General features: G+C 70.7%; 50 protein-coding genes. 18 read left to right on the forward strand and 32 right to left on the reverse strand.

Annotation, left to right across the window (positions count from 1 at the left end; translation table 11 throughout):
* Positions 1-780: ATP-dependent DNA ligase (locus tag VET29_RS21205; RefSeq protein WP_324923135.1), on the forward strand; the 780-nt coding region annotated here is incomplete at its 5' end.
* A gap of 37 nt (positions 781-817) precedes the next feature.
* On the opposite strand, the gene VET29_RS21210 is transcribed toward VET29_RS21205, so the two are convergent.
* The 3 genes from VET29_RS21210 to VET29_RS21220 form a co-directional block, all read right to left on the reverse strand.
* Positions 818-2,290: a DUF7059 domain-containing protein gene (locus VET29_RS21210; RefSeq protein ID WP_324923137.1), complete on the reverse strand. Its 1,473-nt coding sequence runs from the start codon at positions 2,288-2,290 to the stop codon at positions 818-820.
* Between the two features lie 56 nt (positions 2,291-2,346).
* The gene (locus tag VET29_RS21215; RefSeq protein ID WP_324923140.1) at positions 2,347-3,558 is read right to left on the reverse strand and encodes an FAD-dependent oxidoreductase; all 1,212 of its coding nucleotides are present in this window, start codon (positions 3,556-3,558) and stop codon (positions 2,347-2,349) included.
* Between the two features lie 148 nt (positions 3,559-3,706).
* Positions 3,707-4,345 carry a PadR family transcriptional regulator gene (locus VET29_RS21220; protein WP_324923142.1) on the reverse strand — a complete coding sequence of 213 codons (639 nt, stop codon included), beginning with the start codon at positions 4,343-4,345 and terminating at the stop codon, positions 3,707-3,709.
* Between the two features lie 118 nt (positions 4,346-4,463).
* Here VET29_RS21220 and VET29_RS21225 point away from each other — a divergent pair, with 118 nt between their 5' ends.
* Positions 4,464-6,146, forward strand: a complete 1,683-nt coding sequence (locus VET29_RS21225; protein ID WP_324923145.1) for a serine/threonine-protein kinase — start codon at positions 4,464-4,466, stop codon at positions 6,144-6,146.
* Between the two features lie 43 nt (positions 6,147-6,189).
* Here the strand turns inward: VET29_RS21225 and VET29_RS21230 are convergent, their stop codons facing one another.
* The 7 genes from VET29_RS21230 to VET29_RS21260 all read right to left on the reverse strand — a co-directional run bounded on the left by VET29_RS21230 (position 6,190) and on the right by VET29_RS21260 (position 18,018).
* Positions 6,190-8,235 carry a DUF3488 and transglutaminase-like domain-containing protein gene (locus VET29_RS21230; RefSeq protein WP_324923146.1) on the reverse strand — a complete coding sequence of 682 codons (2,046 nt, stop codon included), beginning with the start codon at positions 8,233-8,235 and terminating at the stop codon, positions 6,190-6,192.
* Positions 8,232-9,380 (reverse strand): DUF58 domain-containing protein, encoded by a 1,149-nt coding sequence (locus VET29_RS21235; protein ID WP_324923148.1) that lies wholly within the window; start codon positions 9,378-9,380, stop codon positions 8,232-8,234. Before VET29_RS21235 ends, VET29_RS21230 begins: the two co-directional genes overlap by 4 nt.
* A complete protein-coding gene (locus tag VET29_RS21240; RefSeq protein ID WP_324923150.1) occupies positions 9,377-10,363 on the reverse strand; it encodes a MoxR family ATPase in 987 nt (328 codons plus the stop codon). Before VET29_RS21240 ends, VET29_RS21235 begins: the two co-directional genes overlap by 4 nt.
* Positions 10,360-12,459 carry a hypothetical protein gene (locus VET29_RS21245; protein WP_324923152.1) on the reverse strand — a complete coding sequence of 700 codons (2,100 nt, stop codon included), beginning with the start codon at positions 12,457-12,459 and terminating at the stop codon, positions 10,360-10,362. The genes VET29_RS21240 and VET29_RS21245 overlap by 4 nt, the downstream gene beginning before the upstream one ends.
* Before the next feature lie 247 nt (positions 12,460-12,706).
* On the reverse strand, positions 12,707-16,051 hold the full coding sequence (locus VET29_RS21250) for a hypothetical protein (RefSeq protein WP_324923154.1): 3,345 nt from the start codon (positions 16,049-16,051) through the stop codon (positions 12,707-12,709).
* A 33-nt stretch (positions 16,052-16,084) separates the two neighbouring features.
* A complete protein-coding gene (locus VET29_RS21255; RefSeq protein WP_324923156.1) occupies positions 16,085-17,836 on the reverse strand; it encodes an HEXXH motif domain-containing protein in 1,752 nt (583 codons plus the stop codon).
* A 23-nt stretch (positions 17,837-17,859) separates the two neighbouring features.
* A complete protein-coding gene (locus VET29_RS21260) occupies positions 17,860-18,018 on the reverse strand; it encodes a hypothetical protein (RefSeq protein WP_324923158.1) in 159 nt (52 codons plus the stop codon).
* A gap of 235 nt (positions 18,019-18,253) precedes the next feature.
* On the opposite strand from VET29_RS21260, the gene VET29_RS21265 reads away from it, so the two are divergent.
* Positions 18,254-20,134: a Na+/H+ antiporter gene (locus tag VET29_RS21265; RefSeq protein WP_324923160.1), complete on the forward strand. Its 1,881-nt coding sequence runs from the start codon at positions 18,254-18,256 to the stop codon at positions 20,132-20,134.
* 8 nt (positions 20,135-20,142) lie between these two features.
* Here VET29_RS21265 and VET29_RS21270 read toward each other — a convergent pair whose 3' ends face one another.
* Both VET29_RS21270 and VET29_RS21275 read right to left on the reverse strand, forming a co-directional pair.
* The gene (locus VET29_RS21270; protein WP_324923162.1) at positions 20,143-20,502 is read right to left on the reverse strand and encodes an RNA-binding S4 domain-containing protein; all 360 of its coding nucleotides are present in this window, start codon (positions 20,500-20,502) and stop codon (positions 20,143-20,145) included.
* Positions 20,503-20,505: 3 nt separating this feature from the next.
* Positions 20,506-21,615 carry an NAD(P)/FAD-dependent oxidoreductase gene (locus VET29_RS21275; RefSeq protein WP_324923164.1) on the reverse strand — a complete coding sequence of 370 codons (1,110 nt, stop codon included), beginning with the start codon at positions 21,613-21,615 and terminating at the stop codon, positions 20,506-20,508.
* A 124-nt stretch (positions 21,616-21,739) separates the two neighbouring features.
* On the opposite strand from VET29_RS21275, the gene VET29_RS21280 reads away from it, so the two are divergent.
* Entirely contained in the window at positions 21,740-21,937 is a 198-nt protein-coding gene (locus VET29_RS21280; protein ID WP_324923167.1) for a ferredoxin, read from the forward strand.
* A gap of 82 nt (positions 21,938-22,019) precedes the next feature.
* On the opposite strand, the gene VET29_RS21285 is transcribed toward VET29_RS21280, so the two are convergent.
* Positions 22,020-22,652, reverse strand: coding sequence for a helix-turn-helix domain-containing protein (locus VET29_RS21285; RefSeq protein ID WP_324923169.1), 633 nt, complete (start codon positions 22,650-22,652; stop codon positions 22,020-22,022).
* Between the two features lie 95 nt (positions 22,653-22,747).
* Between VET29_RS21285 and VET29_RS21290 the strand changes: the two genes are divergently transcribed.
* Positions 22,748-23,926, forward strand: coding sequence for a cytochrome P450 (locus VET29_RS21290; protein WP_324923171.1), 1,179 nt, complete (start codon positions 22,748-22,750; stop codon positions 23,924-23,926).
* Here the strand turns inward: VET29_RS21290 and VET29_RS21295 are convergent.
* Both VET29_RS21295 and VET29_RS21300 read right to left on the reverse strand, forming a co-directional pair.
* On the reverse strand, positions 23,916-24,995 hold the full coding sequence (locus tag VET29_RS21295; RefSeq protein ID WP_324923173.1) for an alcohol dehydrogenase catalytic domain-containing protein: 1,080 nt from the start codon (positions 24,993-24,995) through the stop codon (positions 23,916-23,918). The genes VET29_RS21290 and VET29_RS21295 overlap by 11 nt on opposite strands.
* A 95-nt stretch (positions 24,996-25,090) precedes the next feature.
* Entirely contained in the window at positions 25,091-25,396 is a 306-nt protein-coding gene (locus VET29_RS21300) for a putative quinol monooxygenase (RefSeq protein ID WP_324923175.1), read from the reverse strand.
* Between the two features lie 64 nt (positions 25,397-25,460).
* On the opposite strand from VET29_RS21300, the gene VET29_RS21305 reads away from it, so the two are divergent.
* On the forward strand, positions 25,461-26,336 hold the full coding sequence (locus tag VET29_RS21305; protein ID WP_324923177.1) for an NAD(P)-dependent oxidoreductase: 876 nt from the start codon (positions 25,461-25,463) through the stop codon (positions 26,334-26,336).
* 58 nt (positions 26,337-26,394) lie between these two features.
* Here VET29_RS21305 and VET29_RS21310 read toward each other — a convergent pair whose 3' ends face one another.
* On the reverse strand, positions 26,395-27,267 hold the full coding sequence (locus tag VET29_RS21310; RefSeq protein ID WP_324923179.1) for a LysR family transcriptional regulator: 873 nt from the start codon (positions 27,265-27,267) through the stop codon (positions 26,395-26,397).
* 102 nt (positions 27,268-27,369) lie between these two features.
* Here VET29_RS21310 and VET29_RS21315 point away from each other — a divergent pair, with 102 nt between their 5' ends.
* Positions 27,370-28,230: an aldo/keto reductase gene (locus VET29_RS21315; protein WP_324923181.1), complete on the forward strand. Its 861-nt coding sequence runs from the start codon at positions 27,370-27,372 to the stop codon at positions 28,228-28,230.
* A 9-nt stretch (positions 28,231-28,239) separates the two neighbouring features.
* Here VET29_RS21315 and VET29_RS21320 read toward each other — a convergent pair whose 3' ends face one another.
* The 6 genes from VET29_RS21320 to VET29_RS21345 form a co-directional block, all read right to left on the reverse strand.
* Positions 28,240-29,595, reverse strand: coding sequence for a rhamnulokinase family protein (locus VET29_RS21320; RefSeq protein WP_324923183.1), 1,356 nt, complete (start codon positions 29,593-29,595; stop codon positions 28,240-28,242).
* Entirely contained in the window at positions 29,592-31,613 is a 2,022-nt protein-coding gene (locus VET29_RS21325; protein ID WP_324923186.1) for a bifunctional aldolase/short-chain dehydrogenase, read from the reverse strand. The genes VET29_RS21320 and VET29_RS21325 overlap by 4 nt, the downstream gene beginning before the upstream one ends.
* Positions 31,614-31,718: 105 nt before the next feature.
* The gene (locus VET29_RS21330; protein ID WP_324923188.1) at positions 31,719-32,738 is read right to left on the reverse strand and encodes a LacI family DNA-binding transcriptional regulator; all 1,020 of its coding nucleotides are present in this window, start codon (positions 32,736-32,738) and stop codon (positions 31,719-31,721) included.
* Positions 32,735-33,988, reverse strand: a complete 1,254-nt coding sequence (locus tag VET29_RS21335; protein ID WP_324923190.1) for an RNA polymerase sigma factor — start codon at positions 33,986-33,988, stop codon at positions 32,735-32,737. Before VET29_RS21335 ends, VET29_RS21330 begins: the two co-directional genes overlap by 4 nt.
* Positions 33,989-34,024: 36 nt before the next feature.
* The gene (locus tag VET29_RS21340; protein WP_324923192.1) at positions 34,025-34,447 is read right to left on the reverse strand and encodes a YciI family protein; all 423 of its coding nucleotides are present in this window, start codon (positions 34,445-34,447) and stop codon (positions 34,025-34,027) included.
* Positions 34,448-34,461: 14 nt separating this feature from the next.
* Positions 34,462-34,878, reverse strand: coding sequence for a YciI family protein (locus tag VET29_RS21345; RefSeq protein ID WP_324923194.1), 417 nt, complete (start codon positions 34,876-34,878; stop codon positions 34,462-34,464).
* Positions 34,879-35,156: 278 nt separating this feature from the next.
* Between VET29_RS21345 and recQ the strand changes: the two genes are divergently transcribed.
* The 5 genes from recQ to VET29_RS21370 all read left to right on the forward strand — a co-directional run bounded on the left by recQ (position 35,157) and on the right by VET29_RS21370 (position 40,977).
* Positions 35,157-36,977 (forward strand): DNA helicase RecQ, encoded by a 1,821-nt coding sequence (gene recQ / locus VET29_RS21350; protein ID WP_324923196.1) that lies wholly within the window; start codon positions 35,157-35,159, stop codon positions 36,975-36,977.
* A 148-nt stretch (positions 36,978-37,125) separates the two neighbouring features.
* On the forward strand, positions 37,126-38,343 hold the full coding sequence (locus tag VET29_RS21355) for a site-2 protease family protein (protein WP_324923198.1): 1,218 nt from the start codon (positions 37,126-37,128) through the stop codon (positions 38,341-38,343).
* 53 nt (positions 38,344-38,396) lie between these two features.
* Positions 38,397-39,317: a LysR family transcriptional regulator gene (locus VET29_RS21360; RefSeq protein WP_324923200.1), complete on the forward strand. Its 921-nt coding sequence runs from the start codon at positions 38,397-38,399 to the stop codon at positions 39,315-39,317.
* A 103-nt stretch (positions 39,318-39,420) separates the two neighbouring features.
* Entirely contained in the window at positions 39,421-40,833 is a 1,413-nt protein-coding gene (locus VET29_RS21365; protein ID WP_324923202.1) for an OFA family MFS transporter, read from the forward strand.
* Positions 40,834-40,845: 12 nt separating this feature from the next.
* Positions 40,846-40,977 (forward strand): MFS transporter small subunit, encoded by a 132-nt coding sequence (locus tag VET29_RS21370; RefSeq protein WP_324923204.1) that lies wholly within the window; start codon positions 40,846-40,848, stop codon positions 40,975-40,977.
* On the opposite strand, the gene VET29_RS21375 is transcribed toward VET29_RS21370, so the two are convergent.
* Together VET29_RS21375 and VET29_RS21380 are read right to left on the reverse strand one after the other, a co-directional pair.
* The gene (locus tag VET29_RS21375) at positions 40,946-41,506 is read right to left on the reverse strand and encodes a TetR/AcrR family transcriptional regulator (RefSeq protein ID WP_324923206.1); all 561 of its coding nucleotides are present in this window, start codon (positions 41,504-41,506) and stop codon (positions 40,946-40,948) included. The two genes, VET29_RS21370 and VET29_RS21375, sit on opposite strands and share 32 nt — an antisense overlap.
* Positions 41,503-41,835, reverse strand: coding sequence for a multidrug efflux SMR transporter (locus tag VET29_RS21380; RefSeq protein ID WP_324923208.1), 333 nt, complete (start codon positions 41,833-41,835; stop codon positions 41,503-41,505). The genes VET29_RS21375 and VET29_RS21380 overlap by 4 nt, the downstream gene beginning before the upstream one ends.
* A gap of 57 nt (positions 41,836-41,892) precedes the next feature.
* Between VET29_RS21380 and VET29_RS21385 the strand changes: the two genes are divergently transcribed.
* Positions 41,893-43,002, forward strand: coding sequence for an L-talarate/galactarate dehydratase (locus VET29_RS21385; RefSeq protein WP_324923210.1), 1,110 nt, complete (start codon positions 41,893-41,895; stop codon positions 43,000-43,002).
* Positions 43,003-43,353: 351 nt separating this feature from the next.
* Here the strand turns inward: VET29_RS21385 and VET29_RS21390 are convergent, their stop codons facing one another.
* The 3 genes from VET29_RS21390 to VET29_RS21400 all read right to left on the reverse strand — a co-directional run bounded on the left by VET29_RS21390 (position 43,354) and on the right by VET29_RS21400 (position 45,095).
* Positions 43,354-43,452, reverse strand: a complete 99-nt coding sequence (locus VET29_RS21390; protein ID WP_324923212.1) for a carboxyl transferase domain-containing protein — start codon at positions 43,450-43,452, stop codon at positions 43,354-43,356.
* 123 nt (positions 43,453-43,575) lie between these two features.
* A complete protein-coding gene (locus VET29_RS21395) occupies positions 43,576-44,547 on the reverse strand; it encodes a TIGR03557 family F420-dependent LLM class oxidoreductase (protein WP_324923213.1) in 972 nt (323 codons plus the stop codon).
* Positions 44,547-45,095 (reverse strand): type 1 glutamine amidotransferase domain-containing protein, encoded by a 549-nt coding sequence (locus VET29_RS21400; RefSeq protein WP_324923215.1) that lies wholly within the window; start codon positions 45,093-45,095, stop codon positions 44,547-44,549. Before VET29_RS21400 ends, VET29_RS21395 begins: the two co-directional genes overlap by 1 nt.
* A 150-nt stretch (positions 45,096-45,245) precedes the next feature.
* On the opposite strand from VET29_RS21400, the gene VET29_RS21405 reads away from it, so the two are divergent.
* Entirely contained in the window at positions 45,246-45,869 is a 624-nt protein-coding gene (locus VET29_RS21405; protein ID WP_324923217.1) for an alpha-ketoglutarate-dependent dioxygenase AlkB, read from the forward strand.
* Positions 45,870-46,222: 353 nt separating this feature from the next.
* Here VET29_RS21405 and VET29_RS21410 read toward each other — a convergent pair whose 3' ends face one another.
* A complete protein-coding gene (locus VET29_RS21410; protein ID WP_324923218.1) occupies positions 46,223-47,374 on the reverse strand; it encodes an epoxide hydrolase in 1,152 nt (383 codons plus the stop codon).
* A gap of 63 nt (positions 47,375-47,437) precedes the next feature.
* Between VET29_RS21410 and VET29_RS21415 the strand changes: the two genes are divergently transcribed.
* Positions 47,438-48,490 carry a helix-turn-helix transcriptional regulator gene (locus VET29_RS21415; protein WP_414636554.1) on the forward strand — a complete coding sequence of 351 codons (1,053 nt, stop codon included), beginning with the start codon at positions 47,438-47,440 and terminating at the stop codon, positions 48,488-48,490.
* A 298-nt stretch (positions 48,491-48,788) separates the two neighbouring features.
* Here VET29_RS21415 and VET29_RS21420 read toward each other — a convergent pair whose 3' ends face one another.
* On the reverse strand, positions 48,789-49,070 hold the full coding sequence (locus VET29_RS21420) for a metal-sensitive transcriptional regulator (RefSeq protein ID WP_324923220.1): 282 nt from the start codon (positions 49,068-49,070) through the stop codon (positions 48,789-48,791).
* Between the two features lie 131 nt (positions 49,071-49,201).
* On the opposite strand from VET29_RS21420, the gene VET29_RS21425 reads away from it, so the two are divergent.
* A complete protein-coding gene (locus VET29_RS21425) occupies positions 49,202-51,091 on the forward strand; it encodes a gamma-glutamyltransferase family protein (protein ID WP_324923222.1) in 1,890 nt (629 codons plus the stop codon).
* 51 nt (positions 51,092-51,142) lie between these two features.
* Here the strand turns inward: VET29_RS21425 and VET29_RS21430 are convergent, their stop codons facing one another.
* Together VET29_RS21430 and VET29_RS21435 are read right to left on the reverse strand one after the other, a co-directional pair.
* Positions 51,143-52,591: an aldehyde dehydrogenase (NADP(+)) gene (locus VET29_RS21430; RefSeq protein ID WP_324923224.1), complete on the reverse strand. Its 1,449-nt coding sequence runs from the start codon at positions 52,589-52,591 to the stop codon at positions 51,143-51,145.
* 70 nt (positions 52,592-52,661) lie between these two features.
* Positions 52,662-54,071 (reverse strand): PLP-dependent aminotransferase family protein, encoded by a 1,410-nt coding sequence (locus VET29_RS21435; RefSeq protein ID WP_324923226.1) that lies wholly within the window; start codon positions 54,069-54,071, stop codon positions 52,662-52,664.
* Positions 54,072-54,153: 82 nt separating this feature from the next.
* On the opposite strand from VET29_RS21435, the gene VET29_RS21440 reads away from it, so the two are divergent.
* Positions 54,154-55,458 (forward strand): MFS transporter, encoded by a 1,305-nt coding sequence (locus VET29_RS21440; RefSeq protein ID WP_324923228.1) that lies wholly within the window; start codon positions 54,154-54,156, stop codon positions 55,456-55,458.
* 40 nt (positions 55,459-55,498) lie between these two features.
* Here the strand turns inward: VET29_RS21440 and VET29_RS21445 are convergent, their stop codons facing one another.
* Positions 55,499-56,518, reverse strand: coding sequence for a C40 family peptidase (locus VET29_RS21445; protein ID WP_324923229.1), 1,020 nt, complete (start codon positions 56,516-56,518; stop codon positions 55,499-55,501).
* 123 nt (positions 56,519-56,641) lie between these two features.
* Here VET29_RS21445 and VET29_RS21450 point away from each other — a divergent pair, with 123 nt between their 5' ends.
* Positions 56,642-57,472, forward strand: coding sequence for a metallophosphoesterase (locus VET29_RS21450; protein ID WP_324923231.1), 831 nt, complete (start codon positions 56,642-56,644; stop codon positions 57,470-57,472).
* Positions 57,473-57,616 lie beyond the last annotated feature (144 nt).

A 57,616-nucleotide genomic window follows, 5' to 3' on the forward strand; every position in this document is an offset into this window, starting at 1 on the left:
CCGTGGCTCACCACGACGGTGGTGTCCACGCCGAACGGCACGACCGCCGACGCACTCGTGGCCGTCGACCTCGCGCACGTACTCTGGGCCGTCAACATGGGCTGCCTCGGCTTCCACGTCTGGCCCAACACGGCGGCCGACCCGGCACACGCCGACGAGCTGCGCATCGACCTCGACCCGAGCCCCGGGGTCACGTTCGCCATGATCCGGGAGGCCGCGGCCGAGACCAGGACCCTGCTGGACGAGCTGGGCGCGGCGAGCTTCCCGAAGACGACCGGCAACCGTGGCATCCACGTCTACGTCCGCCTCCTCCCCCGCTGGGACGGCATCGCGGTGCGGGCCGCGGCCGTCGCGGTGGCCCGTGAGCTGGAGCGCCGCCGGCCGGACCTCGTGACCGCGGCGTGGTGGAAGGAGGAGCGCGGCAGCCGGGTGTTCGTGGACTTCAACCAGAACGCCCCGCACAAGACGGTGTTCGGCGCGTGGTCCGTCCGCGCCAACCCGCACGCACAGGTCTCGGCACCGTTCGCCTGGGACGAACTGTCCACTGTCGAGCCTCGCGAGCTGACCATCGACACCGTCCCGGCCCGCGTGGCCGAACGCGGCGACCCCTGGGCGGCCATGACCCCGCAGGACCTCGACCCCCTGCTGGCCCTCCACGAACGCGACAGGGCGGACGGCCTGCTCGACGCCCCGTGGCCCCCGGTCTACCCGAAGATGCCCGGCGAGCCACCCCGCGTCGCACCGAGCCGGGCCAGGAAGGTGCCGCCGGAGGAGACCTGAGCAGGACGACCGCACCGCACCGGCACGCGGCCAGCACTCAGGAGGCCTCGGGCGGCGGACTGGGCACCAACATGCCGTGCCGGACGAGGTCGCGGACGATGGCCAACGCGGAGTCCCACTCCACCGGGCCGATGGCGTACTCCAGCAACGCGAGCAGGTCCTCGAGCGGCACCCTGCCCCGGCAGCCGGCCAGCAGCTTCGCCGTCGGCTCGTCGATCTCGTGCTGCCAGCCCGGCCCGTCCATGCGGTGCAGCCGCCGCACGACCGGCTCCCAGCCCTCCTCCCCCGAGGACGAGACCTCCTCCAGCACGACCGTCGACGCCATGGTGAACCGCGTCCGGAGCAGGGACTTCTCGTGGTCCCGCAGCCACGCCACGTTGTCCAGCCACCGGGTGGACTCCGGGCCGAGCGGGTCGTCGTAGGCGTGCCGCAGGTCCTCGCACACCACCTCCGCGTCGGCCGAGGCGGTGCGCCGCAGCGTCACGTACCCGAACCCGACGGCCTCGACCCGCTCCGCCGCGAACCAGTCCAGCCACGCGTTCGCCTTCACCCGGCCCTCGTCGGACCGGGGATCGATGCCGGCGTCCCGCAGCCACGTGCCGACGTACAGCCCGGGGTCGGCGATGTCCCGCTGCACGAACCACGCGTCCACCCCGTCGGGCAGCCACGCCTGGACACGCTCCGCCCAGTCCTCGCCCTCGCGATGGAGCCAGGACGCCAGCAGCTGGCCGACGCCACCCTCGGCGAGGTAGGCGGGAAGCCGCCGGATCATGAGCGCGCTGGCCCCGTCGCCCTCGATGCCGGAGTCGCGGTAGGTGTAGTCCACCCGTGCCGGCCCGACGACGAACGGCGGGTTGCACACGATCTGGTCGAACCGCCGCCCGTCGACCGGGTCGAACCACTCGCCTTCCAGCAGCTCGACGTCCAGCTCGTTGAGCCGGAACGTCGCCTGTGCGAGCGCGAGCGCCCGCGCGGAGAGGTCGGTCGCGGTGATGGTCCGCGCGTGGGTGCTGGCGTGGAGTGCCTGGACGCCGCAGCCGGTGCCGACGTCGAGCAGCGTGCCGACCGGTCGGCGGGCCGTGGCCCTGGCCAGGTTGATGGACGCGTGGCCGACGCCGAGCACGTGGTCGGCGGGCACCGCCCCGCCACGCAGATCGGAGTCGAGGTCGGCCACGACCCACCAGGCGTCATCGTACGGCCGGATGTCCAGCCCGGCCCGGCCGTCCGGTGTCACCACCGAGGCCGCGACCGCCGCGTCGAGGTCCACCGGCCCGAGCGCGGCGCGGACGGCGGCGTCGGGCTCGGCGTCCCCCAGCAGGAACAGGCGGATCAACGTGCCCAGCGTGCCGGCGTCGCGCGTGGCGCGGCGGGCCGGCTCGGGCTCGCCGCGGCCGAGCGCGGCGTGTGCCTGACCGCCGAGCGCGCCGAGGACACCGTCCGCGGTGTACCCGGCGGTCAGGAACGCGTCCCGCAGGCGGGCGCAGAGGTCAGCGGAAAGGTCGGGAACCACGCCCGCATGCTTTCACGCCGACCCCGGTCCCGCCCCCGGGCGGTGCGTCGCCCCGCTCAGGCGGAGGTCAGGACGGTGTCCGCGGTCACCGGCGCCGACCAGTCGATGCGGTGCCGCTGCACCGGCCCGAAGGTCCGCTCCGGCCGCATGGCGGTCATCAGCATCAACCGCATCATCAGCGGCATCATGGCTCGCACCACCGGACCGGGCGCCTTGACGTGGTTGATCCTCGCCGCGTTGGCGGCGATGCGTTCGACCCGCGTCCGGCGCAGCCGCTCGTACGCGGCGAACGCCGACGGCGCGTCGGGCAGGTCCCGCAGGCAGCGGGCCAGCTCGATCGCGCTCTCGACGGCCAGCGACGCGCCCTGCCCCGAGCTGTTCGACGGCGCGTGCACCGCGTCCCCGACCAGCACGGCACGCCCGCGGTGCCAGTGCGGCACGCTCGGCATGATGTGCGTCGAGCCGGTGACGACCAGCTTCGCGGCGTCGATGTGCCGGACCAGGTCACCGCCGGGATCGTCGTCGCCGTAGGCGTCGCGCAGCCGCCGAAGCCACTCCTCCGCCGGCACCGCCCGCGCCTCGGTCAGGCTCATCGGCCGCTCCTGGGGCAGGTTGGCGCCGAACTCCGTGGTGCCGTCGGGCCGGCGCCAGTACAGGTAGTACGCCCGCTTGCCGAAGGTGAAGTGCATCGTGCCGGTCTCGCTGGGCACGGGCCGGTCGACGATCGCCCCGAGACCCAGCAGTCCGGTGTAGCCGGCGCCGGGCGCGTTCGGGTCGATCAGGCGTCGCACGGTCGAGTGCACGCCGTCCGCGCCGACCAGCACGTCGGCGGTGGCCTCGGCGCCGTCGGCGAACCGCGCGGTCACCCCGCCCGGACCGTCGTCGTAGGACACGAGCCGCCTGCCGTGCTCGACCCGGACCCCGCCGGCGACCGCGACGTCGTAGAGCGCCCGGTGCAGGTCGCCGCGCTGGACGAGCCGCATGGGCGGCAGGCCGGACAGCTGGGGCAGCTCGACCTCCTTGTCACCGAAGGACATCACGGTCTCCGGGATCGGCATCCCGATGTCCTCGACGGCCTTCCTGGCGCCGACGATCTCCAGTGCGGCCAGCCCGTTCGGCGCGATCGCGAGCGAGCCGCCGATGCCGTCGGCCGTCCGCGGGTACGCCTCGTACACCGTCGCGTCGATGCCGGCCTTGCGCAACGCCAGCGCCGCGACCGGTCCGGCCACCCCGCCGCCGATCACCAGCGCTGTTCGAACCTTGGACATGTCCCCCTCCTCGAGGGTTCGGGCGCGAACCGACCCCGGGAGACGGCTACCCTCGTGGTTGCCACACCTCGGGGATCGGGTCTCCTGGCTCGGTTCGCGGATTGGCGGCCCCGGCGGGGATGCTGCAACATCGCCGCCGGGGCCCTGATCACTCGGTACTCCCCCGGTCTGCCAGCTCGGCGTACTCCGATGGGATCTCCCCGGTGGCGTGCCAGTGCCGCCACGCCGCGAGTCCGGGGAACGTCTCGTTGGTCAACTCCGCCAGCAGCCCCCGCACCCAGGTCAGCTCCGCGTGGCGGACGGCCAGCTCGTACTCGTTCTCGATGAGGAACAGGCGCGGCACGTCCTCGGTCGCGGCCTCGGCCTCCTGCGCGGCGATCATCGACTCCAGGGACGCGATCCGCTCCCGCAACGCCGCGGCCACCTCGCCGGGCGGGAGCGCGGGCAGCATCGACAGGCCGGCCTTGAACCGCGGATGCTCGGGCTGGGGCGTCGCCACGAGCTCACGGGTCCAGTCCCGCAGCTCGGCCACGCCGACGTCGGTGATCCCGTAGATCGTGCGCTCCGGCCGCGCGCCCTCGCGGCGGCTGTCGACGACCTCGATGAAGCCGTGTTTGGCCAGGTTGCGCACCACCGTGTAGAGCGAGCCCCACTTGATCTCCATGTCCTCGTCCTTGCCGCGGGCACGCAGCACCGACGCGATCTCGTAGGGGTGCATCGGTTGCTGGACGACGGTGCCGAGCACGGCCAGCGCCAGCAGGTTCGACACCTTCCGCGGCTTGGCCACGTCCACCTCCCTCGCCGACAAGTACTTGCGGACAAGTATACGCAGACGAGCATCGCGTACAACAGTCGTTTTCGACGGTCGACAGGGGGAGGTGTGACGCCGTCCCTAGACTGGGCGGGTGACCGACCCGGACGCCGAGCTGCGCGCGTGGGGACCGACTCCTGGCGAGCAAGCCGCGCAGCCACCAGGCGACGAACCCACCGGTGTGATGCGACTACCGGGGTACAGCGACTTCCAGCGGATCGCCGAGGGCGGCGAGGGGGTCGTGTACCGGGCGCGGCAGGACGGGCTGGACCGGTTCGTGGCGGTCAAGGTGATCAACGTCAGCGACCCGTCGCGGGTGGCGCGGTTCCGTCGGGAGCTGGAGATCACCGTCCGGTTGGGGCGCCAGCACCCCCACATCGTGACGGTGATCGACACGGGCACCACGGCGGACGGCCGGCCGTGCATCGTCATGGAGTACTACGACAACGGCTCGCTGCAGGACCGGCTGCGGGAACGCGGCCCACTGCCGGTGGAGGATGCCGCCGCGGCGGGGACCGCGGTGGCCGACGCGCTGGCCTTCGCGCACTCGCAAGGGTTTCTGCACCGGGACGTCAAGCCGCAGAACATCCTGGTGCTGCCGACGTCGTACGTGCTGGCCGACTTCGGCATCGCGCGGATGGCCGACGCCGGGCACACGACGTCGCTGCAGATGGTCAGCTACCGGCACGCGGCCCCGCAGACGATCAACGGCGGCGACCCGTCCCCGGCCGACGACCAGTGGTCGCTCGGCTCGACGCTGTTCACCCTGCTCGACGGCGCGCCGCCGTTCTCGTCGGACAACCCGGACGAGGACACGGTGCTGTCGTACCTGGAGCGGGTGCGGGCGACGGAGCCCCGGCGGATGCGGCGCTCGGACGTGCCGCCGGACCTGGCCGCGATCATCGGGCGGTGCCTGAGCAAGCGCCGCGAGGACCGGTTCCCGGACGCCGGGGCGCTGCGTGCGGCGCTGGCGTCGGTCCGGACCGGGGGTTCGTGGATGCCGGCGCTACCGGTGGACTTCGGCCCGCGCCCGGCACCACCACCGCCGCCGGAGCCGCCGGCACCGTCCACAACGGACACGGACCTGACGGTCGCCGGCCCGTACAGCCAGCTGGCGGGGTTGACGGTCCGCATCAACGACCGGCCTCCGCTCCCCGACTTCGGCCCGACCCCGACGCCCTACGACGGCGGCCCGGTGCCGCCGGTGAGCGAGCCGCCGGTGGTGGCGGTGCTGCCGGCGCCGACGCCCTGGCGAGTAGAACCGTACGAGGACCCGGACCCGACGACGACCATCAGGCGACCGTCGCCGCCGAAGAAGAAGGGGCGGCGCGGCCTGCTGCTGGGCACGGTCGCGATACTGGCGGGCGCCGCGATCGGCGTGTTCGTGGTCCCGAGGTTCCTCGACAAGGACGACCAGGCGACCCGGTCACCGGCCTCCACCCACGCCTCGACGCGGACCACGACGACCACGACCACACCCCTCGCGACGGGTGACGACGCGGCGTTCGCCCCGAACCTCGACCCGCTGGACGACCAGGGGGCGAGCATCACCCTGACGTGGGCCGACCCCACCAACGGCAAGGCCCAGTTCGTGGTGGTGGACGTGACGGACAACGACCACAAGGCACTCGCGACGGTGGCGCCGGGCACGAACACCTACACGGTCGCCGGCCTGGACCCCGCCGCGGACCAGTACTGCTTCCAGGTCATCGGCCTCGGCCTCGACGACCCGGCGACCCAGCACGGCGCCTCGGACCCGGCCTGCACCACCCGCTGACGGCACCCAGCCCGGCGCACCCCGAACCGCCGCGCGCCGGCACCTAGCGACGCCAGAGCGGACGCGGATCCACCGCCCAGAAAACCCTGCGATACCAGGGAACCCGCCGCCGCAGCACTGCCCGTACCCGCAGCGCCAACGACCACGCCGCCTGTCCCGACTCCGCCGGCGCCGGATCCGGCGCGAAGGCCGCCCGGTCCGCCAGCACGGCCAGTCGGGAAGCGGCCGGGTCCGCCAGCTCACCCGCGATCTCCGGCGCCGGTCTCGCCCGCGGCGGCGTCCGCCCGGCCAGCAGCAGCGAGTCCAGCACGTACGCCCACGCCCCCGTCGGCCCAGCCCTGCGCAGCCGTGCCCGCCGACCGGCCCGCAGTCCGCCGAGTACCACGAACACCAGCACCGGCACCGCGAGAAGCACCAGATACCAGTGGTTCCGCGCGACGACCGCCGGCGCGGCCGAACCGTGTGCCGGCGCTCGGGACGGCATCGGCGGCCCCGAGGCCGCGGGCACGGATGGCGTCGAGGTCGGCGTCGCTAGCCGGTTGATCACGTCGCGCCGGGACGCGGACGTCGCCCCGTCGTCCGTACCCGGCTCGGGGTCGAACGGCACCCAGCCCCAGCCCGTGAAGTACACCTCCGGCCACGCGGTCGCGTCCGCGCCCCGCACGACCGCGACCCCGTCCGCCCCCGGCCTGACCGGGGAGAACCCGACGACCACCCGAGTCGGCAGCCCGACCGCCCTGGCCAGCACCGCGTACGCCGAGGCGAACTGCTCGGCCGTGCCCTCGTTCGCCCCGGCCACGCCGGGAGCGCCGAACAGGAAGGTCTCCAGCCGCGCGTAGGACGACCCGACCGGCGCCTCCGCGTTCGGCTTCCGCCCGGCGCGGACGACCTCCTCGACGGCCACCGCCTTCTCGAACGGCGTCCGCGCGTCGGCCACGGCACGCCGGGCGTACTCGGCGAACGCGAACGGCAGCTCGGGCAGTTCGAGGTACCGCCGCGCGGCCCCACCCTCCGGCACGGTCGCCGCCAGCAGGTCCGCGTCCTCCGGTGCGTCCACAGTGGACGAGACGGTGTAGCCGAAGCCCTGTCGCGCACCGGTCGGCAGGACCATCGAGCCGGAGCTGGCGTCGACGACGGCGTCCTCGGCGGACGTGCCGGTCGGCCGGCCGGCGGTGGGCAGCCACGGCCCGGTGAGCCTGCCGATCGTGACCTCGACCGTCGAGCCTGCCTGCCGGACACCGGCCGGCAGGTCGAGCCGGGAAACCGTGCCGATCGGCCCGTACAGGGTGGACGCTCGCCAGGTCGCCCCGGTGTAGTCGGCGAGCGCGATCAACCGCATCGGGGTCTCCCTGCCCCGCACCCGGAACAGCTCGGTGTCCCCGGCGGCCGCCCACGACGACAGCTCCGGCAGCGGACTCGCCACCGGCAGGTCGTTCACCGGTGGCGTGACCAGGTCCCGCGGCTCGAACGGCCGGCCCGCCGGCAGCAGCGCGGTCGCCCCCACCGCGGCAGCCGCCAGCCCGACGACCAGAACCGACTGCGGCACAACGGCTGCCCGCCGCCTGCCGCGATCGACGAGCACCCAACCGAGACCGGTCACCGCGAGCAGCGCCAACGCGCCAAACCCGCGCGGGTCCGCCTGCCCGGCCGTCAGCAACGCCGTCGCGACGTACAGCAAGGCGCCGCCGGCCGCCGGCACGATCGAGGACCTCGCCCGCAAGGAAAGCGCACACACGAGCGACACGACGGCGACCAGCAGCACACCCGGTACGAGCAGGCCCGCGGTGACGGGTGCCGGCCGCGGCGCGGTCAGCAGCCGCGGCACGGAGTCGACCACCGCCTGCATGGGACCGGACGCCGGCGCGGCGTAGTAGGCACCGACGACCGAGGCGGTCAGCACCGCGAGTACGGCGAAACTCGCCGGCACCCGCACGGCCCGCGCCCCGAACACCACGCCATAGGTGGCGACCACGGCACCGGCGAACACGAGCGCGGCCACCGGGGACGCCCAACCGGCGGCGAGCTGCCAGCAGCCGACCATGAGCACGGCAAGGGACCACACGACCTTCGGCGTGGAGGTCCCGCTCATCGCGCCACCACCGTGTCCCACAGGGCGACCAGGTCCTCGACCCGGGCGCCGGTGAGGACCAGCGCGCCGCCGACGGCATGCGTCGAGGGCTTCTCGGTGGCCCGGTCGACGACCAGCACCACACCGACCGAGGCCCGCCCGGCCTCCAGCAGCAACGACGCCCGTTCGGCACCGGCCCCGGAGATCACCGCCACCACGTCGAGATCGCGGACCGGCAGCGGCAGCGGAGCGTCCACATCGGACACCGGTTGGACGTCCGCCAGTGCCGCCAGGGTGGTGTCGTCCTCGAGCGTCCCGGCCGCGACCTCGAGATCCACCCCGCCCGACGCCGACATCAACCGCACCGGATGCCCGCCGGCCACGGCCGCGGTCAGCAGCGACGCGGCGGTCTCGACGGCGTCCTCGAACCCGTCCTCGTCCGGATGGCTGCCCGCCCGGTCATCCAGCAGCACGGCCAGATGCGGCCGGGCCGGGTCGGCATCCTCGCGCACCATCAGCACACCGGTGCGCGCACTGGTCGCCCAGTGCAGCCTGCGCAGGTCGTCGCCCGGCACGTACTCACGCAGCCCCACCAGATCCGTGCCGCCACGCTCGACCCGCTCGTCCGCGCCGACATGCCCGCGCCGCACCCCGGACGGCAGGCCGCGCACCGGCAGCACCCGCGGCACGACCCGCACCTCGGTCACGCCCCCGAGCGACATCCGCGCCCCGGCCAACCCGGCCAGCCCAGGCCGGCGCAACTCCAGCGGTCCGACCGGCAACACCCCGCGCCGCGTGGTCGGGATCGGATAGTCCACAGAGGACTCGGTACCTGGCTTCAGCGGCGGCACCTCGATCCCGATCGGCGTGCCACCGATGAGGTCCACGGCGTCGAGCCGCACCGGCAGGCGACGACTCGTGCTGGTGAGCGTGAGCGTCCCGGCACACGCGCCGAGCCGGTGCACGGTTCGCGGCCGGACGGTCCGGGCCGCGTCGACCGGCGCGGGCAGCAGCACCGACCCCACCGCCGCCACGACGAGAAGGACGAGCGCGGCACCGAACCCGACCATGCCCGGGTACCGCCACCACACCCCGAGAACGAGCAGCGACACACCGAGCACGAGCGCACCCACCCCGCGCGCGGTGAGGCGCAGGCGGCCTTTCATTGCCCCTGCGGCCGGGGCACCGGCACCCGCTCGACGACCTCCGCGACGACGTCCTCGGTCGTGGTGCCGGCCAGCAACGCCTCCCTGGTGAGCACGAGCCGGTGGGCGAGCACGGGCCCGACCAGGCGCTGCACGTCGCCGGGCACCACGAAGTGCCGTCCCTGCGACGCCGCGTACACCTGCACGCACCGGACCAGCGCCCGCAACCCGCGGGTGCTCGCGCCGAGCCGCAGCTTCGCGTCCTCGCGGGTGGCCGTGCCCAGATCGCTGACATACCGCAGGATCGGCTCGGCGACGTGCAAGGTGGACAGGAGTCGCCCGTACTGCGCGACGACCGGCGGACTGGTCACCGTCGGCACCTGCGCCACCCGGCCGGCGGTGCTACCCGGCCGCAGCACGTCCAGCTCGAACTCGACGGCCGGGTAACCGATGGAGGTCCGGACCATGAACCGGTCGAGCTGCGCCTCGGGCAACCGGTAGGTGCCGTCCAGGTCGATCGGGTTCTGCGTGGCCACCACGAGGAACGGGTCGGGCACCGCGTGCGCGACACCGTCGACGGTGACCGTCCGCTCCTCCATCACCTCGAGCAGGGCGGACTGGGTCTTGGCGGCCGCACGGTTGATCTCGTCGGCGAGCACCACGTTGGCGAACACCGGCCCGGCACGGAAGTTCACCTGTCCGCTGCGCGGGTCGTACACCGAGGTGCCGGTGACGTCGGACGGCAGCAGGTCGGGGGTGAACTGCACGCGGCGGGACAGCCCGCCGAGCGCACCGGCGACCGCTCGCGCGAGGGTCGTCTTCCCCGTGCCGGGCACGTCCTCCAGCAACACGTGCCCACCGGCGAACATGGCGACCAGCACGAGGTCGACGACCTGCCGCTTACCACGCACGGCGGTCTCGATCGCGTCACCCACCTGGGTGTGCAGGTGGCGGAAGGCCGCGATGTCCCGCTCACCGACTCCCGACCCGACGACGGCGGTCATCGCTCACCGTCCTCAGTGGACGGAGCGGATTCCTTGCGCCGCCCGACAACCTGCACGAGCACGGCGACGACGAGGAACCCGAGCCCGGCGCCGGCCTGCCCGAAGTCGATCGACTTCTGGGTGGGCGTCAGCTCGACGAGCTTGCCGGAGCCGAGGCAGGCGTACTTGCCGCAGGTGGGTTCCTTGGGCCCCCGGACGTTCTTCGCCGCGGAGTCGACGGACTGGCTGCCGTCCCGCGCGGTGGCACGAACCACGATCCGGTTGGAGCCGGTGTCGACGTCGACGTCCACGGTGGACGCACCGCAGGCGACGGTCGCGCCGTAGCCGAGGGTGGTGTTGAGGACCTGACAGGTGCCGTCGTGGCCGGCCCAGTCAGCGGGCCAGGTCATGTTGACGTGGCGGGTGTAGCCGTTGCCCGTGATGCTGGTGATCACGGTGGCGCCGGCGGTGGGCACCGTGGCCGCCGGCGGCTGGGTGGTGGTGGTCGTCGTCTGCGGCGGGGGCGGCGGATCGGTCGTGGTGGTGGTCTGCGGAGGCGGGTCGGTCGTGGTCGTCGTCTGCGGCGGCGGGTCGTCCGTCGTGGTCCCGGGCACCGGCCACGACCGGGTGCCGGCGGCGCTCTCCCCGACCCGGTTGAGGGCCTTGACCGCGACGTCGAGCTGCCCGCCGGCACAGAACGTGCTGCCACCGCAAGGAATGGTGAGCTGGGCGTTGGTCCCCGTGGTCTGGGCGCCGCGGGTGCCACCGGCGAAGTCACCGCTGGCCTCGACCGTGTAGCCGGTGACCTTCTCCCCGTTGTCCTCGGCGGCGCCCCAACCGACGTCGACGACCAGTTCGGTGGCGGACCGGCTGACCAGTGCCACGGTCACGCCGGGCGGCGCCCCGGGCACGTTCCCACCACCGGGTGTCTCGACGCCACTCGGCACACCGGACCCGGGCACGTCCGGCCCACGCTGCTGCTCACCGCCCCGGTCGTTCGTCTCCGGCCGGGGACTCGGCCGCGGCGGCGACGGCACGTCGACGGTCGGCGGCCGGTCGGGATCGACGACAGGCAGCGAAGGACTGCGAATGGTGACCGGCCGAGTCGACCCGTCCTGGTCGACGATCACACCACGCTCGGCACCAGGCGCGCTGATGAAGAGCTTGCCGTCGTCGAAGACGATCTCCGGATCACTCCCGGGAGTCCTGACGTCGGCTCCGCCCCGCCTGCCGGCCTTGTCGAGCACGATCACCTTGGCGTCACCACGGCACGGCACGTAGACCTTGTCCCGGAACACAACGGGCCGGCCGGGCGTGGCACACCCGAGGGCGGCGACATCGACCCGCACGACCCGATCCCCGGCGACGATGACGACGGTTCCCTGTCCGGGCACCGAGGCAGGCGCGAGCCCGGCGGGACTGCTCTGCGCCCCGAGCACCTCACCGGGAAGCCGCGGCGTGGAGCCGTTGACGTCCGCACCGGTCCCGACCTGGCGGACCACACCACCGTCGAGCCCGAAGAGGGTGACCCCTTTGGCGTGCGGCACAAGGATGGTGGCAGGCCCGGCCCCACGAACCCGCTCACTGGCCCGCTCCCGGAACTTCCTGGCGTCGGAGAGCCATTCGAGCGTGTGCAGACGCCCGTCGTGGTCGGCGGCCCAGACGACCCCGGCCTCGTCCGCGACGACGTCGGCAAGCGGCCTGCCGGCCCGCCATGGTTTGCCGATGTCGGCGAGCGTCACGGGATCGGCGTTCGCGATGGTCCCGGCAGGCCGGTCGACGACGTAGATGCGGCCCTCGGAGACGAGCACCTTGGTAGCCGGCCCAGGCTGGGCCTGACGGCGCCCACTGGCGAGCAGGGTGGCGAGATCCATGACGGTGATCTGCCCGTTCCGCCGGTCAAGGATGACGAGCAACCCGTCCCGCTGGGTGATGTCGAGGCTCGCGTCCCCGCCGGAAACCCGCAGGCGAACCTCCGGCCGCCCAGAAGCCGGGTTGACCTGGACGACCTCGCCACGAGGGTTGTCGGGCAACCAGGTCAGCCCGTCCGAGACGTCGACCGCGGTCCGGGCGACCCCGGTCCCCAGCGCGGCACCGACCAGAAGCAGGACCCCCAACGAGGCGGCCCCGAAGCTGGCGGAGTCCCGAACCCGCCGCCGCCGCCGAACCAAGCCAACAATCCGCTGCCACACGACAAGATCCCCAACTCTCCCGACCCGCGCGAGATAGTAGCCATCGGAACCGATCGTCAGTCACCCAACCGAAGAGGGCTTCGTCGCCCACGCCACACCGGATTGGCCACCCCGACGGCTTCTTGCCATCCCCGAACACACCATCGGATCCGACCATCATAACGACGCGCCATCACCGCCAGGCGGCCGCCCAAGCCCCCGGCATGTCATACCCACACTCGGCGACGGCCCACCGAGCCCGAGTCATCAACTCGGGCCGAGCCTCCCGCACCACCCCCGGATCAAGCACGTCGAACATGGCGGGCGCGGTGGCCAGAAACCCCTCGACAACGTCGAGCAACCCGACCTCGACCACCCGCAACCAGGCCTCCAACGCGACCGCGGGCTCAGCGGCCGCCCACTCCGGATCGACGAGCGCCTGCAACTTGGCCAGCAGTCCCGTGTCACTGGCCGGATCTCGACCGAGCACCGTCACGACACACGAGACGAGCTGAGTACGCACCTCACGCCGTGGCATCAGGTACGAGAGCACCTCATCGACCACGGACGCGGTGACCCGCCCATCACCCCGCACCCGGTCGAGCAGCAAGGCACAGTACCGATCTCGCACCACGCCACTCCACGGCAACCGATCGAGCACCGCGACCTGTGCACATCGCCGGTACACCTGCGCCACCGCCTCACCATCCGCCGTATCCGGTGGCGACAGCACCGCCCGCATCAGCAGGTACGCGGCGGACCGCATGACGTCATCCGGCCACTTCACATATGAGTTCATCGTCTCCTTGAGCACCGCGACCAGTGGTTCCAGCAGGTGGTGAACCACGGCATCGTTCCTGGCCTGCGTGAACAGCGCGGTCCGCCGAAGTCGGTCGGGATGGTGATCGGTCGCGACGAACACCGCGGGGTCGCCCTGCAGGTTCGGTTGGTCCCGGTAGGTCTGGTGGAGGTTGATCTCCGGCGGCGCGTAGGTACCGTCGTCCAGGGTCAGCAACAGTTCGCCCCCGGGTCCGTGCCGCACGGCCAGCGAGTCGACCAGCTCCTGGTACTCGGATCCGCTCATCTGGGACCGCCACAACAGCGCGTGCTGATACCAGGCAAAGCCCGGATTGCCGACGCCGAACAGCTTGGCAACCCGTGTCTCCGCCTCCGAGATCACGACGAGGATCACCAGGTTGGCGGTATAGACGGCATGCCGGGTGGGAACGGGTAGGCGACGGGGCTCGTAGTCGAGATGGCTCCGGTCATCACGTCCTTGCCGGGCCAGGGTGCACAGCTTGCTCAGCAGAGCCGCGAGCGACACACGGGCGGAGTCGGTCGCGCGGCTGGCGAACTCGGCGAGGAACCCGATGATGGACGGACGCGAGCTCAATGGTGCGAACGACAGCAACACGAACAACAGCCCGTCGTCCTGAGGATTGGCGCCGAGTGGGCTCAGCGCGGTAGCTTCCTCGCGCGCCACCATGCCGTTCAGGACCTGCCACGTATGTCGCGCCACCAGGAACTCACCGAACGTGGCATGCAGGAACTCGTACGTGTGCAGCCGGTGGTCGCCCCGAAACGCCTGTGACTCCTGAATGAAGAAGAACTGGCCGAGCACCAGCTCCGCGGCTCCCAACGGGGCACGAAAGCCCTGAGCCTCGCCCGACCGCCAACGACTCCCGAGCAACGCGGTCAGGTCGCGGTCCAGGTCCGCCTCCGTGACGAACTGGCTCGCCCGGTTGAACATGGCAAAGGCGACGATGGACAACCGGAGCAGTTCCTCTTCGACCGCCTTGTCCAGGCTCGCCACCCGGTCGGGCTCGCCGGCCTTGGCCACCTCGCGTCTGGCGAACCGCACCAGCAGTCGCTCGTAGAGGTCGGCCCGACTGAACTTGCTGGTGCTGTCCTGCAGGACGTTGTTGTCCGCGTCGTACAACGCGAGCATCAACAGGAGCAGCGGCTGTTCCGCGAGATCGGAGAAGTTCAGCGCCCTCTGCGCGGGAAGCGCCGTCATCCCACGCTCGCGGAAGTACCTCTCATTGGCTTCGCGCCACATGTCCAGCCACTCGGTCACCTGGCTCGGGCTGAACGACTCGAGCCGCACCGCGACGGTCTCGTCAGGAATGCGTGCCCGGTTCGCGACCGTGATCCTGCTGGTGACGACCGCTGCCACCGGCCGCCCCTGAGCGAACTCCCGCTGCTGGAAGGCACGCACCTTCACCAGGTAGTCGGTCTGGCTCACACCGGTCGCCTGCAGCATCTCGTCGAAGCCGTCCAGAAGCACGACCGGCAACGCGTCCTGCGCGGACCGGCAGAGAGCTGGCCACTCGAGCCGCTCCCCGGTGGTGCGCCGGATCGCCTGCTCGACCTGGTCCTGCAGGTCCATGTCCGCGGGGATCTCGCGCAGGACGACTCGAACCACGAGGAAGTCACTCGGCGGTAATCGCGCGGCGAGAACCCTTGTCAACACGGACTTTCCCGACCCGGGTTGGCCGAGTACCAGCAGCGGCGCCTGAGTCGCCTGAGGTGAGGTCAGGTAACCAGCGAGAAAACCGTTCATGTCCTCCCGGATCGGCACGTCGTGCCACCAGGATTCCTCGCTCGGCGTCGAGCCCGTCGGCACGTCGGCGACCCGGAACCGTGGGTCGATGTAGGCCTCGCCGAGCGTCGGTATCTCCAGGTCTTCCGGCACGTCACCCGGTTCGACGATCTGCCGGTCGAGGTCCGCTCGATATGCCCTGGTCAACGCCACGAGCCGATCATCGGGCACGGTGCCGTCCGAGACGTCTCGCAGCAACGTCTCCAGACCTGCAAGCGCGGTCCGCAGCTCCCGGATCTGATGCCGAGTCGCCTGATGGTCCTGCAGGTTGGCCCAGTTCGCCACCTCTGGGAAGGCGACCGCGAGATCACGCAGGAGCAGTTCGTAACGTTCACATGCCGTCGCGGGGACGGCACGCACCATGCGGGTGAACAGGGCCCGGTCGGTTTCGTTGCGACGATCCCACGCGGCCAGTCCCGTCGCGAACTGGACGAGCCGCACGGACAGGCTCTCGTAGAACAATCGGAGCGCGCGAACCGTGTCCTCGCGGGGACGCTGCGGCGTCGGGAGAGGAATCGCCGTGTCGAGCAGCTCGCTCACCAGCGCTCCGGCCCGGCCACCCTGCGCGGACCTCTCGACCACGAGTGTGATTTGTTCGCCTCGTGTCAGTTCGAGTTGATCGAGGCTGAACGGAAGCTCCGCGGAACCGAGCGCCTCGAAGTACGCCGTGATGACGACGATCGAGTGCGCGGCCTGGATTCGCTGCGTCCGATCGAAACGGCTCAGCCCTCGCTGCCGGTCGGTGACGTTCTGGACGAGATCCCGGCCCAGTCGGAGCAACTCGCTCCGTACCCCGAAACAGCTCAGCACGTCGGACATGCCGATGGTGAGACCACGCATCGTTCCCGTCGTGAGCCGGTCCATCCAGTCGACGCCGGTGACGCCACCCCCGCCAAGAAGTCGAACCGCGTCGGCGTAGGTGAATGTCCTGGTCACCGAGGAGGTCCTCTCATCCAGATCCCACTCGTTTCAGCGGTGGGAGAACCATTCGACCAAGGTGACCGGATCGGGCGGTGTGCCACCGATGGTCGCGATTCGCCGGTAGGTCGCCGACACGACCTCGGGAGGTGGTGGCTCGTCGCCGCCGTGAACCGTCATCGAGAGCAGTAGACCGATCCACCCTCCGTCGTCGTCGGGATCCTCACGAACTCGGTCGGCGAACGCCGGCATTGCCTCGGCGCCACCGCGGTCGACGAACTCACGTTCGCCCGAACGTGCTTCGGATGCGATGGCTTGACCATCCGGGTCGAGTGCTCGGGCAACAAGGAGCCCCGCCAAAGCGGATCCCGCGTCCGACCGGTGGAATGGTCGCAAGGTCGACTGGACAGCGCGGTCCGGGAACGATTCCCCGGCGCACCAGTGGACCGCGAGCTGCGCTACCTTGTCGGCGGCAGGCTCGAGGTGCTGCATACGCCAGGCGAGCCGGCTCTCCACGCTCAGCGCGGCGGCCAGTTCGCGGATGTCCGTCGAGACCTGGCTTGCGTCACACGCGTCCAACCGCGCCGAGGCGACCTCCAGCAATCTGGTGCCGACCTCTGTGAGCTCGTCCGCGGGCCCCAGAGCTCGTAGCGCCTCGCGCACCTGGTTCTGGTGGTGCACGAAATGAAAGGCAGCTGTGCGATCACCCGGACGCGGCTGCGAACACCACCTGCGGTACCAGTATTCGGTGACGCCGGCGAACGCGTAAATGCCGTGGAGCAGACCGCCCAATGGTCGCGGATCCCGCCGCCACGGCGCATAGCAGAGCCGGTCCGGACCAGGACGCTGTAATGGCACCAGATCCAGCAACGCGTTCAGCTTCGAATGCTGTATCTCATGGAGCACGGTCTCGGCCATGGCCGCCGGCGTCTCCGGCTTCGCCACACAGATCGCACCGAAGGACGCGGACGACGATGAGGCGACGAAACCGCCGCCCTGAGTCATCGGCACGATGACGGGGTCAGCGGCCAGCATTTCCGCCACGTAGTCCCCATGGTCCTCGACGAGGATCTCCCACGCGCGATCCAGCTTGCGGCGCCAGCTCTCGAGGTCCGCTGAGCCGAGTCGCTCAGGGGGCGACACGGAGTCGAACTTCCGGTACGGGTCCGTATCGTCCAGCGTCCACCGCATCGTGTGACCGCCCGCCGTGCTGTGATGCACGCGGACGGGAATTGACCGAACCGCCACGGAATTCCAGATCTCGTCCCCGGACTCGAGAAAGACGGTGGAATCCTTCGCCCACAAGCGCACCACACGAGTGGAGTCGTCCTCAGCAACCTCGAACTGGCCCACGGTCGGAAGGTTGAGCCGGCCGTGCCACACCGGAGCTGTGGTCCGCACATCGATACCAGCCCGAACCGCCGCCGCGACCGCTATCGAACTCAGGTAGCCCATATCCACCCAGATTGGGACGTCGTCGTGAACGATACCTCGTATTCTGCGGATCGCACGGACCAGCCAGGTACCTACAGACGGGTACAACAAGATTTGCCGCACGACGTCAGGGGCATGTTTCTCCGCCTCGACAAGGATGTGCCACGCCTCGTCGAGGGTGCGGCGGTTTCCCGCCTCCGCGGGACCCGACAGGGACTCGCGCAGGATCTTCAGCAGCAGAAGCCGGCGGCTGTACTGACCGTCCCAGAGCGCACCCATCGCGGACGCGTCAACCGGACCAGCGAATACCTGCGCGATCAGCTCCCATGAGACGCGGTGTCCGGACAACGCGGGGCGCGGCTCGACCATGTGACTCGGCATGCGACGACCGCTCAGTTCTGCTGGACCTGCTGGTCCTGAGCCGGATGCTCTATCGCCCGGTCGAGCACGGTGGATGCCTGTGGCACCAGGACAGCGGGAAGGTCTGCCAGCGAGACGTGCGTGAGGTCGGGCAAGTCCGACTCCACGTAGCCGTCGAGAACCTCCGCCATCAAGCCTGCCTTTCCTCACACGTCAGTGCCGGCTCGTCCCGTGTCCGAGTCGGTATGCGGCACCTTACTGAGACCGACCTCCAGATCCGATCACATTGTGGACACGTCATCGGTCCGTTGGTCCTGCCCCATTCGGGTGATGTCCCATCTGACTACGTACGGTGGCGACAGTCTGGTTCGCTCGGTGGACGTGGCCCATCGGAGCCCGGCCGCGCGGCCGGGAGATGATTGATCTGTGGATATCGCGGCTGAGTTTGTTGCGCTGGTGGTGGCGGTGCTCGTCTTCACGGCGATGGCGCGGCGGCTGGACTGGTCGGCGCCGTTGTGCCTGATCGGGGTTGGCGTCGCCGCCTCGTTCGTGCCGGGGGTGCCGGAGTACCGGCTGTCGCCGGAGGTCGTGCTCGTCGGGTTGCTGCCGCCGCTGTTGTACTCGGCGGCCATCCAGACCTCGCTCCTCGACTACCGCAAGCTGCGGGGACCCATCACGCTGCTCTCCTTCGGGCTCGTCGTCTTCACGACCGTCGCCGTCGGGCTGGTGACCTGGGCGGTCGTGCCGGGGCTGCCGCTCGCGGCGGGCATCGCGCTCGGCGCCGTCATCGCGCCTACCGACGCCGTCGCGGCCAGTGCGGTCGCCCAGCGGGTGGGCATGCCGCGCAAGCTCATCCGCCTCATCGAGGGTGAGTCGCTGTTCAACGACGCGACCGCGCTCGTGGCCCTACGGACGGCCATCGCCACGATCGCCGGGTCGGTCACGATCTGGCAGGTCAGCCTCGACTTCCTGCTTGCCGTCGTGGCCGGGGTCGCCGGGGGCGCGGTGGTCGGGATCGCGGCCGGCTACGTGCGGGGACGGCTCACCGACCTCGTCAGTGACACCGCGCTCTCCTTCGCGGTGCCGTTCGTCGCCTACCTGCTGGCCGAGGTGGCGCACGGGTCCGGCGTACTGGCCGTGATCGTGGCCGGCATCATTCTCGGGCACAAGTCGCCGCTCATCCTGTCCGGGTCGGCGCGGATCGCGAGCCAGCACAACTGGCAGACCATCCAGTTCCTGCTCGAGAACATGGTCTTCCTGCTCATCGGGCTACAGCTGCGGTGGATCATCGAGCAGGTCGTCGACAGCGGCGTCTCACCCGGCCTCGTCATCGGCATCTGCGCCGTCGTCCTCGCCTCCACGATCCTCTCGCGCATCATCTGGATGATCGGCATCGGCACGATCAAGCGGGTCATGCGCAAGGTCCGGCCGGGGAAGAAGCGCCACGTCTGGCCCTGGAGCTACTCCACCGTGCTCGCCTGGGCCGGCATGCGGGGCGTCGTCACCCTCGCCGCCGCCTTCATCCTGCCCCCCGACACACCCCAGCGCGCCGTTCTCCTCCTCGCCTCGTTCGTCGTCGTGGCCGCCACCCTGCTCATCCAGGGCATGACGCTGCCCAGGCTCATCAGGCGCCTGCGGCTGCCCCGGCCCGACCCCGCCGAGGACGCGCTGCAGGAGGCCGCCGTACTCAACGACATGACCCGGGTCGCGCTCGTCAAGCTCGACGAGATCCGTACCCCCGACGACTCGGAGGAGGTCGTCGCGCGCCTGCGGGACCGGCTTCGGGACCGGTCCGACTCCGCGTGGGAGCAGCTCGGCCGCCGCAGCTCGCTTCCCGAGACGCCCAGCGACACCTACCGCCGCCTCCGGCTCGCGCTGCTCCAGGCCGAGCGCGAGGAGTTCCTCCGCGCCCGCGACAGCGGCACCGCCGACGACATCGTGCTGCGCCGCGTGCTGGCTCGCCTCGACATCGAGGAGTCCATGCTCGACCGCGACGACGACGAGGACCCGGAGATGGAGCGCGAGCTGCACACCCCGGTGGCCACCGCGGGCTCGTGCAAGCACCTCGACCACCCGTGGAAGGACGTCGACCCCAACTCGCCGGACACGTGCGCGGCCTGTACCGCCGAGGGCCTGACCTGGGTGCACCTGCGCATGTGCCTCAAGTGCGGCAACGTCGCCTGCTGCGACTCCTCCCCCGGCAACCACGCCACCAAGCACTTCCACGACACCCGCCACCCGGTCATGCGCAGCGCCGAACCGGGCGAGACCTGGCGCTGGTGCTACGTCGACCAGCAGCTCGGCTGACCCGCGGGTCAGCCCTGGCGGAACCTGTCCAGCACGCGCCGGTCGCGCTTGGTCGGGCGGCCGGCGCCGCGGTCGCGGCGGGCCACCGGGACCAGCGCGTCGGGCGGTGGCTTCGGCGTGCGGTCGAGGAAGCAGGTCGCCGCGTCGGGCGCGCCCACCCGTTTCTGGATGATCCGGACCACCTCGACCACCTTCGTCACACCACCCGAGCGGACGCGGACCTCGTCGCCCGGCACCACGGTGGTCGCCGGTTTGGCAGGGCGGTCGTTGACCCGCACGTGTCCGCCGCGGCAGGCCGCCGCCGCGTCCGAACGGGTCTTCGTCAGCCGGACCGCCCACAGCCAGCGGTCAACTCGCGTCGACTCCACACCTCAGAAACTAGTCGGTAGCGACGGGTGCCGTTGCACCTGGAACGCGCTCCGCACGACCGTCTCCTTGTACAGCGCGGCCAACCGGCCCGTGAGCACCCGCTCCACGGGCTGGTCGAACCGGTTCACGAACTGGACCAGCCCGTCGCGCCGGCCCAGGCTGATGCACTGGTTCACGTACCGGAACCGGAACGGCTTGACCGGCTTGCCGTCCCGCCGGGCCAGGATCGCGCGGACCGCCAGCTGCGCCACCGGCATCCCCGTCGCGCACGCCATCCGCAGCTCCTGCCCTCCCGGCATCCGCATGGCCGCCGCGTCACCCACGCCGTAGACGTCCGGGCACGACGTCGACCGCGCGGTCTCGTCGACGATCAGCCTGCCGTCGCGGTCGACCGCGAGGCCCGCCTCCTCGGCCAGCGCCGGCACGGTGAAACCGGTCGTCCACACCACCATGTCCGACGCGATGTGCTCGCCGCCGGTCAGCACGACGCCGTCCGCGCGCACCCGCGCGACCCGGGCGTCCTCGCGGACCTCGACGCCCAGCCGGTCGAGCGTGCGGCGCAGGTGGCGGCGCCCCTTCTCGGACAGCCGCGCGCCCAGCGCGCCGTCGGTCACCAGTCGGACCTTCAGCTCCGGGTTCCGCTCGGCCAGCTCCGTGGCCGACTCGATGCCGGTCAGCCCCGCCCCGACGACCGTGACCACGCCGCCCGCGCGGACACGCGCCCGCAGCCGCGCGGCCTCCTCGGCGATCGCGACCGTGTACGCGTGGTCGGCGACGCCGGGGACCGAGTCGACGTCCATCCGGCTGCCGAGCGCGTAGACGAGCGTGTCGTACGGCAACGTCTCGCCCCCGGCCAGTACGACCGACCTGGCCTCCGGGTCGATGGCCGTGGCGCGGTCGATCACCACCCGGACGCCGGTGCCCGCCATCAGCTCGGTGAGTGGCCGGTCGCGCAGTTCCTCCCCGGCGGCCAGCTGGTGCAGCCGGACCCGCTCGACGAACTGGTCGCGCTCGTTGACGAGCGTGACCTCCACGTCGCGGGCCCGGGCCAGGAGGCGCGCCGCGGGCTGTCCCGAGTAGCCGGCGCCCAGTACCACGATGCGAGTGACCATGGTGAATCTCCCTTCCTCGCTGGAAGGACTGGGCGCGGGAGAGTTTCGTGACACCAGGAGCGCGAGACTCCAGTCACACCGCGTACGGTCATGGTCGTTCCCGCTCTGACAGGAGGTACGAACGATGCGGATCGTCACGGACACCGGACGTTGTGTCGGCGCCGGGCAGTGCGCCCTCACCGAGCCGAGGGTGTTCGACCAGAGCGACGAGGACGGCACGGTCGTGCTGCTGACCGACCGGGCCGAGGGCGACACGCTCACCAACGTCCGCGAGGCGATCGACCTCTGCCCGAGCCAGGCCCTGTCGCTCGAAGAGGACTGACGCCGGCAGGCCCCTCCTTCGTTCCGGTCGGCACCGGAGACCTTTCCGATCCGCGGGGAGCTCCCGTGGCCCCGCGGCGCGCCTAGGCGTCGAAGTCGAGGTCCGCGCGCGTCAGCGGCCGGCCCGGCAGCTCCCCGGGCGCAGGCGCCCGCAACCCGTCCATCATGATCGCCAGCGCCCTGACGGGTGCGACCCCCGCGGCCTCCGCCGTCAGGTTGTGCGGCTGTTTCACCACCGACATGAACAACACCGCCAGGTCCCCCACCCCGACGTCCAGCCGCAGCGACCCCTCCTCCTGCGCCCGCCGCACCACCTCGTCCAGCGTGTCCAGCACATGATCACGCATGCGCGACGTGTCCGGGTCCCCCTTCACCACCGAGGTCACCAGCTCCGACTTCGCCTGCACGCTCACATGTAGCCACGCCGACTGCCGCATGATCCGCATCAGCGCCGCCCACGCCGTCGGCTCCTCGGCCAGCGCCGCCCGGGTCTCGTCGGCCACGACCTGGAACGTCTCCCGGAACACGGCCCGGATCAGCGCCTCCCGGTCGGCGAACCGCCGGTAGAGCGTGCCGACGCCCACGGACGCCCGGCGCGCGATCTCCTCCATCGCGACGTCGGCGCCCCGCTCGGCGAAGATCTCCCGTGCCGCCGCCAGGATCTGGTCGCGGTTGCGGCGCGCGTCCGCCCGCAGCGGAGTGTCCGGAGTGGTCATCCGCGGATTATCCCATTACGCCCGATTGTGGACGCAGTGCTGCGAGTTGACTACTCTCGATACAAACGGACGAGATTCTTCCGGATGGAGTAAGCATGGAGACATTCCCGCCACGGGTGTGCCCGTTCCACGGCGACGCGTCGACGACCGAACCGGGCCCCATGACCAGGGTGACGTTGCGCAGTGGCCAGGAGGTGTGGGCCGCGTCCCGCCACGCCGACGTCCGCGCCGTGCTCACCGACCCCGCCTGCTCCTCCAACCGCGCCAACCCGAACTTCCCCCTGCCGTTCGGGCGCCGGGTCCGCCGGGGCGAGGGTCTGAAGCCATCCCTGATCGCGATGGACGCGCCGGAGCACGGCCCGGCCCGGCGGCTGGTGCTCGGCGAGTTCACGGTGAAGCGCCTCGCCACGCTCGGTACCCGGGTGCAGGAGATCGTCGACGAGCACCTCGACGCCATGCTCGCCGAGGAGTCCCGCACGGCCAACCTCGTGCCGGCCCTCTCGCTACCCGTGCCCTCGCTCGTGATCTGCGAGCTGCTCGGCGTCCCCTACGCCGACCACGAGTTCTTCCAGTCCCGCTCCCGCACCCTCATCTCCCGCGCCTCGACGCAGGAGGAGGTCAAGGCCGCGTCCGACGGCCTGCGCGGCTACATGGACGAGCTGGTCACCGCCAAGGAGGCCGACCCGACCGACGACCTCATCGGCCGGCAGATCGTCAAGCGCCGCGAGGAAGGCATCGAGGACCACGAGGCGCTCGTCAGCCTCACCATCCTCCTGCTCATCGCGGGCCACGAGACCACCGCCAACATGATCTCGCTGGGCACGCTTGCGTTGCTCCAGCGTCCCGACCAGCTCGCCGAGCTGCGTGCCGACCCGTCGAAGACTCCCACCGCGGTCGAGGAGCTGTTGCGGGAGTTCACGATCGCCGAGTTCGTCACCTCACGCGTCGCGGTCGAGGACACGGTCGTCAACGGCACCGAGGTCAAGGCAGGCGAAGGCGTGTTCACGCTCGGCAACGCCGCCAACCACGACCCGGCCGTGTTCGCGGACCCGACGCAGGTCGACATCGACCGCGGCGCGCGCAACCACCTCGCGTTCGGGTACGGCGCGCACCAGTGCCTCGGCCAGAACCTGGCCCGCGTCGAGCTGCGGGTCGTGTTCGACACGCTGTTCCGGCGGGTGCCGACGCTGCGGGTGGCCCGGCCGGTCGCCGAGCTGCCGTTCAAGAACGACGCGTTGATCTACGGCCTGCACAGCCTGCCGGTCAGCTGGTAATCGTCACGATCGTCCGACCGCCGGTGCCGAGCCGGTCGAACGCGTCGTTGACGCCGGCCAGGTCGGTGGTGGCCGTGGTCAGGGCGGCGAGGTCCAGCTTGCCGTCCTCGACCAGGCCCAGCAGCCGCGGGATCTCGACCTCCGGGTCACTCGACCCGAAGACGCAGCCGTGCAGCGTGCGGCCGAACCAGTACAGCTCCAGTGCCGAGAACTCCACGATGTTGGCCTTGCCGCCGACGCCGACCACCGTCACCGAGCCGCCACGCCGGCTCGCCGACCACGCCGTGCGGATCGTCGCCGGCAGGCCGACGCAGTCGAAGGCGTGGTCCGCGCCGCGCCCGCCGGTGAGCTTGCGGACCGCCTTGGCCGCACCATCGCCGGACACGACGAAGTCCGTCGCACCGTGCTGTGACGCCAGCTCGGCCTTGGCCTCGGTGACGTCCACGCCGATGATCGGCCCGGCGCCGACCGCCCGTGCGGCCTGCAGCGCGGACAGCCCGACCCCGCCGAGCCCCACGACCGCGACCGACTCGCCGGGGCGCACCCGTGCCGTGTTGAGCACCGCGCCCGCGCCGGTCTGCACCGCACAGCCGAGCACGGCGGCCTGCGCCATCGGCACGGAGTCCGGGACCCTCACCACGCCCGCCGCCGGCACGATCGTCTCCTCGGCGAACGCGCCAGTGCCCAGCCCGGGGTACACCGGGGTGCCGTCGTCGAGCCGGGCGTACGGCGCACGGGCGACGTCCTCGGCGTGCACGCACAGCCAGGGCTCGCCGCGCAGGCAGAACCAGCACTCACGGCACGCGGGCGCCCAGTTCAGGATGACGTGGTCGCCGGGCGCCACCCGGTCGACGCCGTCCCCGACCGCGGTGACGACGCCGGCGCCCTCGTGCCCGAGCACGGCCGGCACCTCCTGCGGCAGCGTGCCGTTGGCGAGGGACAGGTCGGAATGGCACACACCGGCGGCATGCACGCGGACCTTCACCTGACCGGGGCCGGGATCGCCGAGGGAGATGTCCAGCACCTCGAGTTGTCCACCCTGCCGCGTCAGCACCGCTGCCTTCACCATGCAAGCGACCCTACTAGGGCGGGGTCCTGGGATCTTCGTGTGAAAGTCGGCACCACCCCGGGGCAACGTGACGGCGCCCCACCACCGTTCACGCGCTAGTCAGGCACCCCGAGTCCACCCGCGATGTCCAGCTCCTGGCTGGTGAACTCGCCCGTCAGCAACGGCATCGTCTTCGCGATGGCCGCCTTGACCTCGGGCAGTTGCAGCGAGTCGTCGTGGGCCTGCTTGCTCACCCAGACCTCGCTCACCCAGACGGTGTCCTTGTCACTGTCGGAGGTTCCCACCACGTAGAGATCGCAGCCGGCGGCCTTCAGCCCGTCCGCCCCGCCGACGAGCGTGGCGACGACCTCGTCGCGGTGACCGGCCTTGACCCGCATGGTCCCGAAGTATCCGTATCGCACGGCGCGATGCTCGCACACGACCGGCACCAGTTGATTGGACGAACGCGACACTAGGCTCGGAAGCATGACCAGGATCGCGTTCATCGGGCTCGGGATCATGGGCCTGCCCATGGCCGTCAACCTCGTCCGCGCCGGCCATGAGGTGACCGGCCACAACCGGAGTCCGGCGAGGACCGCGCGGTTCGCCGAGCAGGGCGGGCGCGCGGCCGACAGCGTCCGGGACGCGGTGGCCGGCGCGGAGATCGTGATCACGATGCTGCCCGACTCCCCGGACGTCGAGGCCGTGGCGGCGGACGTGCTGACCGCGCGCCGCGCGCTCTGGGTCGACATGAGCACGATCTCGCCGGTCACCGCCAGAAGCGTTGCGGCACAGGCGCGGGACGCGGGTCTCCGCACGCTCGACGCACCGGTCAGCGGCGGCGAGCAGGGCGCGGTGGACGGCACGCTGTCGATCATGGTGGGTGGCGAGGCGGCCGACGTCGAGGCCGCCCGGCCGGTGCTGGAGGTCGTCGGCAGGACGATCGTCCACGTGGGACCGGCCGGTGCCGGCCAGACGGTCAAGGCCGCGAACCAGCTGATCGTCGCCGGCACGATCGGCCTGGTAGCGGAGGCACTCACGCTGCTGGACGCGCAGGGCGTCGACCTGACACCGGCCGTCGAGGTCCTTTCCGGCGGCCTCGCGGGTAGCGCGGTCCTGGACCGCAAGTCCGCCAACATGCTCCGGCACGAGTTCGCGCCGGGCTTCCGCGTCGACCTGCATCACAAGGACCTGGGCATCGCGCTCGGCACGGCACGGGAGTCGGGTGTGCCGCTCCCGCTCGGCGCGGTGGTGGCCCAGCTGATGGCCGCGGCCCGCGCACAGGGCCATGGCGACCTCGACCACTCCGCTCTGCTGCTGGTGCTGGAGAACCTCGCGGGAGGGTCCCGCCACGGCCGGTAGGTGTGACGGGACCCCGCGCCGGCACGACGCTCCGACAGACCGATCCTGCGACCTCGACCTAACCGGAGGCCAAGCCCGCCGCCCGGCGCACGTCCGTCACCAGCGCGGTGGCGCCCGCGCTGGGCGGGGCCGAGGTCACCGTCACGGTCTCCCACTTCGGCACCCGGTCGGCGAGCCCGATGAACTGCACCCTGTCGGTCTTCACCGAGAACGACTGTGGCACCAGCGCGACCCCGAGCCCGACCGCAACCATGTCCAGCAGCGAGTGCACGTCGGTCACCTCCAGCGCGACATGCCGGTCGCCGACCACCGAGTCCACCAGGTCCCGCGGCCCCCAGTCGGGCGCGAAGTCCACGAACCGCTCACCGGCCAGCGCGGCCAGGGGCACCCGCGCCGACGAGGCCAGCGGGTGGCTCGGCGCGCACGCCAGCACCATCGGCTCGCTGGCCAGATGTGTCACCACGACGTCGTCCGGCCGCACGGCGGGCCGCGCGACGAACGCGACGTCCAGCTTTCCCTGCGCCACCTGGCCGGTCAGCTCCCCCGACCCGCCGGTGCGCAGCTCGATGTCCAGCCTGGGGTAGGTGGACACGAACGTCGCCAGCACGGTCGGCAGGTGCACCACGTGCAGGCACTGCAACGTCCCGATCGTGAGGCTGCCCCGCAGCAGCCCCTGCACGGCGGCGACCGCGTCCACACAGGCCGTCGACGCCGCGAGGGTCCGCCGTGCCTCGGCCAGCAACGCGGTGCCGGCGGGGGTCAGCCGGACCTGCCGGGTGTTGCGCACGAACAGGTCGGCGCCCAGCTCCCGCTCCAGTGACCGCACGGACGCCGACAGCCCGGACTGAGCCACGTGCAGCCGTTTCGCGGCCCGCGTGAAGTGGCACTCCTCGGCGACCGCCACGAAGTACGAGAGTTGCCGCAGCTCCACGACTCATCACCCAAACAGATCAACCCGATCGAAGACTTCTGTTGGACAGCTTAATCGAGTCGGGGAAGGCTGGCGGTACACAACCAGACGGAGGAATCCACGATGCAGTCTCGTCGAATCGGCGACACGCAGGTCAGCGCCATCGGACTCGGCGAGATGCCGATGTCGTTGCGGAGCAGGCCACCGGAGCAGCAGTCGATCGACACCATCCACGCCGCGCTCGACGCGGGGGTCACGTTCATCGACACCGCCGACGCCTACTCGCGCGACGGCGGTGACTTCGGCCACGGCGAGTCGCTCGTCGCGAGGGCGCTCGCGAGCTACGGCGGCGACACGTCGAACGTGCTGGTCGCCACCAAGGGCGGCCACACCCGCGAGGCCGACGGCGAGTGGTCGCTGAACGGCTCGCCGGACTACCTCAGGCAGGCGTGTGACGCGTCGCTGAAGCGCCTCGGCGTCGACGCGATCGGCCTGTACCAGTTCCACCGGCCCGACCCGAGGGTCGACTGGGCCGACTCCGTCGGCGCGATCCGTGACCTGCTCGACGCGGGCAAGATCCGCTACGCCGGGGTGTCCAACGCCGACCCGGACCAGATCCGCCTGTCGAACGAGATCCTGGGCGGGCGGCTCGTGTCGGTGCAGAACCAGTTCTCGCCGGCGTTCCGGTCCAGCGAGCCGGAGCTGGCGCTGTGTGCCGAGCTCGACATCGCGTTCCTGCCGTGGAGCCCGTTCGGCGGCATCAGCAAGGCCGGCGACCTGGGCTCGCGCTTCGCCCCGTTCGCGAAGGTGGGCGAGGCACGCGGGGTCAGCCCGCAGCAGGTGTGCCTGGCGTGGATGCTCGCCAAGGCGCCGGTGGTGATCCCGATTCCCGGCTCGTCCCGTCCGGAGACGATCCGCGACTCGGCCGCGGCGGTACACCTGAGCCTCACGGCCGAGGAGATCGCGGAGCTCGACGCCGCCTAATGGCGGGTCCTACGCGGGTTCGTAACGGGTCACCGGCTGACTGCCCCGGATGAGGGACCGCAGCTGGGCGAGGTCGCCACTGACCGCGCCCAGCGCGCGGGCCTGGACGAGCACGTTCCCGAGCGCGGTCGCCTCGACCGGTCCGGCCAGCACCGGTAGCCCGCACGCGTCCGCGGTCAGCTGGCACAGCAACGAGTTCCGCGCGCCGCCGCCCACGACGTGCACCACGTCCACCTCGCGCCCGGACAGCTCCTGCGCCTCCTGGACCGCCCGGCGGTGCGCGTCGGCGAGACTGTCCACAATGCACCGGACGATCGCCGGACGGTCCGCCGGCACGGGCTGGTCCGCCCGCCGGCACGCGTCGGCGATCCGCGCCGGCATGTCGCCCGGTGGCAGGAAGACCGGGTCGTCCGGGTCGATCACCGCGCCCCTGGGGCGCGCCGCCGCCGCACGCGACAGCTCCGCGGTGTCGGCGCCCCACTCCCGCGCGCATTCCTGCAGCAACCACAGTCCCATGACGTTGCGCAGGTACCGCACGGTCCCGTCGACGCCGAGCTCGTTGGTGAAGTTGGCCTCCCTGCTGGCATCCGTGAGCACGGGCCGGCTGAGCTCGACCCCGACCAGCGACCAGGTCCCGCAGGAGATGTAGGCGAACCGCTCGCCGGCCGCGGGCACCCCCACGACCGCGGACGCGGTGTCGTGCGAGCCGACGGCGATGACCGGCGTGCCGCCGTACGACCCGATCACCGTGCCCGGCTCCCGCAGCGGCGGGAGCAACGCCGGATCGACGCCCGCCTTCTCGATCAGCTCCGTCGCCCACGCGCGGGTCCGGACGTCCAGCAGCTGCGTCGTGGACGCGTTCGTGACCTCCGCGCCCTGCTCTCCCGTGAGCCAGTACGCGAGCAGGTCGGGGATCATCAGCAGCCGCCGCGCGGCACCCAGCCGGGTCTCGGCCATCAGCTGGTGGATGGTGTTGAACGGCAGGAACTGCAACCCGGTCGTCGCGTACAGCTCCCGCGCGCCAAGGCGTTCGAGGTTCTCCCGCGCGCCGGACGTCCGCTCGTCCCGGTAGTGCACGGGGTTGCCGAGCAGCCCGCCGGACGCGTCGAGCAAGCCGTAGTCCACGGCCCACGAGTCGATGCCGATCCCGTCGACCGGCCCGGCCTTCCGCAGACCGTCCAGCATCTCCTGGTACAGGCTCAGGATGTCCCAGTGCAGCGTGCCGCCGGCCCGCACCGGCCGGTTCACGAACCGGTGACACTCGTCCAGGGTCACCGAGGACGGCCCGACCTCGCCGACGATGACCCGCCCACTCGCCGCGCCGAAGTCGACGGCGCCGAACCTGGCCACTCGCACGCTGGTCATCGGAGGAAGGCGGCCGCCACCCCGGCGTCCACCGGCACGTGCGACCCGGTCGTGAGCGACAGGTCACCGGCGCAGAGGGCGAACACCGCGGCCGCGACATGTTCGGGCAGCACCTCACGCTTCAGTAGCGTGCGCTGGGCGTAGAACGCGCCGAGGTCCTCCTCCGGCACCCCGTACACGGCGGCCCGCTGCGCCCCCCAGCCGCCGGCGAAGATCCCGGAACCCCGCACGACGCCGTCCGGGTTGACGCCGTTGACGCGGATCCCGTACTCGCCGAGCTCCGCCGCCAGCAGCCGGACCTGGTGGGCCTGGTCGGCCTTCGCGGCCCCGTAGGCGACGTTGTTGGGCCCGGCGAACACCGAGTTCTTGCTCGCGATGTACACAAGGTCACCGCCGATGCCCTGCTCGACCATGATCCGCGCGGCCTCGCGGGACACCAGGAACGAGCCCTTGGCCATCACGTCGTGCTGGCGGTCCCAGTCTTCCTCGGTGGTCTCCAGCAGCGGCTTCGACACCGACAGTCCCGCGTTGTTGACCACGAGGTCCACGCCGCCGAACGCCAGCACGGTCGTCCGGAACGCCTCGGCGATCGCGTTCTCGTCGGTCACGTCGACGGTCACCGCGAGCGCGGTCTCGCCCAGCTCCGCGGCCACCTGCTTGGCCGCGTCGGCGTCCCGGTCAGCGACGGCCACGCACGCGCCCTCGGCATGCAGCCGCAACGCGGTGGCCCTGCCGATCCCCGACCCGCCGCCGGTCACGAAGGCGACCCGGGTGGCGAGCGGCCGGGGCCTGGGCCGCCGCTTGAGCTTCGCCTCCTCCAGCGCCCAGTACTCGATGCGGAACTTCTCGCGCTCCTCGATCGGCTCGTACGTGGACACCGACTCGGCGCCACGCATCACGTTGATGGCGTTGACGTAGAACTCGCCGGCCACGCGCGCGGTCTGCTTGTCGGCACCGAAGCTGAACATCCCGACGCCGGGCACCAGCACGATCGCGGGGTCCGCACCGCGCATGGGCGGGCTGTCCGCGTCGGCGTGCCGCTCGTAGTAGGCGCGGTAGTCGGCCCGGTATGCCTCGTGCAGCTCCCCGAGCCGCCCGAGCAGCTGGTCGAGCGGGGTGGTCGGCGGCACGTCGAGGACGAGCGGGCGGACCTTGGTGCGCAGGAAGTGGTCCGGGCACGACGTGCCCTTGGCTGCCAGCTCGCGCAGGCGTTCGCGGGCGAGGAAGTCGAGCACGCCCGCGGCGTCGGTGAAGTGGCCGACCTGCGGGTGGTCGGTGGACGCGAGGCCGCGGACGGCGGGTGCGATGCGGGCCGCGAGGGTCGCCCGGTCGGCGGGCGCGAGGGTCTCGACGACGAGCTCGCCGAACGGGTCCGGCCGGCCGTGCTCGTCGAGGAACCGCTGCGCGGTCGTGATGATCTCGAGGGAGTTGGCCTCGCACTCGTCGCTGGTCGCGCCCCACGCGGTGATCCCGTGGCCGCCGAGGATGACGCCGATGGCCCGCGGGTTGCCCTTCTGGACCGCCGCGATGTCCAGACCCAGCTGGAAGCCCGGCCGCCGCCACGGCACCCAGAGGACCCGGTCCCCGAAGCACCGCCGGGTCAGCTCCGGCCCGTCGGCCGCGGTGGCGAACGCGATGCCGGCGTCCGGGTGCAGGTGGTCGACGTGGGCCTGCTCGACGAGGCCGTGCATGGCGGTGTCGATGGACGGCGCCGCGCCCCCCTTGCCGTGCAGGCAGTAGTCGAACGCGGCGACCATCTCGTCCTCGCGGTCGACGCCCGGGTAGACGCCGGTCAGGGCGCGGAGCCGGTCGAGCCGCAGGACGGCGAGGCCCTGCTCGGTCAGCGTGCCGAGGTCGCCGCCGGAGCCCTTGACGTAGAGAAGCTCGGTGTCCGTGCCGGTCACCGGGTCGGTGGCGGTGGTCGTGGCGGAGGTGTTGCCCCCCGCGTAGTTCGTGTTGCGCGGGTCCGCGCCGAGCCGGTTGCTCCGGCGCAGCAACGCCTCGACCTGTCCAGTCATGACCGCCTCGTCGCGTCGGTTATGGAACGTTTCAATCCGCCTGTGGCCAGCATGCTTGGGCGGCTGCGGGGTGTCAAGCGACCGCCGGGCGAGGGCCGGCACGGCTCAGCGCCGGATCCCGGTGGACGCCCGCACGACGAGCTCCGGTGAGAAGCGAACCTGTTGGTGGGTATGCACGATCTCGTCCGACGCCTCCTCGAGCAGCAGCCGCGCGGCGGTCCGGCCGAGCAGCTCCCGCGGCTGGCGCACCGAGGTCAGCGGCACGGCGGCCGCCTCGGCGAACTCGATGTCGTCGTAGCCGACCACCGCGAGGTCGCCCGGCACCGACAGCCCGAACCCCCACATGGCCTGCAGCAGCCCGAGCGCGAGCAGGTCGTTGGCGCAGAACGCGGCCGTCGGCCGTTCGTCGCCGGACATCGCCACCAGCCGCTCCCCCGCCCTACGGCCCTCCGCGACGACCAGCGCCTCGGTGTCCAGCACGACCAGCTCGGCCTTGCCACCGGAGCGTTCCAGGGCGTTCCGTGCGCCCTGGTGCCGGTCCCGCACCTGCTGCACCGACATCGGCCCGCCGACGAACGCGATCCGCTCGTGCCCTGTCTCCAGCAGGTGGTCGAGCGCCAGCTCGCCGCCGAGGACGTCGTCGACGGCGACCGAGCACTGCGAGTCGTCCCAGGCGTGGCAGTCGACGAGCACGACGGGCATGCCGCCGCTCATCTCCGCGATCCGCTCGGCGTTCGAGTCGATCGGGGTGATCAGCACGCCCTGGACCCGCTGCTCCCGCAACCGCTCCAGGTACTCGCGCTCACGCACGCCGTCCTGGTTCGAGTTGCACAGATAGACGACCATGCCCTCGCCGCGGGCGATCTCCTCGACCCCGCGGGACACGTCGTTGAAGAACGGGTTGGCCGCGTCCAGCACGACGTAGGCGATGGTCCGGCTGCTGCCGGCACGCAGCTGCCGCGCGGTCTCGTTGCGCACGAACCCCAGCTCGACGATCGCCGCCTGGACCCGCAGCCGCGTCGCCTCGCTGACCAGGTGCGGGCGGTTCAGTACGTTCGACACGGTACCGATGGACACCCCCGCGACCGCGGCGACATCCTTCATCCCGGGAGTGCCGTCGGTCATTCGGCTGCCCGCTTCAGCAGTAGCTCGCGCTCCCGCTCGTTGCGGGTCAGCGACGCGGCCCGCTCGAACTCGGCACGTGCCTCCTCCTGCCGGCCCAGCTTCGCGAGCAGGTCGCCACGCACGCTCGGCAGCAGGTGGTAGTTCCGCATCGACGGGATCCCGGTCAGCTCGTCGACAATCTCCAGGGCGGCCGCCGGACCGAACGCCATCGACAGCGCGACCGCCCGGTTCAGCTCGACGACCGGCGAGGGCACCAGCTGGACCAGCCGGGCGTAGAGCGCCGCGATCCGTGGCCAGTCCGTCTCCTCCGGCGTGCGGGCCCGCGCGTGACAGGCCGCGATCTCCGCCTGCAGCACATAGGACCCCATGGGCTCGCCGATCGCGGCGGCCCGCTCCAGCGCGGCCAACCCGCGCCGGATCAGCAGCTGGTCCCACCGCGAACGGTCCTGGTCGAGAAGCAGTACGGGTGTACCGTCCGGCGCGGTTCTGGCTCTGGCCCGGGACGCCTGAATCTCCATGAGCGCGATGAGCCCGTGTGCCTCGGGCTCCTTCGGCACCAGCTCGGCGAGGATCCGGCCCAGCCGCATGGCGTCCTCGCACAGCGCGGGCCGCATCCAGTCCTCGCCGCCGGTCGCCGAGTAACCCTCGTTGAAGACCAGGTAGACGACCTCGAGCACGGACGCGAGCCGCTCCGCGAGCTCGCTCGCGGCGGGTACTTCGAAGGGGACCTTCTTCTGCGCCAGGGTCTTCTTGGCCCGCACGATCCGCTGCGCGATCGTCGGCTCGGGGGTGAGGAACGCGCGGGCGATCTCCTCGGTGGTCAGCCCGCCGAGCAGCCGCAGCGTGAGTGCCACCCTGGCCTCGGTGGACAGGACCGGGTGGCACGAGATGAAGACGAGCCGGAGGAGGTCGTCGGAGATGGAGGAGTGGATCGCGTCGAAGTCCGGCTCTGCGGTCGGCGGCTCCTGTGTCTCCAGGTCGCGGCCGATCTCGGTGACCTTGCGGTCGAGCGTCTCGCGGCGGCGGAACATGTCGATGGCACGCCTCTTGGCGATGGCCATGAGCCAGGCGCCCGGGTTGTCCGGGACACCCGACTCGGGCCACTGCTCCAGCGCCGCGACCAACGCGTCCTGCGCGAGCTCCTCGGCGAGGCCGACGTCGTGCACCATCCGCGTGAGCCCGGCGATGAGCCGGGCCGCCTCGATCCGCCACACGGCGTCGATCGCACGGTTGGTCTCGAGAGTCGGCATGCGCCTATCAAAGCAGGTAAGGGATCCCCCTGGCGGCTAGTCCTTCCTGGCGGCGAGCCGCAGCTGCTCGTCCCGCTCCCGCTGCTCGGGGGTGTAGGCCTCGCCGAAGTCGGCAGGCTCGAAGACCTGGCGGATCTCGACGTTGGTCTCCACGCCGTCGGTGCACGGGATCCGCTTCATCCACTCGACGGCCTCCTCCTTCGACTTGACGTCGATCAGCCAGAAGCCCGCGATCAGCTCCTTGGCCTCGGCGAACGGGCCGTCGATGACCGTCGGCCTGCCGTCGGTGAACTTGACGCGGGCGCCCTTCGCGGAGGGGTGGAGGCCCTCGCCGGCCAGCAGCACGCCGGCCTTGACGAGCTCCTCGTTGTAGCGGCCCATCGCGGTGAGCTCCTCCTCGGTCGGCATCACACCGGCCTCGGTCCGCTCGTCCGACTTGATCATGACCATGAAACGCATGGCGGTGCTCCCTGCTAGTCGTACTTGATGCCGATGGTGCCCGGCCGGTTCTCGTCGGTGATCGCGTCGCCGAAGTCCTCGGCCCCGTGCACCTGCCGGATCTCGATCTCGGCGTTGCCGTGACCGTCCTCGACGGGCCAGCGCTTGACGATCTCGATGACGTCCGCGAGCGAGTCCGCCTCCAGCAGGGAGAAGCCGGCGACCAGCTCCTTGGCCTCGGCGAACGGGCCGTCGGTCACCGTCGTCCCGCCCGCGCCGTCGAAGCGCAGGAGCGTGCCGTGGGACGAGGCCAACAGGCCTTCCCCGGCCACCATCACGCCCGCCCTGACCAACTCCTCGTTGTAACGACCCATGGCCTCGATGAGCTCGGTGCTCGGCAGCACACCGGCCTCCGTCTCCTCGTCGGCCTTGCGGATGACCATGAAACGCATGCGTCGCCTTCCGTTTCCGTGCCCGGTTGTCGGGCCGAACCTAATCGCTGACCACGCGTCGAACGAGGTGCCATCGGATCGACACGCCTCTCGGACTTTTCTCGCCCGGTGCAGCCGGCCGCCGAGTTTCCGCGGGTGCGTCGCGGCTGAGCAGGTCGACCGTATTGCCACCATCGTGGGCGCGCCGGTGGTGACGATCGGCGAGGTCACGGCGGGTGGCACGCCGGCCTGTGGACAACTCCCGAGGCTTGTCGGCGGTCCCCCATAGAATCGCCCGCGTGACTCTCCCCGAGATCGAGCTCGAGCCCGCACTGGACACGCTGCGCCGCGTGTTCGGCTATGACGCGTTCCGGGGAAACCAGCAGGACATCATCGACCACGTCATCTCCGGCGGCGACGCGCTGGTGTTGATGCCGACCGGTGGCGGCAAGTCCCTGTGCTACCAGATCCCGGCGCTGGTCCGCCCCGGCGTGGGGATCGTGATCTCGCCGCTGATCGCGCTGATGCAGGACCAGGTGGACGCGCTGAAGGCGCTGGGTGTCCGGGCGGGTTTCCTGAACTCGACGCAGGACTTCGCGCAGCGCCATGAGGTGGAGGAGGCGTTCCTGGCGGGCGACATCGACCTCCTGTACCTGGCGCCGGAACGCCTGAAGGTCGAGTCGACGCTGCGCCTGCTGGACCGCGGCAAAATCTCGCTGTTCGCGATCGACGAGGCGCACTGTGTGGCGCAGTGGGGGCACGACTTCCGCCCGGACTACCTGGAGCTGTCCCGGCTGCACGAACGCTGGCCCGCGGTCCCGCGCATCGCCCTGACGGCGACGGCGACCCAGGCGACGCGCAAGGAGATCGCGCACCGCCTGAACCTGGATGACGCCCGCCATTTCGTGGCGAGCTTCGACCGGCCGAACATCCAGTACCGCATCGTCGCGAAGAACCGCCCCGAACAGCAGCTGCTGGAGCTGTTGACCACGGAGCACAAGGGCGACGCGGGCATCGTGTACTGCCTGTCGCGGGCATCGACGGAACGGACCGCCCAGTTCCTGACCGAGAACGGGATCTCGGCGATCCCGTACCACGCGGGCCTGGACGCCAGGACCCGAGCGACGAACCAGTCCCGCTTCCTGCGCGAGGATGGCCTGGTGGTGGTCGCCACGATCGCGTTCGGCATGGGCATCGACAAGCCGGACGTCAGGTTCGTGGCCCACCTGGACCTGCCGAAGTCGGTGGAGGGCTACTACCAGGAGACCGGACGGGCGGGCCGAGACGGCCTGCCGTCGACGGCGTGGCTGGCGTACGGCCTGCAGGACGTGGTCCAGCAACGAAAGATGATAGCGACGTCCGAGGGCGACGACGCGCACAGGCGCCGGCTGGGCGTCCACCTGGACGCGATGCTGGCCCTGTGCGAGACGGTCGAGTGCCGCCGTTCCCAGATACTGAACTACTTCGGCGAAGAAGCCCAACCGTGCGGCAACTGCGACACGTGCCTGACCACACCGGAGTCGTGGGACGGGACGGTGCCGGCGCAGAAAGTGCTGTCGGCGGTCTACCGCCTGGACAAGGAACGTCACCAGAAATTCGGGGTCGGCCACGTCGTGGACATTCTGCTGGGCCGCCAAACGGCGAAGGTCCAGCAGTTCAACCACGAGACCCTGACGGTGTTCGGAGTGGGCGAGGACCTGGCCGAACCGGTATGGCGAGGCGTCATCCGCCAGCTACTGGCACAGGGCCTGCTGACGGTGGAGGGTGACCACGGCACGCTGGTGCTGACAGAAGCAAGCGGCGAGGTCCTGTCCCGCAAACGCGAGGTCCGCCTACGCCAGGAACCGAAGAGGGCCGCCAAGCCCGCGAAGAAGGCAGCGACTCCCCAACAGGAACTGTCCCCGGAAACCAAGCCCGTCTTCGAAAGACTACGCACCTGGCGAGCCGCCACGGCAAAGGAACAAGGCGTCCCGGCCTACGTGGTCTTCCACGACGCGACCCTGCGCCAAATAGCCACGGAGAATCCGACGACCCTGGCGGAACTGGGCACGATAAACGGCGTAGGCGAAAACAAGCTGGCGAAATACGGCCAGCAGATCCTGGACACCCTGACGTCCTGACCCATCGGGCCCGCCGACCCGAGATCCCGCCATCCCCCACCATCGAGTGGGGTGCCGAACGCGCCTCGCTTCCACCCGATCTCGACCCGACAGTCTCTTTACCTTCCCTGCGTACTCTCGCCACCACGACAGGCGACAGGGGGCGAACGTGCTCGCGTACATCATCGGCGTGGTGCTCTTCGCGTTGTGCATCGGCGCTTCGCTTGCTCTGCACGAGGCCGGGCATCTGCTCTCCGCGAAGGCCTTCGGCATGAAGGTGCGCCGGTACTTCGTCGGGTTCGGCCCCAGGATCTGGTCCTTCCGCCGCGGCGAGACCGAGTACGGGCTCAAGGCCGTCCCCGTCGGCGGCTTCTGCGACATCGCCGGCATGACCACCCTCGACGAGGTCGACCCCGAGGACGAGCCGCGCGCCATGTGGCGCCAGAAGACCTGGAAGCGCACGGTCGTCATGGCGACCGGCCCGTTCACCCACTTCCTGCTCGGCTTCGTCGTGCTCTACGTCATGGCCGTCACCTTCGGCCTGCCGAACGTCGCCGAGAAGCCGGTCCTCTCCCAGGTCTCCGCCTGCGTCCGCGACGCGACCACGAACGCCCAGGTCGTCGAGCAGACCTGCCGCGCAGGCGAGACGGGGCCTGCCCAGGCCGCCGGCCTCCGCGGCGGTGACGAGGTCGTGTCGGTCGGCGGCGTCAGCACCCCGACGTGGTCCGCCATGGTCGAAGAGATCCAGCACTCCACGGGCCCGACCCCGTTCGTGGTCCGCCGCGGCGACCAGACGCTCCTCCTCACCGTGGACGTCCCGCGCGTGGACCGCCCGGTCACGAGCGCCGACGGCAGGACCAAGATCGCGCAGGTCGGCGTGGCCGGGGTGTCGGCGACCACGTCGTTCGACTACACGGCCTGGTCCGCGGTCGGCGGCACCATGTCCTTCGCCGGCGACCTGTTCGGCCAGACCTTCCAGAAGCTGGTCCAGTTCCCCCAGCGCATCCCGGCCGTGATCAACGCGATCTTCGGTGGCGAGCGGGACTCGGAGACCCCGGTCAGCGTCGTCGGCGCGAGCCGGATCGGCGGGGAGGCGGTCGAAGCCGGCCTGTGGCAGCTCTTCCTCCTGTTGCTCGCCGGGCTGAACTTCTTCATGGGCGTGTTCAACCTGCTGCCGTTGCTCCCGCTGGACGGCGGCCACATCGCGGTCATCTGGTACGAGCACGTCCGCAACTGGCTGCGCGACCGGCGGGGCAAGACCGCGGCCGCGCCGGTGGACTACACCAGGCTGTCCGGCATCACGATGGTCCTCGTACTGGTCGGCGGCGCGGTCATGCTGCTGACGGTGACCGCCGACATCGTCAACCCGATCAGGATCACGCAGTAGCGGCCGCAACTCGGGCCGGGTCCTTTCACGATCACGGCAGCTACGCTTTCCTCATGTTGCTGCGCCAGCTGGAGTACCTGAGCGCGCTCGCGCGGGAGGGTCACTTCGGGCGGGCCGCCGAGGCCTGCCACGTCTCCCAGCCCGCGCTGTCCGCCGCCATCCGCAAGCTCGAGGCCGAGCTGGACGTCCAGATCGTCCAGCGCGGGCAGCGGTTCGAGGGCTTCACCCCCGAAGGCAAGCAGGTGCTGCTGTGGGCACACCGCATCCTCGCCGAGCAGGACGCGTTGCGCCACGAGCTGGCCAGCATGCGCGGCGGCCTGTCCGGCGTGCTCCGCATCGGCGCGATCCCCACCGCGCAGACCATCGCGTCGCTGCTGACCGCGCCCATGTTCGAGGACCACCCGCAAGTGCGGATCTCCATCGAGTCGCTGTCGTCGCGCGAGATCGTGCACCGGCTCGCCGAGTTCGACCTCGACATCGGCCTGACCTATGTGGACGGTGAGCCGCTCGGCACCGTCCGCGTCACCCCGCTCTACCGCGAGCGGTACCTGCTGCTCACCCCCGCGGACGGCAGGTTCGCCGACCGCGAGTCGGTGGGCTGGGGCGAGTTGGTGGACACCCCGCTCTGCCTGCTGTCGTCGGTGATGCAGAACCGCCGGATCCTCGACCGCAACTTCGCGGAGGTCGGCGTCACCGTCACCGCGTCGGTCGAGACCGACACCGTCTCGGCCATCTACGCACACGTCGCCACCGGTCGCTGGTCCAGCGTCATCGCGCATGCCTGGCTGTACCTGTTCGGCGTGCCGGAGGGCCTCAAGGTCGTGCCACTCAACCGCCCGCGCCTCGCCTATCAGGTCGGGCTGGTCCTGGCCGACCGCGACCCCGAGCCCATGCTGGCCAGGGCCCTGCTCGACGCGACCAGACGCGTCGACATGCAGGCCGAACTCGATCAACTGCTGAAGAAATACCTGTGATAGACGAGAATTATCGGCCGATCAATCAGAATGTTTTGACGTTCAATCACCGGCTCAGTACCGTCCGGATCGATCTACCCCGGGCAGCACACGGAGGTGCGTCATGGCTCTGTCGTTCCTCGATCGTGAACACACCGTGGCGAAGCCGGGGTACAGCAGATGGCTCATTCCCCCGGCCGCCCTGGCCGTCCACCTCTGCATCGGGCAGGCGTACGCGACCAGCGTGTACAAGACCGCGCTGGTCAAGCACTTCGACGCGAGCCTGACCTCGATCGGCATCATCTTCTCCATCGCGATCGTGATGCTCGGCGTCTCCGCGGCGGTCATGGGCACCTGGGTCGAGCGGGTCGGTCCGCGCGCCGCGATGTTCACGGCGGCGTGCTTCTGGGCGACCGGCTTCCTGATCGGCGCACTCGGCATCGCCACCTCGCAGCTCTGGCTCGTGTACCTCGGCTACGGCTTCGTCGGCGGCATCGGACTCGGCATCGGCTACATCTCGCCGGTGTCCACGCTGATCAAGTGGTTCCCCGACCGGCCGGGGCTCGCGACCGGCATGGCGATCATGGGCTTCGGCGGCGGCGCGCTCGTCGCCTCGCCACTGTCCCGGCAGCTGATGTCGTTGTACGACAGCGGTTACGACCCGTCGAACGCCAAGTCCGTGCCGACCGGCAGTGCTGTTGCCTTGCTGTTCCTCACCCTCGGCATCGTCTACTTCATCGTGATGATGTTCGGTGTCTTCAACGTGAAGGTGCCCGCGCCGGGCTGGAAGCCCGCCGGCTTCGACCCGTCACAGCTCAAGGCGAAGACCCTCGTCACCACGTCGCACGTGTCCGCGGCGAACGCGATCAAGACCCCGCAGTTCTGGTTCCTCTGGGTGGTCCTGTTCTGCAACGTGACCGCGGGCATCGGCATCCTGGAGCAGGCGGGCCCGATGATCCAGGACTTCTTCCGCGAGGGCGACACCTCGACGGTGGCCGCCACCGCCGCGACCGGGTTCGTCGGCCTGCTGTCCATCTTCAACATGGCCGGCCGTTTCGCCTGGTCGTCCACTTCGGACTTCCTGGGCCGCAAACCGACGTACATCATGTACCTCGGCGTCGGCATGGTCCTCTACTTCCTGCTCGCCGTCGCCGGGCACAGTGCCACCGCCGTGTTCGTGCTGATCACCGGCATCATCATCTCCTTCTACGGCGGCGGGTTCGCGACCGTGCCGGCGTACCTGCGGGACCTCTTCGGCACCTACCAGGTCGGCGCCATCCACGGCCGGCTGCTGACCGCCTGGTCCGCGGCGGGCGTCGCCGGGCCGCTCATCATCAACGGCTTCCTCGACGCACAAGGAAAGCCCGGCGAGCTCGTGTACTCCGACTACCGGCCCGCGCTGTTCACCATGATCGGCGTCCTCGCCGTCGGCTTCGTGGCGAACCTGCTGATCCGCCCGGTGGGCGAGAAGTTCCACGAGGCGGCACACAGCGACGCGTTCGCCGAAGCCGGCGAGTCCACCCCCGCCACCCGCTAGGAGGTAACCCGGATGTCCGACAACCCGCAGCAGACGGGTGGGCAGACCACCCGCCTGGTGATCTCCTGGCTGATCGTGGGGCTCATCCTCGCGTACGGCCTGTACCAGACGATCAGGTCGATCCTGCCGCTGTTCGGGGGCTGAGCAACGCGACGACCCCCGCCCGGAGCCCGTCGGTGTCGAGAGGCCCGTCGGTGACGAACGCCTGCAGCAGGTAGCCGTCGAGCAAGGCCGCCAGCGCGAAGCCGCGTTCCGGTCCGGCGAACCGCGCGCAGATGCCACGCAGCCCGTCGATCCACAACTGCGCCGCCGGCCGCAGTTCCGGCGCACGGGCAGCCGCGAGGCACACCTCGTACTCGAGCAGCGCCTGCTCGCGGTCGGCGAGGTACCGGCGCGCGAGGTCGACGAAGGTGCCCGGCAGGTCACGGCTGACCGTCAACTCCTCGGCCCATGCCTCCAGCGCGGCACGCGCGTACTCCGTCGCCTCGCGCAGCGCCGCCGCGACCAGATCGTCGAGCGTCGGGAAGTAGTACGTCGTCGACCCGAGCGGCACACCGGCGAGCGCGGCGATCCGCCGGTGCGTCACGTTGCCGACGCCGACCTCCGCGATGACCCGCACCGCCGCCGTGATGATCTTCTGCCGCCGCGCCTCCGGGTCACGCCGCGGACTCAACGCGCACCGCCCAGGTTGAGCACCGAAACGCCCCCGATGACAAGCAGCACGCCAACAATCTTCTGGAAGCTGATCGGCTCGTTCAGGAACACGATGCCGATGGCCACGATCGCCGCCGTGCCGAGGCCGGACCACATCGCATAGGCCACCCCGACCGGCAGGTCGTGTTTGACGGCCCACGCGAGCGCGGCGAAGGCACCCGCGTACGCGACGAGACACACGACCGTCGGCAGCACTCTGGTGAACCCCTCGGTCGCCTTGAGCAGGCTGGTCCCGAGCACTTCGAGCGCGATCGCGCCCAGCAGGAAGACATACGGCAACTGCACCACTCCCAGCGGTTGTACATCTGTACATGTACAAATGTACACCACGATAGGCTTAGCCAGGTGCGCACTGGAGACCGAATCGACAGAGTCCGGTTGTCGCTGGTGTACCTCCCCATCGAGTCTCGGGCCGGTGACGTGAAAGCCCCTCCCCTGACCGAGGTCGCCTTCCTCTTCACCGAGCTCGGCACCACGGACGGCCACGCGGGCCTCGGCCTCAGCTACGCGAAACGCGCCGGCGGTCCCGCCCTCTACGCCCACGCCAAGGAGATCGCCCCCTTGTTGCTGGGCGAGGACCCGAACGACATCGGCCGGGTATGGGAGAAACTCGCCATCGCGGGCGCGTCCGTCGGCCGCGGCGGCCTCGCCACGCAGGCAATCGGCGCCGTCGACATCGGCCTGTGGGACCTCAAGGCGAAGCGCGCCAACCTGTCGCTGGCAAAGCTGTTAGGCGCCTACCGTGACGCGGTGTCCTGTTATCACACGTTGGGTGGATCTCCTTCCCTGTCAGTAGGTGAGCTGTTCGAGACCGCCCGGCGATCCCTGGAACAGGGTGCCGGCGGCATCAAGGTGGAGATAGGACGAACGAACCCGGCGCGTGCTCTCACGCAGGTCCGCGACCGGCTGGGCGCCGACGTGCCCCTCATGGTCGACGCGGGCCAGCAGTGGGACCGCGCGACCGCGCTCCACATCGGCCGAGCACTCGAGCCACTGGCCCTGACGTGGCTCGAAGCACCACTGGACGCCCACGACACCGAGGGCCTCGCCGCGCTGGCATGCGCGCTCGACACCCCGATAGCCGCCGGCGAACCGCTGACCACCGTCGACGAACACTGGCAACTCATGCACGCCGGCGCGAGCGACTACGTCCAGCCGGACGCCCCGAGAATCGGCGGCATCACACCGTTCCTGCGAATCGCGGCACTGGCCAACCACAAGCGACTGGCCATCGCACCACACTTCGCGGCGGAACTGCATGTCCACCTGGCCGCCGCCTACCCGGGCACGGCCTGGGTCGAGCACGTCACCTGGCTCGAGCCGCTCTTCAACGAGCGCCTCGAACTCAAGGACGGCACCGTCCTGGTCCCCGACCGCGCCGGCATAGGCTTCAGCCTCAGCGAGAGGTCCCGGGTATGGACCACCGACCGCATCGAGTTCGCCGAATCCGTCTAGCGCCTCGACATCCGTCTAGCGCCTCGACCAGTTCACGGCCTGTTCCGGCCACCACCACGGCGGACGCGTTCCGGCAGCGCCGTCAGCAGCCCCGCTCGCAACCAGACGTCCTGACCTTCGCCGCCACGCAGGCACGCGCCGGTCCGTCGCCACGCACGAGCGCCAGTTCTCCGTCGCGAACGTCGCGAGTCCTTCGTCACCAGGCGTCGCTATTCCTCCGTCGCAAACGTCGACAGTCCTCGTCGCCATCCTCCGTCACGAAACTCGCTAATCCTCCGTCTCTCCAAGCGTCGCCAGTCCTCCGTCACGAACGTCGACAGTCCTCGTCGCCATCCTCCGTCACGAAACTCGCTAGTCGTCCGTCGCCAGGCGTCGCCGGTTCGCCACGATCCCGACCGCGTGCCCCTCCAGCCGTCCGAACCCGCACAGGATGTTCGGCGCCTCCGTCACGAGTGTCGCCAATCCTCCATCACGAACGTCGCCAGTCCCTCGTAGCCAATCCTCCGTCACGAACGCCGTCAATCCTCCGTCGCCAGGCGTCGCCGGTCTCCGTCGCGAAAACGCCGCCAGGCGTCAGCCGGACGCCTCCCGCAGCGCGGGCAGGATGCGATCCCGCGCCGCGGCCAGGAACCCGTCCTGGTGGCCACCGCCGATCTGCACCAGCGCGACGTGCGTGAAACCCGCTTCCCAGAAGGGTTTCACCGCCGACACGATCGCATCCGGATCGTTCCCGCACGGAATGTTCTCCGCCACGTCCTCCTTGGTGACGAACTGGGTCGCCGCCGCGAAGCCGGCCGGACCCGGCAACTCGGCATTGACCTTCCACCCGCCCGCGAACCAGCGGAACTGTTCGTGCGCACGCGCGATCGCCGCATCACGATCAGCGTCCCAGCACACCGGTAGCTGACCGATCTTGGGCGCGTCCCGCCGCCCGAAACGGTCCCACTCGTCGCAGAGCCCCGCCTCCGGCTCAACGGCGATCATCGCGTCGGAGAGCGGCGCGAACCGTTGCACCGACTGGCTTCCGGACACCGCGACCGCCATGGGCACGCGAATGTCCGGCAGGTCCCACAACTTCGCGGAGTCCACACGGAAGTGTTCACCCTTGAAGTTGACGTAACCGCCGTCGAACAGCGCGGAGATGATCTGCACCGCCTCGACGAGCATCTCGTGCCGCACGTTGACCGGCGGCCAGCCTCGACCGACGACGTGCTCGTTGAGGTTCTCTCCCGCACCGAGCCCGAGCGTGAACCGGTTGCCGGACAACAACTGCACGGTCGCCGCCTGTTGTGCGACAACGGTTGGGTGGTACCGCATGGTCGGACACGTCACGTAGGTCATCAGGTCGACCCGCTCGGTTACCTGAGTGACCGCGCCGAGCGTGGCCCACGCGTTCGGCGAATGTCCTTGTTCCGCGAGCCACGGGAAGTAGTGGTCGCTCGTCACCTCGAAGTCGAAGCCAGCCCGCTCCGCCTCCGCAGCATACCGTACCAGCTCCCGCGGGCCGGCCTGCTCCGTCATCAACGTGTATCCGAAGTGGACCATCAGACGTGCGCGCCTTCCGCTACCTCCTCGACCAGTCTGGCACAGAAGGCGTCGAGGTCGTCCGGATTCCGGCTCGACACGAGACCGTTGTCGGTGACGACCTCCCGGTCCACCCACGTGGCGCCGGCGTTGCGGAGGTCGGTACGCAGGCTCGGCCACGACGTCATCGTCCTGCCGCGCACGACGTCCGCCTCGATGAGCACCCAACCGCCGTGACAGATCACCGCGATCGGCTTGTGCGCGTCGGCGAACCGGCGGACGAACCGCGCGGCACGCTCGTCCGCGCGCACGAAGTCCCCGTTGGCGACACCGCCGGGCAGCACCAGAGCGTCGTACGAGTCGGCGTCGGCATCGTCGATCGCGACGTCCACATGCTTCTCGTCGCTCTTGTCCAGGTGGTTGAACGCCTGAATCTCCCCCGACTCGAGCGACACCAGCTCAGGACGCCCACCGGCCTCGGCAACCGCCTGCCACGGCCGGTCGAGCTCGACCTGCTCCACGCCGTCGGTCGCCAGGAAAGCAATCCTCTTGCCGTCAATCGCAGGCATGACACCTCACTCTTTCGGTATCTCCGTCCAACGTTCGGCGACTACCCGTCTGCGCCGACGACAAACCCAGCCGCCACCCACTCCGGGCGCCTTCGACACCTTCGTGTCAGCGTCGCTCAGGCGTTCGAAAGCCGGTGTATCGTGGCCCGCATGGCAGCACTCCAAGCATCACTTCTCGACGACCTCGACGACGTCGGTCTTCGTTCGCTCGGCCCGACTCGCCGCACCGAGCTGACGGCAGGCGCGTGGGTCGACGTACGCCCCGGCTGGCTCACGGGCGCGGGCACTCTCTTCGAGCGCCTGGCGAGCGGAGTGCCGTGGCGTGCCGAACGACGGCAGATGTACGACCGCCGCGTCGACGTGCCGAGGTTGCTGTGTTTCTATGATGAGCAGGAGCCGCTCCCGGACCCCGTACTGACGGACGCCAGGAACGCGCTCAGCGCGCACTACGCGGCGGAGCTCGGCGAACCGTTCCGTACCGCCGGTCTGTGCTACTACCGCGACGGCAAGGACAGCGTCGCGTGGCACGGAGACCGCATCGGCCGCGGGAACACGGAGGACACGATGGTGGCGATCGTCTCCGTCGGCGCACCACGGGCACTGTTACTCAGGCCGCGGGACGGCGGCCAAACCCTCCGCTACGCACTGGGCCTCGGCGACCTGATCGTCATGGGCGGCTCGTGCCAGCGGACATGGGAACACGCGGTGCCGAAGACGGCCAAGCCGGTCGGACCACGCATCAGCATCCAGTTCCGACCCCGCGGCGTTCGCTGAAACACAGACCTGCCAAAGAAAGGAGCCTTCCGACGATCCCTGAACCGCGCCCGTCACCCCCGCGTCCCGAGCCTCCAGCCCACGCTCCACCCGGGATCCCAACTCGAAACTCTCAGCCCGAACCCGCTGCATTCCCCTACACAGAGCCCTGAACGGAAAGGAGAACGCCTTACTCGAACATCCCTGCCAACCGCCCCTGCGCGACACGAAGGCGTCGGCCAGACCCCATTCGAGTCGTACACGACGGTCGCACCAACCCGAGACGGCACATCGCACACCCCACATGCCAACCAGTGTGGCGCGGGCGTGGTTCCGGTCCGGAACCGCCGGAACCACGCCGTCCCGCCGCTGGCTCAGGTGTCGACGCGGTCCGCGAGCAGATCGCCGAAGAAACCACGGATATCGGCGACCAGCACGTCCGGCGCCTGGTGTGCCGCATAGTGACCGCCGGTGTCGTACTCGCGCCAGGACACCACGTTCTTGTGGTCACGGTCGACGAACCGGCGAATCGACTTGAAGTCGCCGGCGAAGGCGGCAAGGCCGATCGGGACGGTGGTCGGTTCTGTCGGCGCGTCCATGTGCGCGTTCTCGTAGTAGAACCGCGCCGATGACGCCGAAGTGCCGGTGAACCAGTAGATCGCCAGATTCGTCAGCGCGAACTCGATGTCGACCGCATCGCCGAATAGCTGACCGTTCCACCCGATCAGCCCAGCTGGCGAGTCGGCCAGCGCATGCGCCAACGTCTGCGGCTGCTGGCCCTGAACCTGGCCGAAGGCGCCCAGGTTCTCGTGGAACCACTGCAGGTGGGCCATGGCGGCGAGCTCGTCCTCCGTCATACCCTCGAACTCGGCGGGATCGCCGCCGGGAAAGGAGAAGATCTGTGTGACGTGCACGCCGGCCACGTGCGACGGATCCACTCGTCCGACCTCGGGTGAGATCAGGGAACCGCCGTCGTTGCCGACCGCGCCGTACCGCTCGTAGCCGAGCCGCCGCATCAGCTCGGCCCACGCCCGGGCCACGCGCTGAACCGTCCAGCCGCGTTCCTTGGTCGGACCGGAGAAGCCGAAACCTGGCACCGACGGGATGACCAGGTCGAAGGCCTGCGCGGGGTCGAGGCCATGTGCCCTCGGGTCGGTCAGCGGACCGATGACGTCGAGGTACTCGACCACCGACCCGGGCCAGCCGTGCGTGAGGATGAGTGGGAACGCGTTCGGCTCCGTGGACCGGATGTGCAGGAAGTGCACGTTCTGGCCGTCGATCTCGGTGGTGAACTGCGGGTGGGCGTTGAGCTTGGCCTCCCACGCACGCCAGTCGTAGTCGTGCAGCCAGTGGTTGGCGAGACGCCGCACGTAGTCAACCGTGACCCCGTAGTCCGTGCCGGCGTCCGTGCCGGCGTCCGGAAGTTCCTCGGTCCACCGGGTGCGGGCGAGCCGGTCACGGAGGTCGTCGAGGTCGACCTGCGGGATGTCGATGTGGAAGGGACGGACCTCAATGCTGTTCGTCATGGGTACAACGCTAGGAGGCTATTAGGCATAGATCGTTCCTAATTGAATGGCAGACTTGTCGCCATGTTGGAGACGTCGGCGAGACTTCTACGCCTGCTGTCGCTGTTGCAGAGTCCGCGCGACTGGACCGGCGCTGAGCTGGCGGAACGGCTCGAGGTCAGTCCCCGTACGGTGCGCAACGACGTCGAGCGGCTTCGCGCCCTCGGTTATCCGGTGCATGCGACGCGTGGGGCGGTTGGTGGCTACCGGTTGGGTGCCGGCGCCGCGCTGCCGCCGCTGTTGCTGGACGACGAGGAGGCGGTCGCGGTGGCGTTGAGTCTTCGTACCGCGACGAGTGGGGCGGTCGAAGGCGTGGAGGAGACGTCGCTGCGAGCGCTGGCGAAGTTGGAGCAGGTGTTGCCGTCCCGCCTGCGTAGGCGGGTGCGGGCGCTGCAGAGCCATACCGTGCCGGTTCCGCGGTATGACCGGACTCCGACGGCGGCGCCGGACGTGCTGTCCGCGTTGGCGATGGCCTGCCGCGACCAGGAGACGCTGCGGTTCGACTACGAGACCCACAGCGGCGAGCCGTCGCGGCGACGAGTCGAGCCGTACCGCCTGGCCAACTGGGGCCGCCGCTGGTACCTGGTCGCGTACGACCTGGAACGCGACGACTGGCGCACGTTCCGGGTCGACCGGATGAGCGCGCCGCGGCAACCGGCGGGTCCACGGTTCACGCCGAGGGCGCTGGCGGAGGCGGACGTGGCGTCGTACGTGTCCAGCCGAGCATCGGCGGCCGCGTGGCGATACCGCGCACGGGTGACGGTACGTGCCGCGGCGGCTTCCGTCGTGGAACGCATCAACCCGGCGGTGGGCGCGGTGACGGCCCTCGACGAGGGGACGTGCGTACTGGAGACAGGCGCGGACACGATCGACTCGCTGGCGGTTCACCTGGGACTGCTGGGGTTCGACTTCCATGTCACGGAGCCGCCGGAGCTGGTGGCACACCTACGTGAGCTGGCGTCCCGCTACCAGCGTGCGACGGCCCCAAGCGACTCCACCCCGGCGAACGAGACGGTCGTCGACGGGGAACCGGGGACGAACGAGCGAAAGGCATCGGGCGAGCCCACCGGCCAGTAATGACCGGTAGCGAGGGCCGCCGGCCCGAGGATGCAGTCGCGGGCGCCGGGACGGGCGCGAGGGCGAGGAGCGCACGCGCAGGCAGAGACTCGGGGCGGGATGACGACGACCGGAGCAGGACGGCTTGGTCACGCGTACCCGCACTCGTGGGCGTGCCAGGGCGGTCGCCGAGCGGTGCGCGTCGAACTGCGGTCGAAAAGCGCCTTCGGGGTCGGCCGAGGTGCTGCCGGCGTGAGCGAGGCGCTGAGGTTCAGGCGGGTCGGAACGGTCGCTGGGCTCGCTGCGGGCTGTCAGAGGCTCAGGAGCGCACCAGGCGGGCTATGGCCTCGCTTGCTTCGCGGACCTTTTCGTCGGCGTCCTTGCCGCCGTCGGTCAGGGCCTGGGCTACGCAGTGCTTCAGGTGTTCGTCCATCAGGCCAAGGGACACTGCCTGCAGCGCCTTGGTGGCGGCGGAGATCTGCGTCAACACGTCGATGCAGTACTCGTCGTTCTCCACCATGCGTTGTAGGCCGCGGATCTGGCCCTCGATGCGACGGAGGCGCTTGAGGAAGCCGTCCTTGTCGCTGGTGTAGCCGCGCATCGATGTGCCCTTTCCGCTGTGTCGCACCCGTGACCCTTCACTATACCCGCAGGGGGTACCTGACGTCAGCCGTACGTCGACCGGTTGAATTTTCTTGCCCTGGGCTGGGCATCAGCGGCTAGCGTGATCACGTGTTCACCACGCGCCCGGAACTCGCCGGCACCTTTGGCATGGTCGCCTCCACGCACTGGCTCGCCTCCTCCGCCGGCATGGCCATCCTCGAACGGGGCGGCAACGCCTTTGACGCGGCCGCCGCCGCTGCGTTCACCCTGCACGTATGCGAGCCGCACATGAACGGGCCCGGCGGGGAGGTGCCGGCCATCTTCGTGACCGCCGGTAACCCGACGCCTACTGTCCTTTGTGGACAAGGGGTGGCTCCCGGCGGTGCGACCGCGGAGCGGTTTCGGGAGCTCGGGCTCGACGTCATACCTGGGACCGGACTGCTCGCCGCCACCGTGCCCGGGGCGGTCGGCGCCTGGCTGACTCTCCTCCGGGACCACGGCACCATGCCGCTGCGGGACATCCTCGACTTCGCCATCGGGTACGCCGAACACGGGCATCCCGTGGCGCCTGCCGTCGTCGACACCATCGCCGCCGTCACACAGCTGTTCCAGCAGTACTGGCCCAGCTCGGCCCGACTCTGGCTGCCCGTCCCCGCCGCCGGTGACCTCTTCCGGAACCCCGCGCTCGCCGCCACCTACCGCCGTCTGGTGGACGAGGCCGAGGCCGCCGGCGGGGACCGGGAGCGGCAGCTCGACGCCGCGATCCGCACCTGGTACGAGGGGTTCGTCGCCGAGGCGGTCGACGAGTTCTGCCGCACCGAGATCATGGACGACTCCGGGCGCGCGCACGCCGGGTTGCTCACCGGCGCCGACCTGGCCGCCTGGCAACCGTCGTACGAGCCCACGATCAGCCTCGACGTGTTCGGGTGGCAGGTGCACAAGGTCGGCGCCTGGAGTCAGGGCCCGGTGTTGCTCCAGCAGCTGGCCATGCTGGAGGCGTTGGGCGACCCGGCCGAACCGGTCAGCGCGGCCGAGGTGCATCGCGTGGTCGAGGTCGCGAAGCTGGCCTTCGCCGACCGGGATGCCAACTTCGGCGATGGAGCCGACCTCTCGCCGCTGTTCGACCCCGCCTACATCGCTCGGCGGGCCGCGTTGGTGGGCGACGACGCGGGCCCCTCGCTACGCAACGGGCTCGGGCGGCTGCCGAAGTACGTGTTGGAGGGCAGGACCGCGCCGATGGGGTTCGGCACCGGGGAGCCGACACTCGGCGGCAGTAGCGGACCTGCGTTGGACACGGACGGTCCGCCGGCGTTTCACCGCGGCGGATCGTACGGCTCGGGGCGCTCGGGCGGCTTCCTGCCGGCGTTGCGGCAGGACGACGGGTTCCTGGGCGCTCGGCATCGGCCGGGCGAGCCCACCGTCAACTGGTGGGGCACCACCCGCGGCGACACCTGCCACATCGACGTCGCCGATCGGTGGGGGAACGTCATCTCCGCGACCCCGTCCGGTGGGTGGTTGCAGAGCTCGCCCACGATCGAGTCCCTCGGGTTCTGCCTCGGGACGAGGGCACAGATGTTCTGGCTCGAGGACGGGCTGCCCAACACCATCGCGCCCGGGAAGCGGCCACGGACCACGCTCTCTCCCTCCTTCGCCACGCGGGACGGCATCCACCTCTCGTTCGGGACGCCCGGCGGTGACCAGCAGGACCAGTGGCAGCTGGTCTTCTTCCTCAACCACGCCGTCCACGGCATGAACCTGCAGGCCGCCATCGACTCGCCCTCCTGGCACACCGCCGCCTTCGCGTCCTCCTTCTACCCTCGCGAGACCAGTACGCAACTGCTCATCGAGTCTCGTGTCGGCGGCGCCATCGACGAGCTCAGGAAGCTCGGACATGACGTGGCGGTCATGGACGGCTGGTCCCTCGGGCGGATGTCCGCCATCTCCCGGGACCTCGAGACCGGACTGCTCCGGGCCGGCGCCAACGCCCGTGGCCAGCAGGGGTACGCCGTCGGTCGCTAGTGCGGTGTCCAACGGGAAGCCGAGCCCGGCGATCGTGGGCGGACACCTGCACTACCGATGCCGCACGCCGTCGATCCGCCTCGGCACGCCGTGCGGGTTGCCGTCCCGGAGGACCTCCGGCAGCAGTGCCTGCGGCATGTTCTGGTACACCACGGGCCGCAGGAAACGCCGGAGTGACGTCGTGCCGACCGACGTGTGGCCGGGAAACGTCGTCGCCGGGTACGGGCCGCCGTGGTGCATCGCGTACGTCACCGACACGCCCGTCGGCCAGCCGTTCCACAGCACCCGGCCGACCCGCTCGGTCAGCACGGCCACCAGGCGCGACACCGCCTCGTCCGGCGCCGAGCCGTGCACCGACGCGGCCAGCTCACCGGTGAACGCACGCGCGCACTCCAGCAGCTCGGCCTCGGACGAGTACCGCACCACCATCGACACCGGGCCGAAGCACTCGGTCAGCAACTCCTTCCGCGCCGCCAGGAAGTCCGCCGCGTCGCAGCCCAGCAGCGTCGGCGCGGTGTCCTCCCCCGCCACCAGCACCCGCACGGCCGGGTGCGCGCTCAGGGCCGCCAGGCTCGCCGCGTACTGGCCGGCGATGTCGTCGTTCAGCATCGGCTCGGCCACCTGCCCGGACAATGCCGCCTCGACGAACGACTCGAACGCCGGCGCGTCGGCCGCCGGCACGAACACCACGCCCGGCTTCGTGCAGAACTGCCCGTTCCCCAGCGTGAACGACGCGACGTAGCCCTCCGCGAGCCCCTCCGCACGCTCGGCCACCGCGGACTCCGTCACGAAGACGGGGTTCACACTGCCCATCTCGGCATAGAACGGGATCGGGTCGGGCCGCGCGCACGCCAGGTCGTACAGCGCACGCCCACCCTCGAGCGATCCGGTGAACGCGCCCGCCCTGATCCGCGGGTCCGTCACCAGCGAACGGCCCACCTCGAAGCCGTGCACCACGCCGAACCCGCCTTCGGGCACGCCGGCCGCGGACAACGCGGCCGACACGAGCGAACCGACGAGGTCGCTCACCGACGGGTGCCCGGGACTCGCCTTCACCACCACCGGGCAGCCGACCGCGAGAGCCGCCGCGGTGTCGCCGCCGGCCACACTGAACGCGAACGGGAAGTTCGACGCCGCGAACACCGCCACCGGGCCGACCGGCACGAGCATCCGCCGCAGGTCGGCCCGCCCGCCGGCCGGCCAGTACGTGTCGGGCGAGTCGAGCACGACGTCCAGGTAACCGCCCTCCATGACCGTCTCCGCCAGCAGGCGCAGCTGGAACGTCGTCCGCTCCAGCTCGTGGTGCAGGCGTGGCCGCTCCGGCAGGTTGGTCTCCCGGTGCGCGAGGGGCACCAGGTCGCCCGCGGCCGCGTCCAGTGCGTCCGCGACGCGCCGCAACGCCTCGGCCCGGACCGCGGGCGGCAGCGCGGCACACGGCTCCCGCGCCTCCTCGGCCGCCGCCAGCTGCTTGTCCAGCGTCGACCTGGTCGCCTCGCTCATCCGCGGCCACCTCCCTCCGCGGGCGCGACGCGCGCCCGCTCCTCGGCCACGCCCAGGTCGTCGCGCATGCTCACCACGCCTCGTCCAACAGTCGCAACCCGTCCTCGATCCGGTGCCGGGCGATTCCGCCGTAGCCGATCGCCAGCCCCGGCCGCTCTGTGCCGAACCCGTAGTACCCGGCCATGTTCTCCACCCTGACCCCGGCCGCCGCCGCCCGCTCGACGAGCGCCGGCACGTCCACGTCGCCGCGGGGCCAGACGGCCAGGTGCAGGCCCGCCGTCGACGGCACGATCTCCAGCCGGTCGGCGAAGTCGCGACGCAGGACCGCCAGAATCAGCGCCCGCCTGGCCGCGTACTCACGGGTCGAGCGCCGGACGTGCCGCACGAACAGCCCGTCGGCCATGAAGCGGGCCATCGCGCCCTGGGTGGTGACGTCGGTCTGCCGGTCCGACAGGCGTTTCGCGGCCAGCAGCGCGGGCATCAGCGACGGGGGCGCGACCAGGAACCCCAGCCGCAGCATCGGCAGCATGGTCTTGGAGAACGAGCCGACGTACAGCACGCGGTCGCCGCGGTCGAGGCCGTGCAGCGGCTCCAGCGGCCGGTCGGCGAAGCGGAACTCGCTGTCGTAGTCGTCCTCGATCACCACCGCGTCCGCGCGGCGCGCCCACTCCAGCAGGGCCGTGCGCCGGCCGAGCGACATCGGCGGGCCGAGCGGGAACTGGTGCGACGGCGTGGTGTACACGAGCCGCGTGCCCGCCGGGATCGCTCGCACGTCAACGCCTTCCGCGTCGACCAGGGCACCGGACACCTGGGCGCCGAACGACATGAAAAGGTCCCGCGCCGGCGGGTAACCGGGTTCCTCGACGGCGACCCGCGTGCCCGGCTCGACCAGCACCCGGGCGATGAGGTCGAGCGCCTGCTGGGCGCCGCTCGTGATCAGCACCTGCGCGGGCGGCACGCGCACCGAGCGGGACAGCCCGATGTGCCGCGCGACCTCCGCACGCAGCGCCGGCTCGCCGGCCGGGTCGCCGTAGTTGGCCCGGGTCAGGTCCAGGTCCCGCAGCTGGCGCGCGACCTGCCGGCGCCACGCCTCGATGGGGAAGCCATGCGCGTCCGGCACGCCGACGCCGAAGTCGTACGGCACGGGCACGGTCGCTTCGGCGTCCGCGGCCAGTTCGCGCCACACCGGCCGCGCCGACACGGCACCACCACCCACCGTGGGCATGCTGGCCGGCGGGGGCGGGGTCGCGCAGACGAACGTGCCGGCGCCGACCCGGCCGACCAGGAAGCCTTCGGCGGTCAGCCGTTCGTAGGCCAGCGCGACGGTGTTGCGGGAGACGGCGAGCTGGCGGGCCAGCTCACGGGTGGGCGGCAGCCGCTCGCCGGAGCGCAGCCGGCCGTCCAGCACCGCCTCGTGCAGCTGCCGGTAGATCCGGGCGGACAGGTCGCCGCGCCCGGACAGGCTGACGTGGAACTCCACGCGGGCCACCGTACATTGGCCCAACCAAACCGCTCCATATTGGCTCTTCTGTGCGGCCAATCCACTGTCTACGGTCAACGCCATGAGGATCGTGCCACCGGCGGGTCCGGCCCGCCCACTCGCCGTCGCGCAGCTGACCGACTCGATCGGGCTCGGCGGCTACCTGGTGTGCTCCGCCCTGTATTTCACCCGGATAGTGGGTCTGTCACCCACACAGGTGGGGTTTGGGCTCACGCTCGGTTGGGCGATCGCGTTCGTCGTGGCCGTGCCGCTCGGGCACCTGGCCGACCGGCGCGGTCCTCGCGGGGTCGCGATGGTGCTGGCGCTGTGCACGGCCGCCGCTCTGCTGCTGTTCCTGGCCGTCCGGTCGTTCGTGCCGTTCGTGCTCGTGGCGTGCGTGTACTCGAGCGCGATCTCGGGGCTGAACGCGGCGCGGCAGGCCCTGCTCGCGGGGCTGGTCACGGCCGCGGACCGGACGAAGGTGCGGGCCGCGCTGGCGGCGGCGATCAACGGGGGTATCGCGATCGGCGCCGGGCTCGGCGGGCTGGCGCTGCAGTTCGACACCGCGACGGCGTACCTGACGGTGTTCGTGGTCGACGCGGTCAGCTTCGTGGTGTCCGCGCTGGTGTTGCTGCGGCTGCCGGTCGTGGCGCCCACACCGGCCGGGGCGAAGGGCGAGCCGCGGCTCGCGGTGTTGCGGGACCGGCCCTACGCGCTCGTGGCCCTGCTGAACATGGTGCTGCAGCTGCACATTCCGATGATCACGCTGGCGATTCCGCTCTGGGTCGTCGAGCGGACGAGCGCGCCCGGGTGGACGGTGTCGGCGCTGCTCGTGCTGAACACGGTGACGATCGTGCTGTGCCAGGTGACGGTGGCGAACCGGGTGACGGGCCTGACCAGCGCGGTCCGGCACCTCCGGTACGCCGGGGTCACGCTGCTCGCCGCGTGCGCGGTGTTCGCGACGTCCGGGTTCGGCGCACCGGCCTGGCTCGCGGTGGCGATCCTGCTGCTGGCGGCCACACTCCAGGCCGGTGCGGAGATGCTGCAGGCGAGCGGCTCGTGGGAGATCAGCTTCGGCCTCGCACCCGAGGGCCGGCACGGGCAGTACCAGGGGTTCTTCGGCTCCGGCTTCACCGTGGCCAGGATGCTGGGCCCACTGCTGGTGACGACGCTGGTGCTGGGCTGGGGCACGGCCGGCTGGCTGCTCCTCGGCGCGGTGTTCGTCGCCGCGGGCATCGCGATGGGCCCGGCCGTACGCTGGGCAGCCCACACCCGCCCGTCGGTCGCGAGTCCCGCACCAGAACACCGCGAGTCCCGCGTTGAAACACACCGAGTTGTGGGTTCGTGCGGGCCGGAGGTGCACGAACCCGCAACTCGGGGTCCGTGAACGCGGGACTCGCGGTGTTTGAACGCGGGACTCGCGGGGGTCAGGCCAGGACGCGGCGGATTACCGTGATGGGGCCGATGCTGTCGATGTTGCTGATCTTGACGTCCTCGCCGAAGCTCGGGGCGTGGACCGCCCGGTTGGCGTCGATGGCGATGGCGACGTGGTGGACCGGCTCGTAGAAGAAGATCAGGTCGCCCGCGCGGACGTCCGGGCGGGCGACCTTGCGGCCTACCGTGGCCTGCTGGCGCGACACCCGCGGCATGTTGACGCCCGCCGCGTGGAACGCGGTCTGCACCAGGCCCGAGCAGTCGTAGGACTGGGGACCGATCGCGCCCCACAGGTACGGCTTGCCGAGCTGCCCGAGGGCGAACTGCACCACCGCACCGGCGTTGCCGCCCGGGATGACGACGTTGCTGCTGTCGTAGTCCTCGATGCCGTCCAGCAGGGACCGCTGCTCGGGCGTCAGGTTGTCGAGCGCCGAGCGGACCTCGGTGATCTGCGCGTCGAGCGCGGAGCGGCGCTGCTGCACGTCGTTCGCGCTGGCGGTCACCTTCGCCTCGAGGTCCTGCGCCTGCTTCGCGGCGGCGACGGCCGTGTTCTCCGCGTCCTCGGCCGCCGCGAGCGCGGCGTCGCCCTGGCGCGGGGTGCTGGTGAGATGCGCGACGAGGCTCAGCTCCTCCAGCCTGCCGACCAGGTCGTCGGGGCTGGTGCTGGTGGCGAGCGCGGACAGCGCGTCGAGGTCGCCGCGGGAGGACAGCACGTCGGCGACCCGGTCGACATCCTGGGCGGTGTCGGCCTTGGTCCGCAGCTTGTCGGCGTTGGCCTTCGCCTCGTCGGCGGCCTTGGTCGCGGCGGCGGACGCCTGCTGCTGGGTGGTGAGCTGCTCCTGGACGGTCAGCAGCTCCTCGTTGACGAGCTCGGCCTCCGCGCTCAGGTCGTAGTAGTGCGCGAGCAGCCCGGCCACGGTCGTCGGCTGCGCCGACGCGGGCACGACCAGCAACGTCGCGGTCAGTAGGACCGCGCCACCGATGCCGGCCAACGAAGTGGGCAGTGCACGCACCCCGAGCTCCCCTCTCGTTCTCGGACGCCGTGTCCATTGTTCAACAAAGATCGCCATCCCGCTGGAAATCTCGCGAACCGGGCACGAACGTCTGCACGGTAGGGCAACGCGGATAACGTTAGGGTGAGTCGGGTGAGCAACCTCGCGGCCGTATCCGACCTGCACGTCTCCTATCAGGAGAACCGCGAGCTCGTCGAGGCCATCCAACCGGAGACCCCGGCGGACTGGCTGCTGGTGGCGGGCGACGTCGGAGAGCGGGTCGCGGACGTCGAGTGGGCGCTGTCCGTGCTGCGCGAGCGGTTCGCGAAGGTCGTGTGGGTACCGGGCAACCACGAGCTGTGGACGATCCCCGACGACCCGATCCAGCTGCGCGGGGTGGCGCGCTACGAGGAGCTGGTGGAGACGTGCCGGCGGATCGACGTGGTCACGCCGGAGGACCCGTACCCGACCTGGGACGGGCCGGGCGGGCCGGTGACCGTCGTGCCGCTGTTCCTCGGCTACGACTACACGTGGCGTCCAGACGGCTGCTCGACGAAGGAGGAGGGGCTCAAGTACGCGCACAGCACCGGGGTGGTCTGCACGGACGAGTACATGCTGCACCCGGACCCGTTCCCGACCCGGGACGACTGGTGCCGCGCGCGGGTCGCCGAGACCGAGCGGCGGCTCAAGGAGTGCGACCCGACGGTGCCGATGGTGTTCGTCAACCACTACCCGCTGGTACGGGAGCCGACACGGGTGCTGCGGTATCCAGAGTTCGCGCAGTGGTGCGGCACCGAGCTGACCGCCGACTGGCACACCCGGTTTCCCACTGCCGTCATGGTGTACGGGCATCTGCACATCCCACGAAGCACGGTGTACGACGGAGTGCCATTCCTCGAGGTGTCGCTGGGCTATCCACGGGAGTGGCGACCGAGGAAGAACCCGCCGCAACTGCCGCGCCACATCCTGCCCTAACTACTAGGGCGTGTCCCGTGGATCATGGAACGGGGTCTTTGAGCCAGATCCGGATGGAGGCGACGTCGATGGTGGCCTGGTACATGAAGTCACGCTTGTCGTAACGGGTGGCCACGGCCCGGAACCCCTTGAGCTTGTTGATAC

The organism is Actinophytocola sp. (assembly GCF_035634895.1).
In the GTDB taxonomy this organism is placed as follows: Bacteria; Actinomycetota; Actinomycetes; order Mycobacteriales; family Pseudonocardiaceae; genus Actinophytocola.

What these genes read in the sequence shown, in the direction of transcription:
- VET29_RS21215 (WP_324923140.1), bottom strand. Translation starts at nt 3,558, where the DNA reads ATGTCCAAGGTTCGAACAGCGCTGGTGATCGGCGGCGGGGTGGCCGGA.
- VET29_RS21230 (WP_324923146.1), bottom strand. Translation starts at nt 8,235, where the DNA reads ATGAGCGGGACCTCCACGCCGAAGGTCGTGTGGTCCCTTGCCGTGCTC.
- VET29_RS21235 (WP_324923148.1), bottom strand. Translation starts at nt 9,380, where the DNA reads ATGAAAGGCCGCCTGCGCCTCACCGCGCGCGGGGTGGGTGCGCTCGTG.
- VET29_RS21240 (WP_324923150.1), bottom strand. Translation starts at nt 10,363, where the DNA reads ATGACCGCCGTCGTCGGGTCGGGAGTCGGTGAGCGGGACATCGCGGCC.
- VET29_RS21255 (WP_324923156.1), bottom strand. Translation starts at nt 17,836, where the DNA reads ATGGTCGAGCCGCGCCCCGCGTTGTCCGGACACCGCGTCTCATGGGAG.
- VET29_RS21260 (WP_324923158.1), bottom strand. Translation starts at nt 18,018, where the DNA reads ATGGCGGAGGTTCTCGACGGCTACGTGGAGTCGGACTTGCCCGACCTC.
- VET29_RS21275 (WP_324923164.1), bottom strand. Translation starts at nt 21,615, where the DNA reads ATGGTCACTCGCATCGTGGTACTGGGCGCCGGCTACTCGGGACAGCCC.
- VET29_RS21280 (WP_324923167.1), top strand. Translation starts at nt 21,740, where the DNA reads ATGCGGATCGTCACGGACACCGGACGTTGTGTCGGCGCCGGGCAGTGC.
- VET29_RS21285 (WP_324923169.1), bottom strand. Translation starts at nt 22,652, where the DNA reads ATGACCACTCCGGACACTCCGCTGCGGGCGGACGCGCGCCGCAACCGC.
- VET29_RS21290 (WP_324923171.1), top strand. Translation starts at nt 22,748, where the DNA reads ATGGAGACATTCCCGCCACGGGTGTGCCCGTTCCACGGCGACGCGTCG.
- VET29_RS21295 (WP_324923173.1), bottom strand. Translation starts at nt 24,995, where the DNA reads ATGGTGAAGGCAGCGGTGCTGACGCGGCAGGGTGGACAACTCGAGGTG.
- VET29_RS21305 (WP_324923177.1), top strand. Translation starts at nt 25,461, where the DNA reads ATGACCAGGATCGCGTTCATCGGGCTCGGGATCATGGGCCTGCCCATG.
- VET29_RS21315 (WP_324923181.1), top strand. Translation starts at nt 27,370, where the DNA reads ATGCAGTCTCGTCGAATCGGCGACACGCAGGTCAGCGCCATCGGACTC.
- VET29_RS21320 (WP_324923183.1), bottom strand. Translation starts at nt 29,595, where the DNA reads ATGACCAGCGTGCGAGTGGCCAGGTTCGGCGCCGTCGACTTCGGCGCG.
- VET29_RS21325 (WP_324923186.1), bottom strand. Translation starts at nt 31,613, where the DNA reads ATGACTGGACAGGTCGAGGCGTTGCTGCGCCGGAGCAACCGGCTCGGC.
- VET29_RS21330 (WP_324923188.1), bottom strand. Translation starts at nt 32,738, where the DNA reads ATGACCGACGGCACTCCCGGGATGAAGGATGTCGCCGCGGTCGCGGGG.
- VET29_RS21335 (WP_324923190.1), bottom strand. Translation starts at nt 33,988, where the DNA reads ATGCCGACTCTCGAGACCAACCGTGCGATCGACGCCGTGTGGCGGATC.
- VET29_RS21340 (WP_324923192.1), bottom strand. Translation starts at nt 34,447, where the DNA reads ATGCGTTTCATGGTCATGATCAAGTCGGACGAGCGGACCGAGGCCGGT.
- VET29_RS21345 (WP_324923194.1), bottom strand. Translation starts at nt 34,878, where the DNA reads ATGCGTTTCATGGTCATCCGCAAGGCCGACGAGGAGACGGAGGCCGGT.
- VET29_RS21360 (WP_324923200.1), top strand. Translation starts at nt 38,397, where the DNA reads ATGTTGCTGCGCCAGCTGGAGTACCTGAGCGCGCTCGCGCGGGAGGGT.
- VET29_RS21365 (WP_324923202.1), top strand. Translation starts at nt 39,421, where the DNA reads ATGGCTCTGTCGTTCCTCGATCGTGAACACACCGTGGCGAAGCCGGGG.
- VET29_RS21370 (WP_324923204.1), top strand. Translation starts at nt 40,846, where the DNA reads ATGTCCGACAACCCGCAGCAGACGGGTGGGCAGACCACCCGCCTGGTG.
- VET29_RS21395 (WP_324923213.1), bottom strand. Translation starts at nt 44,547, where the DNA reads ATGGTCCACTTCGGATACACGTTGATGACGGAGCAGGCCGGCCCGCGG.
- VET29_RS21400 (WP_324923215.1), bottom strand. Translation starts at nt 45,095, where the DNA reads ATGCCTGCGATTGACGGCAAGAGGATTGCTTTCCTGGCGACCGACGGC.
- VET29_RS21405 (WP_324923217.1), top strand. Translation starts at nt 45,246, where the DNA reads ATGGCAGCACTCCAAGCATCACTTCTCGACGACCTCGACGACGTCGGT.
- VET29_RS21410 (WP_324923218.1), bottom strand. Translation starts at nt 47,374, where the DNA reads ATGACGAACAGCATTGAGGTCCGTCCCTTCCACATCGACATCCCGCAG.
- VET29_RS21415 (WP_414636554.1), top strand. Translation starts at nt 47,438, where the DNA reads ATGTTGGAGACGTCGGCGAGACTTCTACGCCTGCTGTCGCTGTTGCAG.
- VET29_RS21420 (WP_324923220.1), bottom strand. Translation starts at nt 49,070, where the DNA reads ATGCGCGGCTACACCAGCGACAAGGACGGCTTCCTCAAGCGCCTCCGT.
- VET29_RS21430 (WP_324923224.1), bottom strand. Translation starts at nt 52,591, where the DNA reads ATGAGCGAGGCGACCAGGTCGACGCTGGACAAGCAGCTGGCGGCGGCC.
- VET29_RS21440 (WP_324923228.1), top strand. Translation starts at nt 54,154, where the DNA reads ATGAGGATCGTGCCACCGGCGGGTCCGGCCCGCCCACTCGCCGTCGCG.